Source organism: Stenotrophomonas africana (assembly GCF_013004645.1).
In the GTDB taxonomy this organism is placed as follows: Bacteria; Pseudomonadota; Gammaproteobacteria; order Xanthomonadales; family Xanthomonadaceae; genus Stenotrophomonas; species Stenotrophomonas africana.
In genome coordinates this window covers 168,701-224,894 of record NZ_JABEME010000007.1, presented here as the reverse complement: position 1 = coordinate 224,894, position 56,194 = coordinate 168,701, and the positions used below count along the sequence as shown (strand labels likewise).

Annotated in this window: 51 protein-coding genes and 7 tRNA genes (2 of these 58 cut by a window edge); 31 read left to right on the top strand and 27 right to left on the bottom strand. The window is 67.0% G+C overall.

All coding sequences use genetic code 11. The features are described 5' to 3' along the window. The 3 genes from HLA98_RS14185 to HLA98_RS14175 form a co-directional block, all read right to left on the bottom strand. Positions 1-340 carry the beginning of a CocE/NonD family hydrolase gene (locus tag HLA98_RS14185; RefSeq protein ID WP_057501419.1) on the bottom strand. Its footprint begins 1,571 nt before the window's first position, so 340 of the gene's 1,911 nt are visible here — the first part of the coding sequence; its start codon is at positions 338-340; its stop codon lies off the left edge, out of view. A 221-nt stretch (positions 341-561) separates the two neighbouring features. Next, positions 562-948, bottom strand: a complete 387-nt coding sequence (locus HLA98_RS14180; RefSeq protein WP_057501420.1) for a DUF4440 domain-containing protein — start codon at positions 946-948, stop codon at positions 562-564. Continuing rightward, positions 948-2,306 (bottom strand): MFS transporter, encoded by a 1,359-nt coding sequence (locus tag HLA98_RS14175; protein WP_057501421.1) that lies wholly within the window; start codon positions 2,304-2,306, stop codon positions 948-950. Before HLA98_RS14175 ends, HLA98_RS14180 begins: the two co-directional genes overlap by 1 nt. A gap of 105 nt (positions 2,307-2,411) precedes the next feature. On the opposite strand from HLA98_RS14175, the gene HLA98_RS14170 reads away from it, so the two are divergent. Next, the gene (locus tag HLA98_RS14170; protein WP_057501422.1) at positions 2,412-3,317 is read left to right on the top strand and encodes a LysR family transcriptional regulator; all 906 of its coding nucleotides are present in this window, start codon (positions 2,412-2,414) and stop codon (positions 3,315-3,317) included. Between the two features lie 122 nt (positions 3,318-3,439). Here HLA98_RS14170 and HLA98_RS14165 read toward each other — a convergent pair whose 3' ends face one another. Continuing rightward, positions 3,440-6,235, bottom strand: coding sequence for a beta-glucosidase family protein (locus tag HLA98_RS14165; RefSeq protein WP_080392923.1), 2,796 nt, complete (start codon positions 6,233-6,235; stop codon positions 3,440-3,442). Positions 6,236-6,571: 336 nt separating this feature from the next. Here HLA98_RS14165 and HLA98_RS14160 point away from each other — a divergent pair, with 336 nt between their 5' ends. Together HLA98_RS14160 and HLA98_RS14155 are read left to right on the top strand one after the other, a co-directional pair. Further along, positions 6,572-7,006 (top strand): VOC family protein, encoded by a 435-nt coding sequence (locus HLA98_RS14160; RefSeq protein ID WP_021204492.1) that lies wholly within the window; start codon positions 6,572-6,574, stop codon positions 7,004-7,006. Positions 7,007-7,276: 270 nt separating this feature from the next. Beyond that, positions 7,277-7,981, top strand: a complete 705-nt coding sequence (locus tag HLA98_RS14155; RefSeq protein ID WP_057501423.1) for a helix-turn-helix transcriptional regulator — start codon at positions 7,277-7,279, stop codon at positions 7,979-7,981. A gap of 9 nt (positions 7,982-7,990) precedes the next feature. Here the strand turns inward: HLA98_RS14155 and HLA98_RS14150 are convergent, their stop codons facing one another. Next, a complete protein-coding gene (locus tag HLA98_RS14150) occupies positions 7,991-8,869 on the bottom strand; it encodes a sterol desaturase family protein (protein ID WP_232015514.1) in 879 nt (292 codons plus the stop codon). Positions 8,870-9,054: 185 nt separating this feature from the next. On the opposite strand from HLA98_RS14150, the gene HLA98_RS14145 reads away from it, so the two are divergent. The 7 genes from HLA98_RS14145 (at position 9,055) to HLA98_RS14115 (ending at position 17,813) form a co-directional block, all read left to right on the top strand. Beyond that, positions 9,055-9,960, top strand: coding sequence for a LysR family transcriptional regulator (locus tag HLA98_RS14145; RefSeq protein WP_057501454.1), 906 nt, complete (start codon positions 9,055-9,057; stop codon positions 9,958-9,960). A gap of 92 nt (positions 9,961-10,052) precedes the next feature. Continuing rightward, positions 10,053-10,703 carry a DsbA family oxidoreductase gene (locus tag HLA98_RS14140; protein ID WP_054171976.1) on the top strand — a complete coding sequence of 217 codons (651 nt, stop codon included), beginning with the start codon at positions 10,053-10,055 and terminating at the stop codon, positions 10,701-10,703. Between the two features lie 35 nt (positions 10,704-10,738). Next, positions 10,739-11,746, top strand: coding sequence for a cyclase family protein (locus HLA98_RS14135; protein ID WP_057501425.1), 1,008 nt, complete (start codon positions 10,739-10,741; stop codon positions 11,744-11,746). Between the two features lie 218 nt (positions 11,747-11,964). Beyond that, positions 11,965-12,579, top strand: a complete 615-nt coding sequence (gene imuA / locus HLA98_RS14130; protein WP_057501426.1) for a translesion DNA synthesis-associated protein ImuA — start codon at positions 11,965-11,967, stop codon at positions 12,577-12,579. A gap of 9 nt (positions 12,580-12,588) precedes the next feature. After that, positions 12,589-13,998, top strand: coding sequence for a Y-family DNA polymerase (locus HLA98_RS14125; RefSeq protein ID WP_057501427.1), 1,410 nt, complete (start codon positions 12,589-12,591; stop codon positions 13,996-13,998). A 6-nt stretch (positions 13,999-14,004) separates the two neighbouring features. Then, complete coding sequence (locus tag HLA98_RS14120; RefSeq protein ID WP_049449251.1) at positions 14,005-17,115, top strand: error-prone DNA polymerase; 3,111 nt, start codon at positions 14,005-14,007, stop codon at positions 17,113-17,115. A gap of 191 nt (positions 17,116-17,306) precedes the next feature. Continuing rightward, a complete protein-coding gene (locus HLA98_RS14115; RefSeq protein ID WP_057501428.1) occupies positions 17,307-17,813 on the top strand; it encodes a hypothetical protein in 507 nt (168 codons plus the stop codon). Positions 17,814-17,931: 118 nt separating this feature from the next. On the opposite strand, the gene ptsJ is transcribed toward HLA98_RS14115, so the two are convergent. Then, complete coding sequence (gene ptsJ, locus HLA98_RS14110; RefSeq protein ID WP_057501429.1) at positions 17,932-19,218, bottom strand: MocR-like B6 salvage transcription factor PtsJ; 1,287 nt, start codon at positions 19,216-19,218, stop codon at positions 17,932-17,934. Positions 19,219-19,294: 76 nt separating this feature from the next. Between ptsJ and HLA98_RS14105 the strand changes: the two genes are divergently transcribed. The 9 genes from HLA98_RS14105 to HLA98_RS14065 all read left to right on the top strand — a co-directional run bounded on the left by HLA98_RS14105 (position 19,295) and on the right by HLA98_RS14065 (position 27,177). Next, complete coding sequence (locus HLA98_RS14105) at positions 19,295-20,068, top strand: YggS family pyridoxal phosphate-dependent enzyme (protein ID WP_057501430.1); 774 nt, start codon at positions 19,295-19,297, stop codon at positions 20,066-20,068. After that, the gene (locus HLA98_RS14100) at positions 20,065-20,766 is read left to right on the top strand and encodes a glutamine amidotransferase (protein ID WP_049449258.1); all 702 of its coding nucleotides are present in this window, start codon (positions 20,065-20,067) and stop codon (positions 20,764-20,766) included. The genes HLA98_RS14105 and HLA98_RS14100 overlap by 4 nt, the downstream gene beginning before the upstream one ends. Then, positions 20,763-20,987: a hypothetical protein gene (locus tag HLA98_RS14095; protein ID WP_049449260.1), complete on the top strand. Its 225-nt coding sequence runs from the start codon at positions 20,763-20,765 to the stop codon at positions 20,985-20,987. Before HLA98_RS14100 ends, HLA98_RS14095 begins: the two co-directional genes overlap by 4 nt. 97 nt (positions 20,988-21,084) lie before the next feature. Continuing rightward, positions 21,085-21,591 (top strand): hypothetical protein, encoded by a 507-nt coding sequence (locus tag HLA98_RS14090; protein ID WP_057501431.1) that lies wholly within the window; start codon positions 21,085-21,087, stop codon positions 21,589-21,591. A 124-nt stretch (positions 21,592-21,715) separates the two neighbouring features. Continuing rightward, a complete protein-coding gene (locus HLA98_RS14085) occupies positions 21,716-22,225 on the top strand; it encodes an RNA polymerase sigma factor (protein ID WP_057501432.1) in 510 nt (169 codons plus the stop codon). Further along, the gene (locus tag HLA98_RS14080; RefSeq protein ID WP_057501433.1) at positions 22,222-23,148 is read left to right on the top strand and encodes a FecR family protein; all 927 of its coding nucleotides are present in this window, start codon (positions 22,222-22,224) and stop codon (positions 23,146-23,148) included. The genes HLA98_RS14085 and HLA98_RS14080 overlap by 4 nt, the downstream gene beginning before the upstream one ends. Before the next feature lie 64 nt (positions 23,149-23,212). Further along, positions 23,213-25,684 (top strand): TonB-dependent receptor, encoded by a 2,472-nt coding sequence (locus HLA98_RS14075; protein WP_057501434.1) that lies wholly within the window; start codon positions 23,213-23,215, stop codon positions 25,682-25,684. A gap of 40 nt (positions 25,685-25,724) precedes the next feature. Next, positions 25,725-26,471: a ChaN family lipoprotein gene (locus HLA98_RS14070; protein ID WP_057501435.1), complete on the top strand. Its 747-nt coding sequence runs from the start codon at positions 25,725-25,727 to the stop codon at positions 26,469-26,471. Further along, positions 26,464-27,177, top strand: a complete 714-nt coding sequence (locus HLA98_RS14065) for an energy transducer TonB family protein (RefSeq protein ID WP_057501436.1) — start codon at positions 26,464-26,466, stop codon at positions 27,175-27,177. Before HLA98_RS14070 ends, HLA98_RS14065 begins: the two co-directional genes overlap by 8 nt. On the opposite strand, the gene HLA98_RS14060 is transcribed toward HLA98_RS14065, so the two are convergent. The 8 genes from HLA98_RS14060 to HLA98_RS14025 all read right to left on the bottom strand — a co-directional run bounded on the left by HLA98_RS14060 (position 27,174) and on the right by HLA98_RS14025 (position 37,228). Further along, positions 27,174-27,608 carry a RidA family protein gene (locus tag HLA98_RS14060; RefSeq protein ID WP_049449270.1) on the bottom strand — a complete coding sequence of 145 codons (435 nt, stop codon included), beginning with the start codon at positions 27,606-27,608 and terminating at the stop codon, positions 27,174-27,176. The genes HLA98_RS14065 and HLA98_RS14060 overlap by 4 nt on opposite strands. A gap of 185 nt (positions 27,609-27,793) precedes the next feature. Continuing rightward, positions 27,794-28,696: a cation diffusion facilitator family transporter gene (locus tag HLA98_RS14055; RefSeq protein WP_057501437.1), complete on the bottom strand. Its 903-nt coding sequence runs from the start codon at positions 28,694-28,696 to the stop codon at positions 27,794-27,796. A gap of 29 nt (positions 28,697-28,725) precedes the next feature. Then, complete coding sequence (locus tag HLA98_RS14050) at positions 28,726-31,014, bottom strand: Orn/Lys/Arg family decarboxylase (protein ID WP_057501438.1); 2,289 nt, start codon at positions 31,012-31,014, stop codon at positions 28,726-28,728. Between the two features lie 20 nt (positions 31,015-31,034). Continuing rightward, positions 31,035-32,387: an arginine/agmatine antiporter gene (gene adiC, locus HLA98_RS14045; protein WP_049449277.1), complete on the bottom strand. Its 1,353-nt coding sequence runs from the start codon at positions 32,385-32,387 to the stop codon at positions 31,035-31,037. Between the two features lie 77 nt (positions 32,388-32,464). Beyond that, positions 32,465-33,898 carry a DcaP family trimeric outer membrane transporter gene (locus HLA98_RS14040; protein ID WP_057501439.1) on the bottom strand — a complete coding sequence of 478 codons (1,434 nt, stop codon included), beginning with the start codon at positions 33,896-33,898 and terminating at the stop codon, positions 32,465-32,467. Between the two features lie 511 nt (positions 33,899-34,409). Continuing rightward, positions 34,410-35,246, bottom strand: coding sequence for a thiol:disulfide interchange protein DsbG (gene dsbG, locus HLA98_RS14035; RefSeq protein ID WP_057501440.1), 837 nt, complete (start codon positions 35,244-35,246; stop codon positions 34,410-34,412). Positions 35,247-35,276: 30 nt separating this feature from the next. Further along, a complete protein-coding gene (locus HLA98_RS14030; protein ID WP_057501441.1) occupies positions 35,277-36,080 on the bottom strand; it encodes a TlpA disulfide reductase family protein in 804 nt (267 codons plus the stop codon). Positions 36,081-36,160: 80 nt separating this feature from the next. Then, a complete protein-coding gene (locus HLA98_RS14025) occupies positions 36,161-37,228 on the bottom strand; it encodes a GlxA family transcriptional regulator (protein ID WP_057501442.1) in 1,068 nt (355 codons plus the stop codon). A gap of 185 nt (positions 37,229-37,413) precedes the next feature. Here HLA98_RS14025 and HLA98_RS14020 point away from each other — a divergent pair, with 185 nt between their 5' ends. From HLA98_RS14020 to HLA98_RS13990, 7 genes are all read left to right on the top strand, one after another. Continuing rightward, positions 37,414-37,812, top strand: coding sequence for a heavy metal-responsive transcriptional regulator (locus HLA98_RS14020; protein WP_057501443.1), 399 nt, complete (start codon positions 37,414-37,416; stop codon positions 37,810-37,812). Between the two features lie 103 nt (positions 37,813-37,915). After that, positions 37,916-37,991, top strand: a tRNA-Ala gene (locus HLA98_RS14015). A 54-nt stretch (positions 37,992-38,045) separates the two neighbouring features. Continuing rightward, positions 38,046-38,121: transfer RNA gene (locus HLA98_RS14010), tRNA-Glu, on the top strand. A 184-nt stretch (positions 38,122-38,305) separates the two neighbouring features. Then, positions 38,306-38,381 (top strand) — tRNA-Ala (locus HLA98_RS14005). Between the two features lie 49 nt (positions 38,382-38,430). Continuing rightward, positions 38,431-38,506, top strand: a tRNA-Glu gene (locus tag HLA98_RS14000). A 45-nt stretch (positions 38,507-38,551) separates the two neighbouring features. After that, positions 38,552-38,627: transfer RNA gene (locus HLA98_RS13995), tRNA-Ala, on the top strand. A gap of 47 nt (positions 38,628-38,674) precedes the next feature. Further along, a tRNA-Glu gene (locus HLA98_RS13990) sits at positions 38,675-38,750 on the top strand. A 143-nt stretch (positions 38,751-38,893) separates the two neighbouring features. Here the strand turns inward: HLA98_RS13990 and HLA98_RS13985 are convergent. Further along, entirely contained in the window at positions 38,894-39,310 is a 417-nt protein-coding gene (locus HLA98_RS13985; RefSeq protein ID WP_049443549.1) for a GNAT family N-acetyltransferase, read from the bottom strand. Between the two features lie 77 nt (positions 39,311-39,387). Here HLA98_RS13985 and HLA98_RS13980 point away from each other — a divergent pair, with 77 nt between their 5' ends. Then, positions 39,388-40,344, top strand: coding sequence for an SOS response-associated peptidase family protein (locus HLA98_RS13980; RefSeq protein ID WP_057501444.1), 957 nt, complete (start codon positions 39,388-39,390; stop codon positions 40,342-40,344). A gap of 10 nt (positions 40,345-40,354) precedes the next feature. On the opposite strand, the gene HLA98_RS13975 is transcribed toward HLA98_RS13980, so the two are convergent. After that, entirely contained in the window at positions 40,355-40,735 is a 381-nt protein-coding gene (locus HLA98_RS13975) for a response regulator (protein ID WP_057501445.1), read from the bottom strand. A 132-nt stretch (positions 40,736-40,867) separates the two neighbouring features. On the opposite strand from HLA98_RS13975, the gene HLA98_RS13970 reads away from it, so the two are divergent. From HLA98_RS13970 to HLA98_RS13960, 3 genes are all read left to right on the top strand, one after another. Further along, positions 40,868-40,953: transfer RNA gene (locus HLA98_RS13970), tRNA-Leu, on the top strand. A 52-nt stretch (positions 40,954-41,005) separates the two neighbouring features. Continuing rightward, entirely contained in the window at positions 41,006-41,569 is a 564-nt protein-coding gene (locus HLA98_RS13965) for a GNAT family N-acetyltransferase (protein ID WP_236495813.1), read from the top strand. 114 nt (positions 41,570-41,683) lie between these two features. Then, a complete protein-coding gene (locus HLA98_RS13960; protein ID WP_057501447.1) occupies positions 41,684-43,123 on the top strand; it encodes a GGDEF domain-containing protein in 1,440 nt (479 codons plus the stop codon). Here the strand turns inward: HLA98_RS13960 and HLA98_RS13955 are convergent. Further along, entirely contained in the window at positions 43,120-44,946 is a 1,827-nt protein-coding gene (locus HLA98_RS13955; RefSeq protein ID WP_057501448.1) for a methyl-accepting chemotaxis protein, read from the bottom strand. The two genes, HLA98_RS13960 and HLA98_RS13955, sit on opposite strands and share 4 nt — an antisense overlap. Positions 44,947-45,274: 328 nt before the next feature. Next, positions 45,275-45,784 (bottom strand): GNAT family N-acetyltransferase, encoded by a 510-nt coding sequence (locus HLA98_RS13950; RefSeq protein WP_232015513.1) that lies wholly within the window; start codon positions 45,782-45,784, stop codon positions 45,275-45,277. Between the two features lie 111 nt (positions 45,785-45,895). Here HLA98_RS13950 and HLA98_RS13945 point away from each other — a divergent pair, with 111 nt between their 5' ends. Further along, the gene (locus HLA98_RS13945; RefSeq protein WP_057501449.1) at positions 45,896-46,984 is read left to right on the top strand and encodes a DUF5694 domain-containing protein; all 1,089 of its coding nucleotides are present in this window, start codon (positions 45,896-45,898) and stop codon (positions 46,982-46,984) included. Positions 46,985-47,022: 38 nt separating this feature from the next. Here HLA98_RS13945 and HLA98_RS13940 read toward each other — a convergent pair whose 3' ends face one another. From HLA98_RS13940 to phaE, 9 genes are all read right to left on the bottom strand, one after another. Beyond that, positions 47,023-47,253: a hypothetical protein gene (locus HLA98_RS13940; RefSeq protein WP_057501450.1), complete on the bottom strand. Its 231-nt coding sequence runs from the start codon at positions 47,251-47,253 to the stop codon at positions 47,023-47,025. 62 nt (positions 47,254-47,315) lie between these two features. After that, positions 47,316-49,505 carry a PAS domain S-box protein gene (locus HLA98_RS13935; RefSeq protein ID WP_057501451.1) on the bottom strand — a complete coding sequence of 730 codons (2,190 nt, stop codon included), beginning with the start codon at positions 49,503-49,505 and terminating at the stop codon, positions 47,316-47,318. 207 nt (positions 49,506-49,712) lie between these two features. Beyond that, the gene (locus HLA98_RS13930) at positions 49,713-52,100 is read right to left on the bottom strand and encodes a Tex family protein (protein ID WP_057501452.1); all 2,388 of its coding nucleotides are present in this window, start codon (positions 52,098-52,100) and stop codon (positions 49,713-49,715) included. Between the two features lie 207 nt (positions 52,101-52,307). Then, on the bottom strand, positions 52,308-52,523 hold the full coding sequence (locus tag HLA98_RS13925; protein ID WP_005410085.1) for a hypothetical protein: 216 nt from the start codon (positions 52,521-52,523) through the stop codon (positions 52,308-52,310). Positions 52,524-53,127: 604 nt separating this feature from the next. Next, positions 53,128-53,580: a hypothetical protein gene (locus HLA98_RS13920; RefSeq protein ID WP_057501862.1), complete on the bottom strand. Its 453-nt coding sequence runs from the start codon at positions 53,578-53,580 to the stop codon at positions 53,128-53,130. Further along, complete coding sequence (locus tag HLA98_RS13915; protein WP_010484929.1) at positions 53,577-53,780, bottom strand: PspC domain-containing protein; 204 nt, start codon at positions 53,778-53,780, stop codon at positions 53,577-53,579. Before HLA98_RS13915 ends, HLA98_RS13920 begins: the two co-directional genes overlap by 4 nt. 65 nt (positions 53,781-53,845) lie before the next feature. Next, complete coding sequence (locus tag HLA98_RS13910) at positions 53,846-54,217, bottom strand: YfeK family protein (RefSeq protein ID WP_057501863.1); 372 nt, start codon at positions 54,215-54,217, stop codon at positions 53,846-53,848. A 54-nt stretch (positions 54,218-54,271) separates the two neighbouring features. Continuing rightward, positions 54,272-55,339, bottom strand: a complete 1,068-nt coding sequence (gene phaC / locus HLA98_RS13905) for a class III poly(R)-hydroxyalkanoic acid synthase subunit PhaC (RefSeq protein ID WP_057501864.1) — start codon at positions 55,337-55,339, stop codon at positions 54,272-54,274. Continuing rightward, positions 55,336-56,194, bottom strand: the 3' portion of a protein-coding gene (gene phaE / locus HLA98_RS13900) for a class III poly(R)-hydroxyalkanoic acid synthase subunit PhaE (RefSeq protein WP_057501865.1). It continues 206 nt past the right edge of the window; only the last 859 of its 1,065 coding nucleotides appear in the window; the start codon falls outside the window, past its right edge — the gene reads right to left on this strand; it ends in the stop codon at positions 55,336-55,338. Before phaE ends, phaC begins: the two co-directional genes overlap by 4 nt.

Below are 56,194 nucleotides of genomic sequence, written 5' to 3'. Positions count from 1 at the left end.
CGCGGATGTAACCGCCGTCGACGAACACCTCGTCGCCCTGCGGCAGCAGGTCGCGCATGCGCGGCGAATCACTGCGGCTTGCGCGGCCAGCGGCATCGTAAGGCGTGCGGGTCAGCAGGATCGGCGCGTTGCGGGCACCCTTGGGCACCACGATCACGGTATACAGCTTGGTGCCATCACGCATCGGCACCATCACCACGCGCTTGTCGTAGTCACGACCGACATCGGGGGCAACGAAGGGCTTGCCGCTGATGTCCGGGGTCATCGGTGGGGTATCGGCGGCCAGCACGGTGCTGGACAGGCAAAGGGCAATGGCTACAGCGACGGCACGCACATGCATGGACAACCCCTCCCGGCAGGAAAGCCTCAAGCCTACTCCTGCCCCGAGCCGTGAAGTGTGGGCGGGCTTTGCATTCTGGGGCGGATGCAGGCAGGACTGATGGCACATGTGCCCCCGGTGCCGCTGCGCTCACCGAAGACCAGTAGTGCCGGCCGTTGGCCGGCAACTTCATGATCCCGGGGTGCGTTACGCGGTTGCCGGCCAGCGGCCGGCACTACCGGTCAGGCCACCGGCACTTCATGCAGCGCCAACCAGCGCCAGCGACCCTGCTCCTGCCGCAGCACGGCCAACGATTCGCGCCATGTGAGCTGGCCGCTATCGAGCGAATGCCCTTCGCGATAGCGCAGCACCGCCAGCGGTGATGGCGCTTCCACCGCCTGCACGGCGTCGATGGAAATCTGCAGTCCTGGACGCGCGCCATGACCGCCCGCGAACAGTGCCTGCACAGCCTTCCGGTCCAGCCTGCGACCCGAGATGCCGACCATGCTGAAGTCTGCACAGAAGTGCGCCATCAGATCCTCCAGCGCATCGGCGCCGACATCGGCACGGAACCAGGCCTGCAGCTTGTCGTGCAGGTGGTGGACTTCATGTTCTGCGGTGATATCCATCAGGCATTCTCGGGTTGCGAAAGGGAAACAGAGTGCGAGTGGCGCAACAGCGCCATCGGCAACAGGGTTAGTGCGGCGGCCAGCCCCAGCGCCACGCTGGTGGCGCGTGCTGGCAGCCACTGCATGGCCAGCGCCAGCAACAGCGCAATGGCGGCAGTACCAAGGCAGAAACTGAGCTGACGGTTGAGGTTCCAAAGGGCACTGGCATCGCCCAGCGCTTCACCCTCCACGCCGTGGAAAGCCAGCGTCTGCGCGGTACTGCTGCACAGGCTGCCACCGGCGCCCATCAGCGCGAACAACAGCGCGGCCAAGGCGAAGGCCGGCTGCGGCAACAGCGCCATCAACAGCAGGCCGCTGGCCTGCAGCAGCATGCCGGCACGCAGTACCGTGGCCGGGCCGAAGCGAGCCAGCAGGCGCTTGCTGGCGGTGATCGCAATGGCCGAGGCCAGCGCCCAGGGCAGCATCAACGCGCCGATGCGTGCCGCGCTGTAGCCGGCCTGGTGCAGCTGCAGGGTACTGACCAGCTGGCTGCCGATGAATACACCGGGTACGGCCAGATAGATCAGCATCGCCAGTCGCAGCCCGCGATGGGACAACAGCGACCAGCGCAGCAGTGGCTGCGCCTGCTGCCGTGCATGTCGCAGGTGGGACGCCGCCAACAGCATTGCGATCAACAGCAGTACGGCACCGGCGGCCCGATGACCGGGTTCACCCAGCCAGGTCAACGCCAGCAGCAGCGCGCCCAGCGCCAGCATCGCGGTGGACAGCGCATAGGCCTGCAGGCGCGGCGCACTGCGCGCGCCATCGGTCGGCATCCAGGCCAGCACCAACCCGATCGCCACCACCGCCACGGGCAGGCTGGCCCAGAGCACGCCGCGCCAGGACAACCACTGCACCAGCAGCCCGCCCAGCGCGGGCGCCAGTGCCGGCACCAGCAGCGCCACCAGCAGGATGCGCCGGGTCAACGCGCCACGCTGCTCGGGCGTGCACTGGCGGTAGGCCGCGGCCTGGGCCACTGGAATCAGCAGGCCGCCGGCCAGCCCCTGCAGCAGGCGCCAGCCCAGCAGCCAGCCGATCCCCGGTGCGGCGCCGGCCAGCGCAGCGGCAACCGCGAACAACAGCAACGCCACCAGCAGCAGGCGACGCTCGCCGCAGCGCGCAGCCAGCCAGGGCGCCAGCGGAATCACCACGCTCAAGCCCAGCATGTAGGCGGTGCCGACCCAGGCCAGGGTACCGACATCAGCGTGCAGTTCCGCTGCCAGTGCCGGATAGGCCACCGTGGCGATGAACATGTTGACCAGATCCAGTGCGAACACCAGCAGGAAGATCGCCTCATGGCGCAGGCGGGGGGACGGCATCGGCGGCGCTCCAGCGGAGAAGTCGCCAGCATGCCGTGCGGGTCTTGTTGGAAAAACACGACGACAGCTGCAACACTGTCAAATCTGTTTTGACAATGGATCGCCATGGTCAGCCTCGACCGCTTCGATATCTTCCGCGCCGTGGTCGAGGCCGGCAGCCTGACCGCCGCCGCCGATCGCCTCGGTCTCAGTCGCGCGGTGGTCAGCTTCAACCTGAAGCGGCTGGAACAGGAGCTGGGCGTGACCCTGCTGCTGCGCAGTACCCGCCATCTGGCGCTGACCGAGGCCGGTGAACAGTTCCTGCAGCACTGCGTGCAGGCACTGGATGCCGCACAGGCAGCCATCGATGCCGCGCGGCGCGACCAGCATCAGCTGCAGGGCGTACTGCGCCTGACCACTACTCCGGAATACGCGCAGCTGCGCCTGATCGCAGCGCTGGAGGCCTTCCGTGCGCGGCACCCGACGCTGCAGCTGCACCTGTCGACCTCACCGGCACCGGCCGACCTGATTCCCGAACGTTTCGACCTGGCCATCCGCCTGGGCCGCCTGCCGGATTCAGGCCTGCATGCCAGCGAACTGGAACGGCATCCGCTGTGCGCGGTGGCCGCGCCCTCGTTGCTGGCCCGGCTGCCCTCCGCGGATGCAGCCGATGACCCAGTGCAGCTGGGCGCCCTGCCCCGCCTCGGCTACCCGCGCCTGGCCGATGTACCGGTGGTGGCGCCGGATGGCAGCGACGCATTGTTCGCCACCAACCCGGGCAATGCGGTGGTGCGCGTAGATGGTGCCAGCAGCCTGCGTGCCTTCGCCGTGGCCGGCGCCGGGGTCACCGTGCTGCCACGCTGGCTGATCGAGGACGATCTGGCCCAGGGTCGGCTGCGACCGGTACTGCGCCAGCACCGCTTCCCGCAGCAGAGCGTGTACGCGGTTTACCCGCACAGCGCGCAGCCCTCACCGAAGGTACGGCAGCTGATCGATTTCCTGCGCGACCGGTTTGTCAGCCCGCCGGTGTAGAGCCGAGCCCATGCTCGGCTGCTCGTCGGCTCAGCCTTCACTGTTCATCAGCCGAGCGTTGGCTCGGCTCTACAGAAGCAGCACAAACAGACACGTCCCTGTGCGGGCCGTGTCTTCAGGCATCAGCGCAGCACCTGCTCCACCAGCTGCACGTCCACCGTCTGCAGCGGCTCGGCCGCATTGCGCGACAGCTGCACCTGGTAGGTGCCACTGTCGATCTTCCACTGGCGCGCCTGTGCATCGTAGTGGGCCAGGGTCTTCGGCTCGGCTTCGATGCGGATGCGGCGCTGTTCGCCCGGCTGCAGGTTCACCTTGCCATAGCCGATCAGGCGGATCGGCGTGGTGCTGCCGGCGGGCAGCTTCAGGTACAGCTGGGCCACATCGGCACCGGCGCGCTTGCCGGTGTTGCGGATGTCGACGCTGGCAACCAGGCGCGATCCTTCCATGCTCACCTTGAGGTTGTCATAGGCGAACGAGGTGTAGGACAGGCCATGACCGAACGCGAAGGTGGGCGTCAGGCCCTTGGCCGCCATCCACTTGTAGCCGACGTTGGCGCCCTCGATATCGAAATCGAACACATCACCGAACGGCTTGGCCGGCTTGAAACCGAGGCCGTCGATGTGCGGGCGCGGCAGCTGCGATTCGTCCGTCACCCAGGTCACCGGCAGGCGGCCCGACGGATTGACCTGGCCGGTCAGCAGCGCGGCAATGCCTTCGCCACCGCGGATGCCCGGATACCAGGCCTGCAGCATCGCCGGCACCTGCGCCAGCCACGGCGTGCGCACCGGGCCATTGGTTTCCAGCACCAGCACGGTCTTCGGGTTGGCCTTGGCCACCGCCGAGATCAGCGCGTCCTGGTTGTCAGGCAGCTGCATGTCCGGCAGGTCCACCGATTCGGCGGCCCACTGGGTAGCGAACACGATGGCCACGTCGGCCTGCGCGGCGGCCTTGGCCGCAGCGGCGGCATTGGTGCCATCCACATACGCAATGGTCGCGTCCGGGCGCGCCGCACGCAGCGATTCCAGCGGCGAGGACGGGTGGAAGATCACCGGGCCCGGCCAGGTGGTCGGCATCACGCCCGGCACCGCATTGGTGCCCTTGGCGGTCACCCCCACCATCGACGAACCACCACCACCGATCACGCCCTTGTCGGCATGGCCGCCGATGATGACGATGCGCTTCACGCTGTCGGCCAGCGGCAGCAGGTTGCCTTCATTGCGCAACAGCACGCTGCCCTCTTCCACCGTCCGCTGGGCAACAGCGAAGCCGGCCTCGGCATCGACCTTCTGGTGCTGCGGCGGGTTGTCGAAATTGCCGTGCAGGAACATCGTGCGCAGGATGCGCGCCACCATGTCGTTCAGGCGCGCCTGCGGCACCACACCGCCGTGCACGGCCAGACGCAGCGGCTCATCGAAGAACACCGCCGCATCGAACACTTCACCGGCCGACTGCTGGTCCAGGCCGGCCAGCGCCGCCTTCGAACCGCTGTGCACGCCGCCCCAGTCGGACATCACGAAACCGGGGAACTTCCATTCCTGCTTCAGCACCTGGTTCATCAGGTAGCCGTTTTCGCAGCCATAGGTGCCGTTGATCTTGTTGTACGAGCACATCGCCACGCCCGGGCGGCCGGCTTCCAGCGCGATTTCGAACGCCAGCAGGTCCGACTCGTGCATGGCCTGTTCGCCGATGCGCACGTCGTGGAAGTTGCGGCGGGTCTCCATGTCGTTCAGCGCGAAGTGCTTCATCGAGGAGATCACGTGCTGGCTCTGCACGCCCTGGATCAGCGCGCCGACCATCGAACCGGCCAGCAGCGGGTCTTCACCGGCGTATTCGAAATTGCGGCCGTTGCGCGGGTCGCGCTGCAGGTTGACGCTGCCTGACAGCAGGATGTTGAAGCGCTGCTGCCATGCCTCGCGGCCCATTGTGGCGCCACCGGCGAAGGCCACTTCGCGGTTCCAGCTGGAGGCGGTGGACGGGCCGGACGGCATGGCGGTGGCGAAGTCACCCGGACGGATACCACCGGGATTGGTCACGCCGACGCCGGCATCGGCCGACTGCTGCGACGGGATGCCCAGGCGCGGCACTGCCGGCACGAAGCCGGCCGAACCGACCGCACCTTCCGGCAACGGGCCACCGTCCTTGCCCAGCCCGAAGTAGCTGTGCAGCATCTGGAACTTCTCATCCTCGGTCATCGCCTTCAGCAGCAGCGCAGCGCGCGCGTCGGCATTGAGGGTGGTGTCCATCCAGGGCTTTTCGCTGTGCTTGTCGGCGGCATAGGCCAGGGTCAGCAGGGTGGCGTGCAGGGTGCTGCCTTCCACCTTGAACGGTGCACTGCTGGCGGCCTGGAAGCCATCGCTGAAATAGCTTGCGTCGGCTTCCAGCGCCACGCGCGCCGGATCGAAGCCTGCGGCCTTGGCCGATTCACCGGCCACCGCGCCGAGCAGCACCGCCGGTGCACCCAGCCGCGAACGGGTGACCAGTGCCGGCAACTGCGCGGCGCCTGCACCGGCATCGGTATAGACCGCCACCGTGTGGCGCCCATCATCCAGGCGCAGGTAGTTCAGGCCCGGCTGGTCGGGGCCGGATTCAGCGGCGATCGGCAGCCGGGTCAGCACGGCCTGGCCGCGCTGGGTCTGGCCATCGTCCTTGCCGGCAGCAATGAAGCGGTACTCGTAGCCCAGGCCATCGGCCAGCACCTGCAGCGGATCGACCTGACCGATGCCGCGCTGCACCTGGCGCACGCTCACCGCGTCCACGTTCAGGCTCTTCAGCTGGGCCGCCAGGGCCGGCATCGCCTCGGCGTTGGGCGCCTGTTCCAGGGTCAGCACAGTGAACGCGGCGGGGTCGGCCCAGGCCGGAGCGGCCAGTGCGGCAGACAGGGCCAGGGACAGTGCAAGCGGCTTTGTAAACGTTTTCATCGGCAGGCGTAATTCCGTTGCCAAGGCAATCGGTCCAGGGAAGTGCCGCCGAAGGGTGCAGCGTTCATGCCGCGCAGGGGTTGCCAGGCAACGTCCCGCAGGCCGAAGGACGGGCCGGTCTGCGCCTGGGACCCTCCTCCCGGCGTGACAACCTGCCTGTCCGGGCCGCGCAGGGCGACCCAATCCTGTGAAGATTGTGCGAGGGCGTTCACACCTGTCAACAGGACCTAAGTCACAGGGGCAACCCGGCCAGCAGTTATCAGGCCATCACCGGCGGTCATCAGCAGGCCGCGTGGGGCTGCCGATAATGGAGGTCCCTGGCCACGAACCGAGCCCATGACCGTCCACCGCGACTTCGACCATCTCTGGCGCGACCGCTGCGATACATCCAGCCAGCGCGCGCCGCGCGTGCTGATCCGGGTGTTCGTGGCACCCGGTGAGCTGGAGCGCAGTGTGGCCTTCTACGAGCAGCTGCAGGGCGTGGTGGCCGATGCGGGGTTCCCGTTTCCGGAGGCCGGGCTACGTCTGGCGATGGTCGGTGCGTTCCTGTTGATCGAGGGCAGCGAGGCGGCACTGGCGCCGTTCACTTCGACCACGGGGACACTGCTGGTCGATGACGTTCGGCCCTATCACGACAAACTGGTCGCGGCCGGCGCCGAGATCATCTTCCCGTTGCAGGTGGTACCGACCGGGGCGGCGTTCAATGCGGTACATCCCGATGGCACGGTGGTCGAGTACGTGCATCACCGGCCCGACCCGCACGGGCGGTGAGGGTACGGCCGGGCTGTGCCCGGCACCCACAGAGGCAACGGCCAAAGCAACAGCGGGGCTCCTGTGGGTAGGCGGAGGGGGCCGTTGGCGGGGACGCCGTGAATCCGTCCCTGGAGGCTCGGTCGCGCCATCCATGGCGCTCACGCGCCCGCCGACGCCCCCCCCCCCGCCTTCGACAGTTTCTCGCAACCTGCAGTAGATCCACGCCATGCGTGGATGCTCTTCGTTTCGTTGTCGAAATATTCGATTTCGATGGCGATTCATCCACGCATGGCGTGGATCTACAATCCCCCCATGTCCTCCCTCGCCCTGCCCTGGAATGGCACGTTGCTGCTGGATGCGCACGCCGCCGTACTTCACGGTCATGCCGGTGACAGCGCCGCGCACGCGCACTACGCTCATCAACTGCTGCTCAGCGACGGCGCACCCTGGCAGGTCGAAGTCGATGGCGTACGGCAGCAGGGCCAACGACTGTGGTTGCCCTCCTTCCAGACGCACGCGATCCTGTCGGCGCCGGAAGCAGGCTGCACGGTGTTCCTCGAACCCGCGCATGCCAATCCCGAACAGATCCAGCAGCACCTGCACTCGCTGCCCGGCACTGCGATGGAACTGCACGACTGGCTTCCACGACTGAGCCGCCCGCAACCGCTGGACCGCCGCGTGCAGGCGGCGTTGGCCCGTATCGCCCAGCACTTGCCTGGCCCGGTGCCGGCTGCCGACATTGCCGCAGCCGCGCATCTGTCGACCAGCCAGCTGCACCGGCGTTTCCAGTCCGAGCTGGCGGTCACCCTGCGCGGCTGGGTGCTGTGGCAGCGGCTGCGCAACGCGCTCATGCATCATCTGCGCGGGCACAACCTGACCGACAGTGCGCATGCCGCTGGATTCGCCGATCTGGCCCATCTGTCACGCAGCCTGCGCCGCATGTTCGGCATCGGTGCCGCGCAGCTGCAGGGCCTGCAGCTGCACGCGGCCTGACACGGCCCATCATCCGCGCCTGCGCAGACCTTCCGGCAGCTCCGGCACCTCGCCATGCGGCAGTTCGCGGAACGGCGCCAGCAGCTGCCCCGGATAGTCGCGCGGATAGTCCGGTTGGCTGCCGATGCCGAGGTCGCGCTGCTGCAATCGATAACCTGGCGCGTCGAAGGCGGTCCCCAGCAGGTGATCCCAGACGGCCAGGAACAGGCCGAAGTTGACGTCGCCAGCGGTGCCGTAACGCATGTGATGGAAGCGGTGCAGCGGCGCCCAGGCCATCACCCGGCCCAGCAGGCCGGGACGCATGTCCACGTTGGAGTGCTGCAGCAGCAGCTGGATGGCAATGGCGAAGGCCAGCACCGCAGCGACCGGCATCGGCAGGCCCAACAGCAGCAGCGGCAGTACGCCGCCCACCGCTTCGGCCGCCTGGTGCAGCGGGTGTTTCATCAGGCCGTTGAAGCCGTACATGCGGGTGACGCTGTGATGCACGGCATGCAGGCGCCATAGCCAGCCGATGCGATGGCTGGCGTAGTGCACCAGGGTGATGCCGAGATCAGCGCAGACGATGGCCAGCAGCACCTGCAGCGCGAATGGCCACTGCAGCGGCCAGGCCTGCCACGGAATGATTGCCGCCAGCAGCGGCACCGCCGTGATCGACAGCAGGTTCAGGCTTTCATTGACCAGTGCATGCAGGGTGTCACGCAGGCTGTCGCCGTGGTCGTGGTTGAACGCGGGATCGTACGGCCAGGCCCGCTCGGCGACGAACGAGACCGCGATGGCGGCCGCCAGCAAGGCCAGCAGCCACAACGGATCACCGTGACAGTGGCCGACCCAGACGACGGCAGTGGCAACGAAACCCAGCAGGAACAGTGGGGCATACAGGCGGAGCATCCAGTGCTTCATGGGCAACCCGGAAAGTGAGGGGCCTGCATGCTGGCGTGGCATGCGGGTTGGCGGCTTGAACAAACGGCGCAAGCGCGTGCCGCGGGTGGATGCCGAGCTTGGTCGGCGTCGTGTTCCTGTATCCACGCACGGCGCGGCTCTACAATGGCGCCCTCATCGCGCCCGGGGCCGGCATGGATTCCTTCAACCTGATGCGTGCCTTCCGCCGCATCGTCGAACGCGGTGGGCTGGCCCGTGCCGCCGAAGACCTCGGCATGTCGCCGGCCGGCCTGAGCAAGCAGTTGCGCACGCTGGAAGCGCATCTGGGCGTGGTACTGCTGCAGCGGACCACGCGGCGCATGAGCCTGACCGAAACCGGCCACGCCTATTACCGCGAATGCTGCCGCCTGCTCGACGAACTGGAGGCGCTGGAACGCGGCATCGCCGAACAGCGCGGCGACGTGGCCGGGCGCCTGCGCGTGAACGCGCCGCAGTCGTTCGCGCTGAGTACGTTGTCGCCGTTGCTGCCACGCTTCCTGCAGCAGCATCCGCAGCTGTCACTGGACCTGGTGATGGAAGACCGCCTGCTCGACGCGGTCGGCGAAGGTTTCGATGTGTCGCTGCGGCTGCGTGCCGAGCTGGATGATTCACGCCTGGTGGCACGCCGGCTGGCCTCGCTGCAGCAGGTGCTGTGCGCGGCCCCGTCCTACCTGCGGCAGCATCCGGCACCGCAGGCGGTGAACGATCTGCAGGCGCACAGCGTGCTGGCCTACAGCCTGTCCGACTCGCCCGGCAGCTGGCCGCTGCTCGGCCCCGATGGCCAGGTAACGATCACCCTGCCGGCGCGTGTCACCGTCAACAACAGCCTGCTGCTGCGCGACCTGCTGGTGGCCGGCATGGGCATCGGTGCCCTGCCCTCGTTCCTGGCGGCACCGGCGCTGGCCCGTGGCGAACTGCAGCAGGTGCTGCCCGACCACCGCTATCCGCCGCGCTTCGTGCATGCGGTCTATCCCACGTCGCGCCACCTGCAGCCCAAGGTACGCGCCTTCATCGATTTCCTGCACGCCGAGCTGCCCGGCTGCGCCGGCCTGGATTCGTAACCGCCAGCGAAAACTGAGCTGCCCCCGGCGTGCTGTTTCGGCCACGCCGCGCTGCCTAATCTGCCGCCTCCCCTCTCACCAATGGCAGGCAGATGTCTTCCGTTCCTTCCCCCGCCACCGCCGCGCCGGTGGTCGATTTCTTCCACGACGTGGTCTGTGGCTGGTGCTTCGTTCTGGCCCCGCGCCTGCAGCAGGTCTCGGCCGAACTCGGCATCCAGGTGCGCCACCGCAGCTTCGTGCTGCAGGACTCGCGCGCGCAGATGGTCGAGGTGTTCGGCTCGATGGAGCGCGCCAAGGCGATCATCCTGCGCCACTGGACCGACTGCGCCGCGCATGAAGACACCGCGCGCATCGATATCGAAGGCATGCGCGCACAGGACTTCGAGTATCCGTCCGGCTGGCTCGGCGCACTGGCCTGCCAGGCCGCCGGCATGCTCGGTGGCAACGACGCCCATGGCGCGATGTTCGATGCCGTGCAGTGGGCGCACCTGCACCAGCACCGCAACATCGGCGATGCCGAAGTCCTGCTGGATATCGCCGAATCGCTGGGTCATCCACGTGGCGCCTTCGCTGACCACATGCGCAGCGACGCAGTACGCCAGCGCGTGCAGGCCGATCGTGCCGAAGCCGCTGCCCTCGGCATCCGTTCCATACCCACCGTGATCGGCGGCAACGGCCTGCGCCTGCAGACCCTGCCGCTGCCACACCTGCGCCAGGCCCTGGCGCACCTGGTCGCGGCCTGAGCCGCACCGCCCCCCACCCTGCAAGGAGATTCCCCATGACCCCACGTACCCTGGCCACCGCGCTGGCCCTGCTGCTGGCCGGCACCACCGCTTCCACCACCGTGTCCGCGCACGAGCGCGTTCCCTCCGGCCAGCAGGTCGGCACCAGCCCCTGGGGGCCGAAGGACGAGATCGGCCGCCTCAACCTGATCACCGAGGCCTCGCGTGCGGCGATCCTGTCGCGGGTCAGCGGCGGCAAGGCCTATGACCTGGCCACCGACTACTACGTCGGCATGCCCAGCTGGCAGGATGCCGGCGACCCGCACTACCAGTTCTGGATGACCCACACCCCGCGCGGCACGGTGATGGATGATCCGATGGGCGTGGGTGAAACCATGAACCTCACCCGCAGCTACACCGGCACCGCGTTCTCGATGTACAGCCATACCGGCACCCACATCGATGCGCTGAACCACTTCGGCATCCACGGAAAGATCTGGAACGGCTTCGAGGCCGACAAGCATCTTGGCGACCGTGGCTGGAATGTCACCGGCATCGAGAAGTTCCCGCCGCTGATCGCGCGTGGCGTGCTGATCGACGTGGCCGCCGCCAAGGGCGTGGACATGCTGCCGGACAGCTACCGCGTCACCCGCCAGGACCTGAAGGATGCGCTGGCACGCCAGAAGGTGAAACTGCAGCAGGGCGACGTGGTGCTGATCCGCACCGGCCGCATGCGCCTGTTCGAACAGCCCAAGGCCTACATGGCCAACCCGCCGGGCATGGGTCTGGACGCGGCACGCTTCCTGGTCGAGGACAGCGGCGCGATGATCGTCGGTGCCGACAACCTCAGCTTCGAGACCTTCCCCTCGGAGGTGTCCGACGACTACGTGCCGCTGCACACCTACCTGCTGGCCCAGCAGGGCGCGCCGATCATCGAGCTGGTGGCGCTGGACGAACTGGCCCGCGACAAGGTCTACGAGTTCGCCTTCATCGGCGGCCCACTGAAGATCCGCGGTGGCGATGCCGCGCCGCTGCGTCCGGTGGCGCTGCCAGTCCGCCCGTAACCGGGCCTGTGGGTGCCGACCCTGGTCGGCATTCCCTACCCCTTTCAGCAACCTGAAACCGGACCCTCCGATTTCATTAGTAATTCTACTCACAAGGCGAGTAGCATGTCCGGTCTCAGCCCCTGATACCGGCCTGTCGATACTCGCGCCATGCCCGCCGTTTCCGCCCGTTCCTGCCGCTTCCAGCCCACCCGGCGCCTCCTCTGGAGGACCGGCTGATGGGTGCGGTCGTCGCCCTCGACCGGCTGCTGGACGGGCGCCAACTGTGGCGCGGCCCGGCCCGCCAGGGGCCGGCCAGCGACCACTTGGCCAGCGGCCACCCGGCACTGGACGCACGACTGCCCGGCGGTGGCTGGCCCACCAGCGGGCTATGCGAGGTACTGCAGGCGGCGCCCGGCGTCGGTGAGCTGGCGCTGGTCTGGCCAGCGCTGGCCAGGCTGAGCCAGCGCGACCGCCCGATCGTGCTGGTCGCCCCCCCCTATCGCCCGCATGCCCCGGCCTGGGCCGCGGCCGGGCTGGATCTGGCCCAGCTGCAGATCATCCACGCTGCGCCGAAGCAGGCGCTGTGGGCCGCCGAACAATGCCTGCGCTCTGCCGCCTGCGCGGCGGTGCTGTGCTGGCCGCACCAGGCCGACGATCGCGCCCTGCGCCGGCTGCAGGTCGCCGCCGACAGCGGCCAGTGCCTGGGCTTCGTGTTCCGCGAGGCGCAGGCAGCGCGCAACCCCTCCCCGGCCAGCCTGCGCCTGCAGCTCGACCACGGCCAGGTGCGGGTGCTGAAGTGCCGAGGCGGCCTGCCGCCGGCGCAGCCGTTGCCGCTGGCCATCGCCCACTGAGGTCGCGCCATGCACTGGGCCTGCCTGTTGTTGCCGCAGCTGGCGCTGGACAGCGTGCTGCGCCTGCAGCCGGATCCGCAGCGGCCACTGGTGCTGCTGCAGGGGCCGGCACAGCGTCGCGTACTACGTGCGGTCAGCCCGTCGGCACGCGCAGCGGGGCTGCGTCCGGGCATGCTGCTGTCGGCTGCGCAGGTGCTGGTGCAGGACATGCACCTGCACGATTACGATCCCAATGCCGAACAGCACACCCGGCAGCTGCTGGCCAGCTGGGCCTACGCCTACAGCTCGCAGGTCAGCCTCGATTTTCCGCATGCACTGGTGCTGGAGATCGGCGCCAGCCGCGCCCTGTTCGGTGACTGGCTGACGATCCAGCAGCGGCTGCGCAACGAACTGCACGAACTCGGCTTCCGTCACCGTCTGGTGGCCGCACCGACCCCACAGGCCGCGCGCGTGCTGGCCAACGTCCACGACGGCCTCGGCATCGATGCACAGCAACTGCCAGCGGCACTGGCGCAGCTACCCTTGCCGCGCTGCGGCCTGCCCAGCGACGCGGTGACCGTGCTCGGCCGTTCCGGCCTGCGCACGCTGGGTGCGGTGCTCGAGCTGCCGCGTGACAGCCTGGCCCGGCGCTTCGCACCGGAGGTACTGCAGCAGCTGGATGCACTGCGCGGCCTGCCCACCGCGCCGCTGCGCTACTACCAGCCACCGGACCGTTTCGATGCGCGCATCGAATTCGAATACGAGATCGAATCCAGCCAGGCCCTGCTGTTCCCGCTGCGCCGCCTGCTGCTGGACCTGGCCGCCTTCCTGTGTTCGCGCGATGGCGGCGTGCAGCGCTTCGACCTGCATTTCGAGCACGACCTGCTGCCGGCCAGCGTGCTGACCATCGGCCTGCTGGCCCCCGAACGCGATCCTGCGCTGCTGTTCGAGATCGCACGCAACCGCATGGAAGCGTTCGCCCTGCCGGCCGGCAGCCGCGCACTGCGCCTGCAGGCCGAGCAGCTGCCACCATTCGTGCCCGCCGCGCGCGACCTGTTCGATACCCGGCCGGCGCAGGCGATGCCCTGGAACCAGCTGCGCGAGCGCCTGCGTGCGCGGCTGGGTGATGACGCCGTGCAGCCGCTGGCGGTGCAGGCCGACCATCGCCCCGAACGCGCCAGTGGCACCCAGTCACCGGCCAAGCCCCCGTCGTACTGGCCACTGCGCCCCGGCTGGTTGCTGGATGCGCCGCAACCGCTGCGTGATCCGAGGCTGCGCATCGTCACCGGACCGGAGCGGATCGAATCGGGCTGGTGGGACCAGGCCGACGCGCGCCGCGACTACTACGTGGTGGAAACCGCGCATGGCCAGCGCGGCTGGGCTTTCCGTGACCGCAACGATCCACATGCGCCGTGGATGCTGCACGGCTGGTTCGGCTGAGCCGCCATGCACAGCGAACTGCCCGGCTACGCCGAACTGCACTGCCTGTCGGCCTTCAGCTTCCAGCGCGGTGCTTCGATCGCCGAAGAACTGTTCGCACGCGCCGCCGGCCAAGGCTATCGCGCGTTGGCGATCACCGACGAATGCTCGCTGGCCGGCATCGTGCGTGCCTGGCAGGCGGCGAAGACGCATGGCGTGGCGCTGATCGTCGGCGCCGAATTCCAGGTCGAGGACGGACCCAAGCTGGCCCTGCTGTGCACCGACCAGGCCGCCTATGCAGGGCTCTGCCAGTTGATCACCACCTGCCGGCGGCGCGCGGCCAAGGGCGAGTACCGCTGCCTGCGCGAGGACCTGCTCGGCCTGCCCGACGGCCTGCTGTGCCTATGGCTGGACCGGCAACCGGCGGCCACCGATCTGGAACTGCTGCGCGCCGGCTTCGGCGATCGCCTGTGGCTGGCGGTGGAACTGCACCACGAACACGACGACGCACGCCGCCTGCAGCAGCTGCAGGCCTTCGGCGAACGTCACCGCCTGACGCTGGTCGCCAGTGGCGATGTGCACATGCACGTGCGACGCCGCCGCGCCCTGCAGGACACGCTGACCGCGATCCGCCATCGTTGCAGCGTGGCCGAAGCCGGCTGGCGCCTGTTTCCCAATGGCGAGCGCCACCTGCGCCCGCGCACCGCGCTGGCCCAGCTGTATCCCGCCGAACTGCTGGCCGAGACCCTGCGCATCGCCGAACGCTGCCACTTCACGCTGGAGCAGCTGCAGTACACCTATCCGCGCGAGCTGGTGCCCGAAGGCCACGACCCGGACAGCTGGCTGCGCGTGCTGGTCGAGCGTGGCATCCCGTGGCGCTGGAAAGGCGGCATCGAACCGGCGCAACGCAAACAGATCGAGCACGAACTGGCGTTGATCAGGCAGAAGAACTACGCCTCCTACTTCCTCACCGTGCAGGACATCGTGCGCTTCGCGCGCAGCCAGGACATCCTCTGCCAGGGCCGCGGCTCGGCGGCCAACTCCGCGGTGTGCTTCGTGCTGGGCGTAACCGAGATCGACCCGGCACGCAGCAACCTGCTGTTCGAGCGCTTCATCTCCGCTGAGCGCGATGAACCACCGGATATCGACATCGATTTCGAGCACGAGCGCCGCGAAGAAGTACTGCAGTACGTGTTCAAGCGCTACGGCCGCGAACGCGCCGCACTGACCGCGGTGGCGATCAGCTACCGTGGCCGCAGCGCGATCCGCGACGTGGCCCGTGCGCTCGGCCTGCCGATGGACCAGGTCAACGAACTGGGCGCGGCAATGGATCATTGGGGCGGCAACATCCCACTGCCGGAAACCCTCCGCGAGCGCGGTTTCGATCCGGACACACCCTTGATGCGGCGGCTGCTGGCATTGACCGCCGAGCTGATCGACTTCCCACGCCACCTGTCTCAGCATCCGGGCGGTTTCGTCATCTCCGAGCATCCGCTATCGACCCTGGTGCCGGTAGAAAACGCGGCGATGGCCGACCGCACCGTCATCCAGTGGGACAAGGACGATCTGGATGCCACCGGCCTGATGAAGGTCGACTGCCTGGCGCTGGGCATGCTCACCGCCATCCGCAAGTGCCTGGCGATGCTGAAACAGCATGGCCTGCATGAAGGACGCATGGATGCGATCCCCGATGAAGACGGCCCGACCTACGACATGATCTGCGCCGCCGACACCATCGGCGTGTTCCAGATCGAGTCGCGCGCGCAGATGGCGATGCTGCCACGCATGCAGCCACGCGAGTTCTATGACCTGGTGATCGAGGTGGCGATCGTGCGACCCGGCCCGATCCAGGGTGACATGGTCCATCCCTACCTTGAGCGGCGGCGGATCCTGCGCGAACAGGGACCGGACGCGTTGAACGACCCGGACAATCCGCTCTACCCACCACAGCTGGAACGCGTGTTCGCACGCACGCTGGGCGTGCCGCTGTTCCAGGAACAGGTGATGCAGCTGGCAGTGGAAGCAGCTGGTTATGAACCCGGCGAAGCCGATGCATTGCGCCGCTCGATGGCCGCCTGGAAGCGTCGTGGCGGCTTGGAACCGCATCGCGAAAAGCTGCTGACGGGCATGTTGAAAAACGGCTTCAGCCTGGAATACGGCGAGCACCTGTTCGAGCAGATCAAGGGGTTCGGTGATTACGGTTTCCCGGAAAGCCACGCGGCCAGCTTCGCCCTGCTCACCTATGCCAGCTGCTGGCTGAAGTGCCATCACCCGGCCGCGTTCACTGCCAGCCTGATCAACAGCCAGCCACTGGGTTTCTACAGCCCCGACCAGCTGCTGCAGGATGCGCGCCGGCATGGCATCACGGTGTTGCCGGTGGACGTGCGCCACAGCGGCTGGGACTGCTCGTTGGATTTCAGCAAGGGCCCGGCGGCGATCCGGCTCGGCCTGCGCCTGGTCGAAGGCTGCAATGAAGCAGCCGTGCAGGCCATCATGCGCGAACGTGCGCGGCGCCCGTTCGATGATGTGGGCGACCTGTGCCAGCGCACCGCCCTGGATCGCCGCCAGCAGGGCCTGCTGGCCGATGCAGGTGCGCTGCGTGGGCTCAGTGGCCATCGCCATCGTGCACGCTGGGATATCTCCGGCGTGGAGAACCGGCTGCCGCTGTTCGACCAGGCCCGCGCCACCGCCGAAGCCCGCGTGCCATTGCCGCTGCCCAGCGCATGGGAGGACATGCAGGCCGATTACCGCAGCACCGGCACCACCCTTGGCCGCCACCCGATCTCGTTCCTGCGTGCGCAGCTGCGCAGCCGTGGCTGTCTGGATGCCGCACAGCTGGTGGACCACGGTCATGGCCGTCGCGTGCGTATCGCCGGCCTGGTACGCATGCGCCAGCGCCCGCAGACCGCCAGCGGCGTCACCTTCCTCACGCTCGAAGATGAGACTGGCATGGTCAACGCCGTGGTCTGGCGGCACCTGGCCGATCGCCAGCACCGGGTGCTGGTCGATACCCAGCTGATGCAGATCGATGGCCGCCTGGAACGCGTCGATGGTGTGCAGCATGTCATCGTGCAGCGCATGCACTGCCTGGATGAGCTGCTGCAGGGACTGCGCAGCCACAGCCGCGATTTCCACTGACGCCGGGAATAACCGCGTAACGGCCACTGGGTGATGTCGACCAGGTGGAGGTAGAGTCGACTGTCAGTCGACTTGCGCGCGTCAGCGCGGGAATTTCCGTGATCTGATCGAACAGCAGTCGACTGACAGTCGACTCTACCCATCCCCTTTTGCATCCGCTATCGTCGGCACATCCAAGGAAGGACGACGCCATGCCCCGCGCACTGCTGCTGACCACGCTGGTGGTCTCCACTCTCGCCCTGCTGGTTTCCGGCTGGACCGCCTGGAGCCTGCATCGCAGCCAATCGCCACAGCGCATCATCGAAGCACGCGGGCTGGTCATCCACGATGCAAGCGGCCGGCCCCGGGTGATCCTCGGCGCACCGGTTCCCGATCCACTCAGCCAGGGCCGCACCCAAGGGCCGCGTGCCACCGCCCTGTCAGGCCTGATCCTGCTCGGCCCCGATGGTTCCGAACGCGGCGGTTACGGCACCAGCGACCGCGGCGGCGAAGCCCTGTTGACTCTGTACGATGCCACCGGCACCACCGAAGTGTTCAAGGTGGTGGCCAACCCGGATCGCGGCGCCAGCCTGATGGTCAAGCACCAGAACAACACCGGCGCCATGCTCACCTCCTGGCAGGGCAAGCCGGAACTGATGTTCGTCGATGACAGCGGTCAGTCCTATTACGTGCGCCCCGGTGCCAACGCCGCGCCCTGATCTGCTTTTGTAGAGCCTTTACACGCACGGCAGTCGAGCATGGCTCGACTCTACATGACCGGCAGCCGAGCATGGCTCGGCTCTACAAAGGCGAAGCAAAGTCGAGCATGGCGCGACGCTACAGACCGCACACCGCCGCCAGGTCATCCGCCAGCTGCCGCAGCTGCGCTGCCCCCAGTGCCGCACAGGTGATGCGCAGGCCATGCCCCGGCGCTGTCACCGCGAAGACTTCGCCCGCCCGCACATGCCATCCGCGCGAAGCCAGTGCCAGCACCTGCGGATGGCTGTCGGTTTGCAACGGCAGCCACAGGTTCAATCCTTCCATCGGCTGCGGCGTCGGCATGCCACGCGCGCGCAGCAGCTCCTGCAGCGACCGCAGTCGCTGCTGGTAACGCTCACCTGCCGAGGCGATCTTCGCCCGCTGCGTTGACGACGCCAGCACCGAGGTTGCCGCGTCCTGCAGCAGGTGACTGACCCAGCCGATGCCGGACGCCAATCGCAGCCGCAGCCGCATCGCGGTTTCTTCATCGCAGGCCAGCCAGGCCAGCCGCAGGTCCGGGCCGAGAGGTTTGGACAACGAGCGCAGCAGCGCCCAGCGCCGGCCATCCAGCGGCAGCACCGAGTGATAGGCCTGCTGCGAGAGCAGCGCGTAATGATCATCGATCAGCACCGCCACCTGCGGGTACGCCGCCAGCAACTGGCGCAACGCCCGCGCCCGTTTCGCATCCAGGCTGGCGCCGGTCGGGTTGTGCGCGCGCGGCGTCAGCAGCACCGCGCGTGCACCGGCCTCCAGTGCCTGCCGCAGCGAATCGACCTGCATGCCATGCGCGTCCACCGCCACTGGCAACGGCGCATGACCCACGGCATTGAGCACGTTGAGGCTGCCGAGGAAGCACGGATCCTCCACCGCGATGCGATCCCCCGGCAGCAGCCACGCCGCCAGCAAGCGTTCAATGCCATCGACCGCCCCATGGGTCAGCTCCAGCGCATAGCCCTCAGGGCAGTCCGCATCCAGCGAGGCGCGCGCCAGCGCCTGCAACCTCGGGTCGACCGTACCCACGCCATACAGCCGTGGTGCGGCCGGAGCCAGGCGCAGGTTCGGCAGCAGGCGCGGATCCGGGTTGCCACCGGCCAGGTCCTGCAGGGCCAGCCCGGGCGTACTGCCCTCGCGCGCCAGCGTCGGCGGCAGGCCACGCACCACCGTACCGCGGCGACCCGCCGTGCTGGCCAGGCCCGCCGCATCCAGGCGCTTGTAGGCCGCAGCCACGGTGTTGCGGTTCACTCCCAGCTGCTCGGCCAGTTCACGCACCGGCGGCAGCACGCTGCCAGCCGGCAAGCGGCCCTTGCCAATGCCATCACGGATGCTGTCGAAGATCGACTCGGCACTGTGCCCGGTGATTTTCATTTTGTCCTATGCCAAAATATATCTTGTCCTGTGCCAGTGTATCCCACCCTGGCCGCCCTGCATTGGAGGTGCCCGCATGCCCCTTGCCGCTGCCGACTGGCCCGTCGCCCAGTCCGTTGAACAGATCGCCGCCAACCTGATCACGGTGCGTCAACGCATCGCCGATGCCTGCGCCCGCGTCGGCCGGGATCCGGCCAGCGTGCGCCTGCTGCCGGTCAGCAAGACCGTCGACGACGCCCGCATCCGCATGGCGGTGGCCGCTGGCTGCCACGAACTCGGCGAGAACAAGGTGCAGGAAGCACAACGCAAGGCCGAGACAATGGCCGACCTGGGCGTGCACTGGTCGGTGATCGGCCATCTGCAGACCAACAAGGCGCGCTACGTGGCGCGCTTTGCCAGCGAGTTCCAGGCCTTGGACAGCCTGCGCGTAGCCGAGGCCCTGCAGCAGCGCCTGCAGCTGGAAGACCGCACGCTGGATGTGTTCGTGCAGGTCAACACGTCCGCCGAACCCAGCAAGTACGGTCTGGAACCCGATGCTGTCGAGGCCTTCGTGCAGCAGCTGCCGGCCTTTGATCGCCTGCACGTGCGCGGCCTGATGACCCTGGCCATCTTCACCCCCGAGGTCGAGCGCGTGCGTGCCTGCTTTGTGCGCCTGCGCGAACTGCGCGACCAGCTGCAACGCACCGCCCCGCCCGGCCTGGACCTGTCGCAGTTGTCGATGGGCATGTCCGGTGATTTCGAAGTGGCCATCGAGGAAGGTGCCACCGTGGTCCGCGTCGGCCAGGCCATCTTTGGTGCACGTGCCACCCCCGACAGCCTCTACTGGCCTAGCAGTGGAGGCCCGGCATGAAGCACGCGGTCGTCCTGCAACATGTGGCTTTCGAAGACCTCGGCACCCTGCAACCGTTGCTGCTGGCGCAGGGCTGGCAGCTGCAGGTGCTGCAGGCTGGTGTAGACGCACTCGATCCGGCCGAAGCGGCTGACCTGCTGGTGGTGCTGGGCGGCCCCATCAGCGTCAATGACACAGAGATCTATCCCTTCGTCAATGACAGCATCACCCTGCTGCAGCGCCGCCTGCGGCAGCAGCGGTCGACTCTCGGCATCTGCCTGGGTGCACAGTTGATGGCACGAGCACTCGGTGCCAGCGTTGCTCCTAGTGGCGGCAAGGAAATCGGCTTTGCGCCACTGCTGCTGACCGATGAAGGCCAGCGTTCACCGCTGCAGTGCCTGCAGGGCATTCCGGTACTGCATTGGCATGGTGAGGCGTTCGAACTTCCGGCCGGTGCACGCCGCCTGGCCAGCACGCCGGCCTGCCGTCACCAGGCGTTCGCCATCGGCCACCACGCACTGGCCCTGCAATGCCATCCGGAACTGGACGCCCGCCAGTTCGAGCGCTGGCTGATCGGCCACACGCTGGAGCTGACCCAGGCCGGCATCGATCCCACCGACCTGCGCGCGCAGGCACGTCGCTATGGCGCACCGCTGGCTGCGGCCGCCACCGCGATGTTCGACCATTGGCTGCAGGATCTACCGGAGACACCGCGATGAATTACCGACTGCAGATCCACCGCGATGGCGCACATTGGGGCCACTTCGACTGCAGCGGCCCCGATGCCCTGCGACGCATGGACGCCATCGCCGCACAGCTGCCTGCCGATCAGGGCTTCCAGCTGAAACGGCAGAAAGGTGTCGGCGAAGAGCGCATCCTGTCCAGCACTGCCGATGGCCTGCGCGTACTGGCTTCGCAGATCCAGTACCGCGACATCTGACACGACGATGGTAGTGCCGGCCGCTGGCCGGCACCCGGATCTTCCGGCCAGCGGCCGGCACTACCGCGGCTGCTCGCCCGCGTGCGAAGCTCCACGCATGCTGACCCTGCAACGCGGCAACCACCACGGACTGCTCATCGCCCCGCGCTGGCCCTCCACCCGCATCCAACTGGAAGAAGAGGTACTGCAACGCCTGCTCGACGCGCAGGCGATGCTGCCTGCCGCGCTGCGCCTGCTGCTCACCCGTGGCTTCGAACCCCGCCACAGCCGTCTCGGTGGCTTCCGCCGCGCGGTACGACGGCTCGGCATCGCAGCATTCCGCACCTGCTACCCGCAACGCCGCGATGAGATCGATGCCATCTTCGGTGCCAACGGCCACGACATCGATGGCCGTCATGTCGATGTCTCACTGATACTGCACGGCAAGCGGCTGCGGCTGCTGCCCCTGGGTGTGTTCACCCCACTGCGCTGGCAGGATCGTCGCGTTGCCCGTCATTCCGAAGCCGTCGCGCAGGTGAAGCGCAGCCTGCAGCAGTGCGGCTTCGAGCTGCATCACAACGCCACCGAAGCCCTGCAGATCCACTGCGACTATCGTCCGCGCTGACGCGGCGGTGGCCCCCGCGCACTGCGCACCGCATCAAAGATGCAAATGATTCTCTTTTGCTGTAAGGTGCAGCCGCTGCCCTTGCCGCCGCGGGCTGTTCCCTTTCCCAGTTGTCGCCCGCCCCGTGTCCACGCCTGTCGAACCGACGGATGTCGCGCAGCTGTGCGCGGCCCATTACCGGCCGCTGCACGCCCATGTCCGCCGCAAACTCCCGCAACGCAGCGACGCCGATGACGTCGTCCAGGAAACCTGGCTGCGTGTCGTCAAAGTCGCCGCCAGTGGCCTGCTGAGCAATGGCCGCGCCTATCTGTACCGCGTTGCCCACAACCTGATCGCGGACCACTTCCGACAACGTCAGCGCCGTCGTGAGGAAGCGCTGGATGAGGCGCAGCTGCACTCCGTCGTCGATCCTGCACCGCTGCCGGAGCAGCGCCTGCTCGACGCCGAACAGCTGCGCCACCTCGACGCGATCATCGCCGCGCTGCCACCGCGCTCGCGCCAGGTGTTCCTGCTGGCGCGTGTGGAACAGATGGCCCTGGCCGAGATCGGGCGCCAGCTCGGCATCAGCCGACAGACCGCGCACGGCCATCTGCTGCGCGCCCTCGTCGCCCTGCAGCAGGTGCCCGGCGCATGAGCCAGGACGCGATCGCGCGCGAAGCCGCACGCTGGTGGCTGGATGGACACGATGGCGTCCGCGACGAGAACGCGTTCGACCAGTGGTGCCAGGCCGATCCGCGCCATGTTGCGCAGTACCAGCATCTGCAGCAGCTGTGGCAGGCCGGTGCCACCTTGCCCAGTCTGCATCGGCAACAGCAACGGCGGCAGCGGCGGCGCCTGGGCGAGACCGGCATTGCGGTACTGCTGCTGTGCGCGCTCGGCCTGTACAGCCGCACCGCCGCGCCACCTGCCCCGCAGGTACTGCGCACTGCCGCAGGCGAGATCCGTGACGAAGCCCTGCCAGACGGTTCGCACGTCCTGCTGTCACCGGGCAGCGAAGTGCATGTGCGCGTCGATGCACAGCGCCGCCAGTTGCAGCTGCAGCGGGGGCAAGCCTGGTTCAGGGTCGCCGCCGATGCCGACCGGCCATTCCAGGTACACACTCCACAGGGCACGGTCACTGCGCTGGGAACCGCGTTTGATCTGGCCGTGCAGGGCGACAACAGCGTGGTCACGGTCACCGAGCACAGCGTCCGTGTAGAAAGCGGTACCGCCAGCGTGCAGGCCAGTGAGGGGCAGCAGATACGCTTCAACGGACAAGCGACTGCTGCAGCACATCCGGCAGACGACAGCACCCTGGCCTGGCGCGAACGGCGCCTGCATTGGGTTTCGGCGCCGCTTGCCGACGTCACCCAGGGGCTGGACCGTTGGCATGGCGGACATACCTGGATCGTCGGTGCACGGCTTCGCCAACGGCCGGTCACCCTACTGGGCAATGCAGATGGTGCCGCCAGCAACCGCGACCAGCTCGCCGCGCAGCTGCATGTGCGTGTGCTGCGTATCGGCGCGGGCATGCAGGTGTGGTTGCCGCCGCGCGAGGAGCAGCGCGATGCACCCTGACATTGGGCCCACCACCGCGTCTACCCAGGATGACGACGCTCTGCGTCAGCCCCTGGAGCCCCCGATGCTGTGTCCCCGCCCTCTTGTCCTCGCCCTGTCGCTGGCCTGCGCCAGCACCATCCCACTGCTGCCAAACAGCGCCCACGCGCAGGCCGCCACTCGAAGCTACGATCTGCCCGCCCAGCCACTGGCCGCCGCGCTGGACGCCTACAGCCGGCTGACCGGTGTCGATCTGGTGATCAGCGCGGCGCTGCCTGCCGGTCATTCGGCGCCGGCTCTGCGCGGTGACTTCGACGATGCGCAGGCCCTGACGCGCCTGCTGGCGGGCAGCGGTCTGCGCCCGCGCTTCGTGGATGCGCGTCGTGCCGCCCTGGAACCGGCGCCGGCCGAACGCGCCGATGGCAGCCGCCGCACCGGTCCGCTGCGGGTACAGGGCACTACCGCGCACGGCCAGGCACCGGGTGCCGGCGCCAGCCAATATGTACCGGCCACCCGCGATGGCTTTGCGCCCTCGGTCGGCAGTGAGCGCGTGGCGATGGCCGAACGCCAGGAAGGCAACAGCCTGCTGCGCTCGATGCCCGGCACCCACAGCTTCCATTCGCGCAGCCAGCCGGGCCTGCAGGTCAACATCCGCGGCATGACCGGTGCCGGCCGGGTCAACACCATGATCGATGGTGTCACCCAGACCTTCCGTAACAATGCCGGGCATGGCTCAGGCGGCCCGTTCACCTATGTCGACCCCTTCCTGCTGGCCGGCGTGGACGTGCAGCGCGGTGCGGTTGCCGGCGGCGATGGCGCCGGCACGCTGGCCGGCAGTGCCAATTTCCGCACGCTGGATATCGACGACCTGCTCGGTGAGGGGCGCGACTGGGGCCTGCGCGCGGGCTACCGCCATGGCAACAACGGCTACGGAAGTGGCCGCACCTTCGCCGGTGCCTTGCGCCACAGTGAAGAGGGTGGCGATCGCCAGTTCGGCCTGCTGGCCGCTGCCAGCAGCAGCCGCAGCAGCGAGTACGCCACCGCACGTGGGCAGAAGAACACCACCGACCCGGGCAGCCAGCAACCCAGCAGCTGGCTGTTGAAAGCGCGCCTGCAGCCCAGTGACCAGCATCGGCTGGACCTGAGCCACATGCATTACGAAAACCACTTCTACCACAACTACCCGTGGCAGATTTCCGCGCGCAACCAACGCGCCAGCTACCGCTACACGCCCTATTCGCCGTGGATCGACCTGCGCGCGACTTTTGCCAGCAACAAGACCCGGCTGTTCTATCCGCCGGTGGAGGATTCCAGCTACATCGGCCGCCGCACCCATAGCAGCCTGAGCAGCTGGACCGTGGACAACACCAGCCGCTTCGACATCGGGGCACTGCAGGCGCGCTGGAACACCGGCATCAAGCACCAATCGGACATCTATGTGGCCGACACCCCCGTCCTGCGCGGTGCCAACCCGCAGGGCCGCAGCCAGCTGGACAGCGTGTTCAGCACGCTGGAACTGCAGTACGACATCTACGCGCTGACCGCCGGCCTGCGCCAGGACCGTTTCGGCATCCGTGGCCACGTTCCGGTGTGCTCGGATGTCCCCGGCCAGTGCGCCGAAATCAACGGCGGCGGCATCGACCTGCGCCGCACACAGCGCGCACTCAGCCCCAGCCTGGCGGTATCGTGGCAGGCTACTGGCTGGCTGCAGCTGTTCGCCGACGTCTCGCGCACCTCCCGCCCACCGCGTGTGCAGGAGATGTTCTTCGAAAAGATCCCACTGGAAGGCATGAGCGATGCCGATGGCGTTGGCGCCAATCCGTTCCTGCGCCGCGAGCGCTCGCGCAACCTGCAGTTCGGCGCCAACCTCAGCACCTCCTCGCTGCTGACCGACGGTGATCTGGCGCAGCTGCGCGTCACCCGCTTCGACAACCGCATCCGCGACTACATCAAGCCGCAGTACCTGCTGATCGTGCACCCCCCGGAGGTGGAGCCTTTGGTGGTACCGATCGACAGCGATCCGCAGCTCACCGCCTGGACCGATGCGCTGGACGTGGAGGACTTCAGCACCACCACGCTCTGGATGAACCACCCGGGCGTGGTGCGCATGCGCGGAATCGAGCTGGAAGCGCACTACGCCAGCGAGCGATACCACGCCACGCTGAGCTGGACCCACTCGCGTACCAGTGCGCCCGCCATCGAATTCGTCAACCTGGAAGACATCACCGCCCTGCCCGACCGCTACTGGACGCTGGACGTGGGCGGCCGCTGGTGGCAGCAGCGTGTGCAGGCCGGCCTGCGCGCCGAGTACTCGGGGCCGACCGAGGAAGGCTACGACTTCTTCCAGACCCGCAAGACCGGCGGCACCGGCGTGCTGCTGGACTTCTACGCCAGCTTCAAGCCCCAGGCCAACACCACGCTGTGGCTGAACATCGAAAACCTGCAGAACAAAGCCTATGACAACAATGCCTCGATCGACAGCATCTTCAGCCCGATCCTGGACCGCGGCAACGGCCGTGGCCGTACCGTCTCGATGGGCGTCAACGTGGCGTTCTAGCCGCCCCTGGCTGCCGCTGTGCCTGCTCGCGCTGGCCGCAATGGCCAGCGCGCAGCCGATGCCTGGCACGGTGATCGACCTGGCCAACGGCCAGCGCCTGGACGAAGCCGCATTCGTGACGCGTGCGGCGGACGCCCAGCAGCTGCTGCTGGGTGAACGCCATGACCTCGCCGGAGACCATGCCGCCCAGCGCTGGCTGCTGCAGGCCTTGCAGCGGCGGCGTCCGCAGGGTTCACTGGTGCTGGAAATGATCGCCAGCGAGCGCCAGCCACGCCTGCAGCGGGTGCAGCGCTGGCTGGCAAAGGGCAACCGGGCCGAAGATGCACGCCTGCAGGAGCTGCTGGACTGGGATGCGCGCTGGCCGTGGGCCGCGTATGGCGGGCTGGTCAAGGATGCTGCCGATGCAGGCACGCCGTTGTTCGGCGGCAACCTGTCGCGTGCCGAGGTCAACCTGCTGCTCGCCTCCACTGAGGACGTGCAGTTCCCGCTGGCCGATGCCCGCCAGCGCCTGTCGGCGGTGGTGCTGGCCCAGCATGCAGACGCGGCACCGATGCTGGATGGGATGCTGGCCGTGCAGCAGGGCCGCGACGCACGCATGGCGCAGGTACTGGTCGATGCGCCCGCGCCAGCGCTGCTGGTGGCGGGCCGGTGGCACGTCCTGCGCGGTACCGGGGTACCGGGGTACCTGTCACCGGGTACGCCTGCGCTGGTGATCGCACTGGCCTCGCCGGGTGAAACCGTCGATGCGATTGATGCCGACCTGCTGTGGGTGCTGGCCGATGAGTGAACGCGGCCAACACTGGCAGGCGATTGCCATCACCATCGGCCTGCATCTGCTGCCCTTGCTGCTGATGTTGCGTTGGGTCGCGACGCCGCCCATGCTCCCGCCACCGGAACAGGACGTGCGCATCAGCCTGCGCCTGCTGGCACCGGCCACGCCCCCGCAGCCCGTGGAGGAGCGCCAGGCCGATACCCCCAGCCAGGCGCAGCACGCACGTGCGTCGCAACCGACAAAGTCGCCCCCGCCGCCGAAGCCCACCGCCGCGCACGAGGACGAGTTGGCCGCCAGCGAAACAAGCGGGACGGGTCGAAAGCCGCTACCGGTCGCCCCGCCTGCGGCCGCGACCGATGCCAGTCCCGCACCGGCATCGATCACGGCCGCGCCGCCCGCTCCAGACGCACCACCGGCAGACTTCCAGGCCGGCGCCGCCAGCGACCAGTGGGAAGCCCGCCTGATGGCGCGGCTGGAGCGCTATCGCTATTACCCCGCCGCCGCGCGCTCGCGCCGGCAACAAGGCACCGCCTGGGTCAGGGCCAGCATCGACCGCGACGGCCGCCTGCTGGCGCTGCGGCTGGAGCAGTCCAGTGGCCAGCCGATGCTGGATGACGCAGCGCTGCAGACCTTCCGTCGCGCGCAGCCGCTGCCGCGCATTCCGGATGAACTGAAGGCACCACAGGAACTGGTGGTGCCAGTGGAGTACTACCTGCGCTAGGCGGCATAGGCCTCCGCCTCGATCTCGAACAACATGCCGTCCAGCGCCAGCCGCGGCACCGGGATCAGCGTGCAGGTGGGCGCCGCGCGGTCAGGCCAGCGCCGCCGCACCTGATGGGCGATGATGCCCAGCCGGTCCTCGTCGTGGTCGACCACCAGGATACGCAGCCGTACCACGTCGGCCAGGCTTGCCTGCGCCGAGCGCAGCGCGGTCTGCAGGTTGTCCAGTGCCTGCCCGACCTGTTCTTCGAAGCTGGGTGAGAGACGGCCCTGGGCATCTTCACCGCCCTGCCCGGCGATATGGATCACCCGCGCCGGCAACCGCACCACGGCCACGTGTGAGTACCCGTTGGCGGAAGGGTCGTAGAGGCCGGGAGGATTGAACAGCTCCAGCAGGCCATGACTGAGGTCCGGGGTGGTCAGCAGGTTCATGCCGCATGTCTCGTGGGCGATGCGAAGCAGTCTGCGACCTCAACCAGAGTTGAGGTCAAACCGATCCGCTGCAACAGTCCGGTCCGCCATGCGCAACGATCGTGCCCACGTGTAGAGCCGAGCCCATGCTCGGCTGCTCAGCGCGAATGGCAGCCGAGCATGGGCTCGGCTCTACCGTTCCCCGCTCACGTCCACGCCGGGTCTGCGGTGAAATCGATGGTCAGCCAGAACGTGCTGCCGCGCGCATCCAGCCGCACCGCGATCTCGTCGCGCATCGCATCGACTTCGCCCACTGAACCCAACGGCATGGCCGGGTCGGCCAGCACGTGGATCTCGATGAAGCGCATCCGCCCCATCTTCGCCACATGGCTGGTGAAACCGGCATAGCCGCGCTCGGCCACGAACGCCTGCATCACCTGCTGCACGCGCCGGTCCAGATCGTCCGGGGCCACCTGCAGCACTTCGCGCATGGCCTTCCATGCACTGCGCGCTGGTACCGGCAGTACCGCCAGGCTGATCAACGCCAGCACGATCGAATCCAGGTACGGCACCCAGTGGTGCCACTCACCACCGTGCAGGACCAGCGCCAGCACGAAGGCCAGCACCACCGCCAGGCTCATCAACCCACCCAGCAGCCAGCCTCGCACATCCAGCCACAACAGAGCGGAACGCAGGTGTCGCGCACGCTGTGCGACGAATGCGGCCATCGCCAGGTTGCTGGCACTCAGCAGTGCCGCCCACCACAGCGCGGGCCCGAATTTCACCTCGTGCCCGCCCGTGGTCAAACCAATCACCGCGTTGGCCAGCGCATACACGCAGGCCAGCGACAGGATCACCCCACCGAGTGCCTCGACCATCGGCTCCAGGTGCCAGTAGCCGTACTGGAAGCGCGGGCTTTGTTCCCGCGCCACCAGCCGCAGCACCGACAACGACACCAGGGTCAGGGCGACGTCGACCAGGCTGTACACGCCGTCGAACAGGATGGCCTGCGATCCCACCAGCAGGCCACCGCCGAAGCCGACCGCGCTCACCGCCAGGGTGACCCCGATCGAGAACTTCAGGATGCGTTGCTCGCGCGCGGTATCCATCGCTCTCCGAAGGAGCCGACCGTCGCCGGTCAGGCCTTCAGAACCTCCACCTTGTACGACACCGCATCACCCTCCTGCTCGATGATGAGCCCGTGCACGTCCGACTCGAACCCCGGGAAACGGGCGTTCTGCTCGCGGGCGATACGCAGCGACTGGATGATCGGCTCGTCGCTGTCGCCGAAACGTTCGCCGGGCATGATGGTCGGAATGCCCGGCGGGTACGGCACCAGCATGGTCGCGGCGATGCGGCCGCTGATCTGCTCGATGTCGACCCGCTCGATCTCGCCCTTCACCAGGTGGTTGTAGGCATCGGCCGGGGTCATCATCGGCGTCGGCAGATCCACGTACATCTCGCGCATCACCTTGGCCACCGCGAATTCCTGGTTGAACGCATGCAGCGCGTCGCACAGGTCACGCAGGCCCCAGCCGGCGTAGGCATTCGGATAATCGGCGGCCAGCGTCGGCAGTGCCTGGCTCAGCGGCGCATTGCGGTCGTACAACTCCTTGAACGCCATCAGTTCGGTGACCAGGGTGCTCCACTTGCCCTTGGTGATGCCCATCGAGAACAGGAACAGCACCGAGTACAGGTTGGTCTTCTCCACGGTGATGCCGCGGCCCCACAGGAACTTGCTCAGCACCGCTGCCGGGATGCCCAGCTTGCCCATGCTGCCGTCCATCGCCAGACCCGGGGTCAGCAGGGTCACCTTGATCGGGTCGATCAGCACATAGTCGTCGACCAGATTCTCGAAGCCATGCCAGTGGGCGTCCGGCTGCAGGTACCATTCTTCGCGCTTGGCCACCAGCGGCGCCGGCGTATCGCCCTTGTCCAGACTGCGCTCGAGCCTGGTCGGCTGCCATACGCTGAACCACCAGTCGTCGCGCCCCAGGTCATCGCGGACGTGCAGCATCGCGCGGCGGAAGGCGATGGCTTCGTCGTGCATTTCCTGCACCAGCGAGCGGCCGGCGTCGCCTTCCATCATCTTCGAGGCCACGTCACAGGCCGCGATCACCCCGTAATGCGGGCTGGTCGAGGTATGCATCATGAACGACTCATTGAAACGCTCCGCGTCCAGGTTGCGCTGTGCCGAGTTGCGCACGTGGATCATCGACGCCTGCGAGAACGCCGCCAGCAGCTTGTGGGTGGAATGCGTGGTGAAGATGATCGCATCCTGCTCACGCGGCTTGCCCTTGGCCATGCCGTAGTGGTTCTCGTAGAACGGATGGAACGCCGCGTAGGCGTACCACGCCTCGTCGAAGTGCAGGAAGTCGACCGCACTGCCGATCTCGTCAGCAATCTTCTCGGCGTTGTAGCACAGGCCGTCGTAGGTCGAATTGGTCACCACCGCGATGCGCGGCTTGGAACCGGCCTTGTAGGCCTGGCTGGCCAGCGGATTGGCGGCGATGCGCTGCTGCAGCGACTCCGGTGTGAACTGGTCCAGGCTGATCGGGCCGATGATGCCGTGCGCGTTGCGGCTGGGAGTGAAGTACACCGGCACCGCACCGGTCATGATCAGCGCATGCAGCAGCGACTTGTGGCAGTTGCGGTCGACAAACACCACGTCGCCGCGGGCCACCGTGCCGTGCCAGACGATCTTGTTGGCGGTGGAGGTGCCGTTGGTGACGAAGAAGGTATGGTCGGCGCCGAAGTTGCGTGCCGCCTCTTCCTCGGCGTCCTTGATCGGGCCGGTGTGGTCAAGCAGCGAACCCAGCTCCGGCACCGAGATCGACAGATCGCTGCGCAGGGTGTTCTCACCGTAGAACTGGTGGAATGCACGTCCGACCGGTGACTTGGTGAACGCCACGCCGCCGGCATGGCCCGGCGTATGCCAGGAATAGTTCGACTCGGCCGCATGATGGATCAGCGCCTTGAAGAACGGCGGCAGCAGATTCTTCATGTAGTCTTCGGCCGCGCGCATCACCTGCCGCGAGATGAAGCTCTTGGTGTCTTCGAACAGGAAGATGAAGCCGTGGATGTACTTGAGCAGCTTGCTCGGCACCTTTTCGATGGTGCGGCGCTCGCCGTACAGGAACACCGGCAGGTTGGCGCGGCGCGCGCTCTGCTCGCGCAGGAAGGCGGTCAGGCGCTGGAACTCGCCATCCACCTCTTCGCTGCCATCGATCGAGATCAGCACCGCCGAGGCCGCCACGTAGGTGCGGGCACCGGCGCGGGCATCGTCCAGGTTCAGGCCGCACAGCACGCGCTGGTCGTTGCTGCGCAGCTCTTCCACCAGGGCGCGGATCAGGATGCCGCCGATGCGCGGCGACTCGTAGTCGTTGTCGATGACAATGACCGGATAGTCCAGGGACTTGAAGTACACGTTGATTCTCCTTGTCGAACTCAGGAACGCTGGGCGCCGGCGCTGATCGCCGATGCCTCGCGGGCGCGCTGCCGCTGCTGGCGGCGCTCCTCGCTGAAGAAGGGATAGAACACGGTGATGAACAGCACGAACAGGAAGGCGTACTGCACGATGGTTCCCGACGAGCCGTAGATCGCCCACAGGCAGTACACAACGGTCAGGCTGGTCAGGGTCCAGAACGCACCGGTGTGGACCAGGGTGTGCGAGCGCTCGACCACAAAGTAGCAGGCCACGCACGAGTAGATGTAAGGCAGCAGGGTCAGCACCACGGCAGCCGACGTGATCACGTCGAACTGTGCCGACGCGGTTTCCGACGTGGAAGTGACCAGCACCGCCAGGGTCATCAGCACCGCAACGATCAGCACGCCCTTGACCGGCACGTCGTCCTTGTTGGTCTTGCTGAAGATGCTCGGGAACAGGCCGTCATCGGAGGCCGCCTTGGCACTCTGTGCGGTCAGCAGGATCCAGCCGCCCAGCGAACCGGCAGCACCGATGAAGGCACACAGACTGACCAGCGCACCGCCCCAGCCACCCACGGCCTTGGCCGCGGCCAGCGCGAACGGCGCATCGGACACCTGCAGCTCCGAGTTCGGCACCATGCCCATGATCACCGAGGAACTGGCGATGTACGCGACGGCGGCCAGGAACACACCGGCCAGGGTGGCGCGGGCCACGTTCTTTTCCGGGTTCTCGACCACGCCAGCGGTCACCGAAGCCGACTCGACACCAATGAAAGCCCACAGGGTGAGGGCTGCAGCACTGGAGATCGCGCCGAAGTTCGACTCACCGGACACGTTGTAGGCACCCTTGAAGATGTCGGCATCGAAGAAGAACCAGCCAAAGATGGCGATGCCAAGGATCGGCACCAGCGCAAAGCTGGTGGTGACCGTCTGCACGCGGCTGACGAAGGCCGGGCCGATCATGTTGGCGAAGCTCAGCGCCCACACCAGGATCAGCACCGCGATGCAGCGCACCAGCGGCTCGGACAGGATCGGGAAGAAGTAGCTGAAATAGCCGACCGCCGCGATCGGGATGGCGACGTTGCCGATCCAGTTGGCGAACCAGTAGATGGTATTGGTCTGGAAGCCCATATACGGCCCGAACCAGTCACGCGCGTAGGCATAGGGACCGCCGGCCTTGGGCGCCAGCTTGCCCAGCTTGGCGAACACGAAGGCCAGCAAAAGCGCGCCGGCGGTGGTGATCAGCCAGCCCCAGATCGAGGCGGTACCGATCTTGGCCAGGCTGGAGGGCAACAGGAACACGCCTGAGCCCATCATGTTGCCGGCGACGAGGAAGGTGGCTCCGACCACCCCGATTTTCTTTGCTTCTGCCATGACAATCTCCTGTACAGGCATGAGCCCGGTGCAGCCGGGCGTGGGGACGGGTTACGCTGGCGTACGACCGCTGGCGCCTATTTGATGAAGTTGTATTGCAGGCTCCCCTGCACCCGGACCGTGTCGCCGCGCGCGCCGCCCTGCTGTTCCAGGCGGCCGTACAGCAGCTCCATGCCCATCGTCCACGAGGGCGCCGGGCTCCAGATCAGGTTGAACACGCCGTAGCGGCTCTGCCGGAAAGCCTCGGCCGCCAGTGCGGCATTCCGCTCCAGGGTCAGCTGGCCGAAGATCAGGTTCGAACGCCACAGCTCGGACCAGTAATGCGTGTAGCCGACGAAGCCGCCGTGCAGGTCGAGCGCGTCGAGGCGGCCATCGGCACCGACCACCGCGTCCAGCCCGGAGCCGGTCAGGTCGGCGGTATAGCGGCTGAGGCCGCGCCCGCCGAGCACGCCAAACAGCACCAGGTCGCGCTCGCCCGCCGATGCCGAACCACTGAGCTGCAGGCCGCCGGCCATGCGCCGGTCACGCTCGCCGTCGCCGTCATAGGCCAGGCTGCGTGCCACCGCACCCAGCTGCAGGTGGCCCCAATCGCGCTCCATGCGCGCGGTCACCGTCACATCAGGAAGCCGGTTCACCGCGGCCCGCTCATCGCTGGCACCCGCCAGTTCGGTCTTCGGATCTTCGGCGGCGACGGTCAGGGTGTTGCCCTTGCCCATCGAAAAGCTGTGGTGAATGCCCGCCACCAGCAGGTAACCAGCACCGCCAGGCCCTGCGAAATCCAAAGTGTCGGGCAGGCTGTCCGCATCCATGAAGCTGGAGTAGCCGTAGCCGGCGTAGGTATTGCCCAGCTGGCCATAGGCATGGCGCAGGCGGAATTCGTAGCCGTCACTGCTGCCGAAGAAGTCGTTCTCGAGGTAGAAGCGCAGGTTGCCGTGCGTGGTCGGGCGCCGCGCCTCGAAGCTGAAGCGGGTCTGCTTGGCATGGATGTTGAAGTTGGAAACATCGCGATGGCTGCCACCCACCGGCATCGACGAGGGAATGAACTGATCCTCGTCACCCGCTGCACGCGAATCGGCAATGGCATCCAGCTTGGCGTAGCCGCCGATGCGGATCACCGTGTCGGTACCGGGAATGGCGAAGAAGCCCTTCAGGTCAGGATCGGTCGGACCAGCCGCACTGTCCGGTCGCGATGCGGCGGTGGACGGATCGGCCACCGATTCGCGTTGCGGCAGTACGGGTTGTGCCACGCCCGGCACCTGGGTGGGATGCAGCAGATGGGTAGTGCTGGCGGGCGCGACCACCGATGTGGGCGCCTGCGCAGTGGCGGGCCCAACAGTTCCATCGCGCTGCTCGAGGCGATCCAACCGCTGCTGCATGCCCTCCAGCGCCTGGCGCATGGCCGCAATCTCATGACGCAGCGCCTGTGCGTCCTCCTTGTCGACTGTCTGTGCATACGCCGGCGTGATCGCCAGTGCGGTCAAGCAGGCCAGACTCAGTACCGCCACGCGCATTGCATCCTCCCTGGACGAACACTTGATTCGCGCTGACGGGACGCACGCATGTGCCACCCCGGCTTCGCTCCGCTGTTGCTGGAAATGCGGATACTGCGTCGACGACACCGGCCAGCCTGCGCATGACAGACAACAGGACCGTGACACTGCCCTGCCTGTACCGATGTCGACGCCATCAAGGCCGCGCTGCCAGAGAGGTGGCGACCGCAGCGGTCTGGGTAACAAGCACAGGGTGAGAGTGTCGTGAATGGCTGAGCCGACCGGCCCCGATCAGGGCTTGGCGAGCGCGACATCCATCGCGCGTTGACGCTGTAATCCATGCGTCAAAGGCTAGCTCACCTGTCGTTTTTGGCCTTGATTGGAATCAAGGCGCGAGGCTTGATGTCAGTCACTATTCAGACGTGACGACGAACAGATGATGCGCAGGCCGCACATCGTTCCTGATCACGGAAAGCAACGGGCCCGCATGCTGCCATGCGGGCCCGTGGGTCATTCACGATGAAGGCGCAACTCAGCGCGGGCCCAGCACCGTCTGCAGGTCGGCGCCCTGCGGCAGGCCGGCTCGACGCTGCACCTGGCCCTGTGCGTCCTGGAACAGGATGCCCGGCGTGCCCTGGAAGCCCATCTCGATCATCAGCACCTGATTGGCGTCGAGCTTGCCGGCGATGTCACGACTGATGTTCGGCAGCGCCTTGATGCCACCGCGATCAAAATCGTGCTCGTTCTGCAGCAGCGCCGCGCTCGGGTCACGTGCAGCGAGGATGGCCGCCGCCTTGGCCGGGCTGTCCTCGCGGATGACGCCGACCATGATGTGACGCAGCTGCACCTTGCCGGCATCGACCCACGGCCGTGCGGCTTCCCAGAACTTGTGACAGTACGGGCAGTTGGCATCACTGAAGGTATAGACCACGCGCGGCGCATCGGCCTTGCCGTCACGCACCCAGGCACTGGCCTCCAGCTTGGTCCACATCTTGGCCGACATCGGCGCGGCAACCAGTTTCTCCACGGCTTCGGCCGCGACGTCATTGCCCTCGGCATCAAACAGGCTGCCTACCAGTACGTGCTTGCCATCGGCCGTGACGTAGGCTGCGGCCGGTTGCTGGCCACCCACCACGCCCGCAAAGCCACGCAGGCCACCCGGCGCATCGAACTCGGCAACCACCTCGAAACCGTGCTTCTCGATACCCTTCAGCACGGCAGGACGGTCGCCCTTGGTCGCAGCAGCCGGAGCAGTTGCTGCCGGGGCCGCCTTGCCCGGTGGGGTCTGGGCCTGGCTGCAGGCGGCCAATGCCAGCATGACCGGCAGCAACAGCACCGCCGGAGCGATGCGCATGGAAGTCGACAACATGGGAACTCCGTAGTGAGATGCCCGGGCAGGCTACCGCAGCCGGCGCAGTTTGTGTTCAAGACCGGCCGCAGTCAGTTCGCCCAGGTGCAGTTCACGCAGGCGCCCGTCGGCATCGAAGAAGAGCGTGGAAGGATAGGCCTGCACGCCCAGCACAGTTGAAGCGGCAGCGTCATCGTCCAGCAACACGTTGCCCAGCGCCAGTCGTTCGCTGGCGAGGAAACCCTGGACCTCATCAAGGGTTTCACCCTGATTGAGGAACACGAACTGCACATCGGCATGTGCCTGCTGTGCCGCCGCCAACACGGGCATTTCGCGTCGGCAGGGCCCGCACCATGTGGCCCACAGATTCAGCACCAGCGGCTTGCCCCGGAACTGCTGCAGATCGACCTCGCCGCCTTGAAGGTCCGTTACCTGCAGCACCGGCAATGGCATCTGGCGCTCCTGCCAGGCCGACAGCACCTGGCCGCCACCCGCCCAGAGCAGCACGCCGATCAGAGCGCTGATCAGCACCGGCATACGCAGCGTGGGCCACGGCCGCAAGCGCCATAAACCCCATGCCAGTCCTGCCACCAGCACCACCACCAGGTGATAGCCACCGTCGGCGATCTGCAGAATGCTCCAGGGAGCTTCGCGATAGAGCGCGACGTTCAGCGCGACAAAACTGAGGCGGCCACACAACAGGCCGATCAGCAGCATGTCCAACACCATGCTTGCTGCCGATGGCAGCGGTCTTTCGTCTTCCCTCCGTGGCCACAGACGGGCCACAGCCATCGCCAGCAACATGCAAACGAGGATCAACACCACCGGCATGGGTACCGGTCCAACACTCGACATCAATCCACCTGCTCAATCGTCCACTGCCTGCATGGTCGAAGCGTCGCGCCCAGGTTGCAAGGGCCGCCCGATATCAGGCATCACGCGGCACTTCGCCCCAACTGCACGCCCGACGGTGCCTGCAACCCGCGCAGACTGCCTGCGACCGAGGGCATCAGAGGCCTCTCTCGCCGCTTGCTGCTGACGTGGCGACGATAGTTGGCCGGCGTCATGCCCACGATACGAAGGAACAGGCGCCGGAAAGCGCTCTGATCGGCATAGCCCACGCCCCAGGCAACTTCGTCGATACCTGCCCCCTGTTGCAGCAGGGTCTGGGCCTTGGCAATGCGCAGCCGCTGGCAGTACTCGATCGGGCGCAGACCGGTGGCCCGGAGAAAACGTCGCTGCAGCGTGCGCGGCTCCAACCCGGAAACCTCACAGATGGCCGCCAGGGTGGCGCCTCGTGCCGCAGTGGTATGCAGCCACCGCTGCGCCTTCAGCACATCGCGATCGCCATGGGCGAAATTGGCACTGAAACGCTCCAGATCCTGCTGGATGCCCGCTGGCACGGTGATGCCCAGCTGTTGCGCGACCGCGCTCGCCACCCCTTGCCCGTGCAGCCGGTACAGCAGCCGCAGGCCCAGGAATCGCCAGGCCTGCGAACCGCCGACCGTCAGCAGATCGCCATCGTCAACCAGCGCACGCTCACTGGGTACCCAGCTCATCGACTGCGCCTGCAATCCGGGATGCCGCACCAGATCGGGCCCGCTTACCGTTCGCCCGGCCAGCAGGCCGGCACGCGCCAGCACACTCACCCCATCGCTGGCGGCCGCCAGCAGGCTGCCACCGTCGTAGTGGGCACGCAGCCAGTCCAGCAGGACTTCTTCGGCACGCAGGCAGGTTCCGGGACTGATCTGGCCGGGAACCGCGATCACCGCAGGAATGGCGGCTTCGAGCATTTCCGCACCGGCAATGCGATGCACGCCGGTCTGGCTGGCCGGTACGATCCAGCGCGTAACCAGTACGCGCTTGAACGGTCGGCGCTGCTGCTGGGCGAGGCGATTGGCGACGTGGGCCATTTCCGCCAGCACCGATGCCGCGGACGGGTCGCCTCCCGGGTACTCGACCACCGCGACCTCGACGAATCCTTCGTTCCTGATTCCATCCACTGACCACCTCCTCGGTTCGTTGCAGGCCATTGAATGGCCGGTTCAGGCGAAGGGTAGGAACTGGTCCAACGGCAGGGCTATGAAGAAAGTTGCAAAGTGCGCTGAATGCGCACATCGGCGCAAAGCCTTGACCCTCGACCAGACTCAAGGCTTCACAATGGCCACAGCATCCGCAGGAATCCGCGATGAACATTGGACAACTGGCCCGCCAGGCGGGCGTGCCGATCGACACGGTGCGCTACTACGAGCGGCAGCAGCTGCTGCCGACAGCGGCCCGCTCGGCCGGGGGCTACCGCATCTTCGGTGAGCCGGACCTGCGCCGGCTGCGCTTCATCCGCCGTGCCAAGGCGCTGGGCTTCAGCCTGGAGGAAATCGGCGAACTGCTCGCACTCAGCGATCGCCATCAGCAGGACATGGGCAGCGTGCGCGACACTGCGCAGGCCCGCCTGCAGGACATCGCGCAACGGATGGCCGAGCTGCAGCGCATGCACGCCGCGCTGTCACAGCTGGTCGACGCCTGTCCCGGCCACGGCTCGCTGGACCAGTGCCCGATTCTGGCGGCACTGACCGACGACAATGCATAAGCATGGACGACCGATAACGGCGTTGCGGCGCACGTGAAGAAAAGTGCAACAAATGCTTGCCAACCCCCTGGGGCAAGGCTATTATTTCGCTCCTCAGCGACGTGGGGCCATAGCTCAGCTGGGAGAGCGCCTGCATGGCATGCAGGAGGTCAGCGGTTCGATCCCGCTTGGCTCCACCAATCTTTCGGCATTAGGCCGTCGAAAGGTCGCTAAAGAACATTGATGAGAATTGCGTCCCCATCGTCTAGAGGCCTAGGACATCACCCTTTCACGGTGGCGACCGGGGTTCGAATCCCCGTGGGGACGCCACTCATCACGAACAACGAGGACCCGGCCGATAACCGGGTCTTTTTTGTTCACCGCCTACCGGCATTCAGCTTGTGGCGTTGCGGTTCCCCTGCCCTCGTGGTTGCGGTTGAACCGGAACGAAAAAAGTTCAAAAAAGACTTCCACAAACGTGAACGCGCAGGTATGATAGGCGGCTCGGTAACACGGGGCCATAGCTCAGCTGGGAGAGCGCCTGCATGGCATGCAGGAGGTCAGCGGTTCGATCCCGCTTGGCTCCACCACTTTCGACATTAGGCCGTCGAAGGTTCTACAACTTGAAGTTTTTCGTGCGTCCCCATCGTCTAGAGGCCTAGGACATCACCCTTTCACGGTGGCGACCGGGGTTCGAATCCCCGTGGGGACGCCAGTTTCAAAACGGACTCTGCTCCCGGCAGATCATCCGGAGTTTCATGGGGCCATAGCTCAGCTGGGAGAGCGCCTGCATGGCATGCAGGAGGTCAGCGGTTCGATCCCGCTTGGCTCCACCACTTCGACATTAGGCCGTCGAAGCATCTACAACTTGAAGTTTTCGTGCGTCCCCATCGTCTAGAGGCCTAGGACATCACCCTTTCACGGTGGCGACCGGGGTTCGAATCCCCGTGGGGACGCCAATTATTTGAAACCCCGGCTTCGGCCGGGGTTTTTCTTTGCCTGCGATCTGCCGTCAAACCGTCCTATCCATGCATGGCATGGATCTACCGGGCTCCTGCAGTAGATCCGCGCCATGCATGGATGGCCTCACCTCGGCCACACCTCAGAACCGGCGATACATTCCGATCGATGCCGGCGCGGTGGGCGCGAAACCAAACTGCGCGTACAAACGATGCGCTTCACCATCGGCGAGCAGGCTGACGTATGCCGACGGCGGCAAGTTCGCCTGCATCCAGCCATCCAGGCGGCGCATCACCTCCTTGCCCAGCCCCTGCCCCTGCAGCCGTGGCAGCACGGCGATATCGCAGACCTGCAGGTGGCAACCGCCATCACCCACGATGCGCCCCATCGCCACCAGCTCGCTGCCCTGGTACGCACAGACACCAAACAGCGTGTTGGGCAGTGCGCGCGTTGCCGCCTCCTGGCTCTTGGCGCTGAGGCCCGCCAGTACACGCAGCTGGCAGTAGTCCTCGACCGTGGGCACGCCCTCGCGGAATTGGCAGGCGATGGAATTGTTCATGCAGTATCTCCCTGTAGGTCGGGCTATCCTGCCGCATCCACGTCGCAGCCGCTGCGACCCATGCCGGCAGAACATCCATGTGCTATTCCGCCCTGATCCGCGCCGACTACGCCAAGCTGGTCCGCGAGTTCGGCGCCATCCTGTCGTTGGAAGAATTCGCGGAGCTGTACGCACACGATCCCGGCAAGAAGCGCCCGAAGACGCCCAAGGCCATGGACGACGGCTTTGCCGCTGCGCGCACCGAGCACGGCCGTGACATCGTTGCAAAGATCCAGCAATGGCATGCGCAGGAACGCCACGATCTCGAGGCGGAGCTGTCGCGCCAACGCGAGCGGCGCGATATCGCCAACGCCACCCTGGCGACCCGCCCCACCCAGAAGGCACGCAACGACCTGCGCGTGGCCGGCAATCGCATCGAGCGCGCGCAGTCCCGCCTGGAAGACCTGCACCGGGTACAGCTGCTGCCACGCGACAACCGCATCTTCCCAGGCACCTACGCACCGGTGATGGTCAGCGAGAACGGCAAGCGCGTGATCAAGCCGATGCGCTACCAGTGCCGGCTGCCGGACAAGCCCGCGCGCAACGACGTGCTTTATCCGGGTACCTACAACGCGCGGCGCGACAGCCTGGAAGGCTATTGGCGCGGCGCGTTCGGCCTGCGCCATGGCGTGGTGGTGGTGCAGGCGTTCTACGAACACGTACCCCGCCACGCCATCGCCGGGCGCACGCTCGACGCCGGCGAGAAGGAGGATGACGTGGTGCTGGAGTTCCGCCCCGATCCACAGCGCGACCTGCTGCTGGCCTGCCTGTGGGCGGAATGGGAGGGCCCGGAAGGTCGCCTGCTGTCATTCGCCACGATCACCGACACGCCTCCACACGACGTCGCCGCTGCAGGCCACGACCGCGGCGTCGTGCCGATCCGCAGGGAGCACCTGAACGCCTGGCTCAATCCCGATCCGGATGACCTGGCCCGGCAGTACCGGATCCTCGACGACCGTGAGGACATCCGCTACGTGTACGAGGAAGCAGGCTGAAACGCAGGTCTCAGGCCTTGGCCGGGGAGCGCCCCACGGCACGCACCAGCGCCTGGCACAGATCCGCCGACAGGTACGGCTTGACCAGCAGCACGCCGGTCAGCATCGACGCCGGCAACTGCTCGGCCAGCATCCCGGTCGCCAGTACGAACGGCACACCGCGTGCCGACAACGCGGCAGCCACCGGCTCACTGGTCTCGTTCCGGGCCAAGCGGTAATCGAGCAGAGCCACGTCTGGAGAGCTTTCCTTCAACAGGCGCAGTGCCTCATCCACGCTCGCCGCCAACCCGACCACGGTCGCGCCGGCATGCACCAGCTGCATCTGCAGCAGTGCGGCACTCATCTCGTCGTTCTCGACCACCAGCACCCTCAGGTCCTGCAACACTGTCATCGGCTACCGCTCCTGGAGGCATTCAAGCCGCCGCAGTATAGCCATCACAGAGCCGATGCCGACAGGAAGCGCCCCGATCGGCCTTGCCTCTATGAAAGCCCTGCCGACCTCGGTTACACTCGCACGCTGCCTGCCGGTGTGGCGGAATGGTATACGCAGCTGACTCAAAATCAGCCGGGGGTGACCCCATGAAGGTTCGAGTCCTTTCACCGGCACCACAGCATCAAAGGCCAGGTCCCCGACCTGGCCTTTTGCTTTTCCAGGCACGGAGTGGCCACACTGCCCGGCATGCCTGCCTCACGTCTGCCATCACTTCCAGACACCCTGCCCGCACGCCTGCGCGCCCTGCGGGTGGATGATGCGGCCGCATGGTCCCGCTACCTGTCTCTACCGGGCGTGATCGAACACACCAGCTGGAACGAGGTCCCGGAAGCCGCATTGCGCCAGCTGATCGCCGGTTACCTGCCCACGTCCCCCGACCAGCGCTGGGGACTGGTGGATTCAGGCGACCGGCTGATCGGCACCTTCGGCCTGAACGGCATCGACCTCCTGCATGGCCGCGGCGAGCTCGCCTATGACCTCGACCCCCACTGGCAGGGACAGGGATTGGCCACGCAGGCGGCACGCGCGGTGCTTGAATGGGGTCATTCCGCACGCGCCCTGGTCCGTATCCAGGCGACCGTGCTGGACAGCAACGTCCGCTCGATCGCCGTGCTGGAACGCCTGGGCATGCAGCGCGAAGGGCTCCTGAGCGCCTACCGGCGGGTACGGGGACAGCCCCGTGACTTTTGGATGTACGCCCACCTCAAAGGCATGGCTACGTCATCCCCCTGACACACAATTGCGACTTTCGACAAGGTTCGCATTCGATGCGCATCACACTTTTCTTGCCAGCCGCAGGTACATCTGCCTATCGTGATCCCGCCGTATCTGTGGGCGGGGGAATGCATGACGCTGCGTGCTGCACTGTTTTTTCTGGTCGTGCACGCGCTTGTCATCGCTTTGATCGGCCCCCAGGACCCGGTCGGCTCCTACCTCCTGCTGATCTCCGCGCCGCTGCTGGCCGCATTGGCCTGTCTGCGGCGCGCACGCTGCAGCCAGGCCGCCTGCCAATGGCGGACGCTGGGCGCCGCCGTCGCCCTGTTCGCGCTTGCATTGCTGGCCCTGCTGTACCGGAACGTGGCCGGCCTCTCCCCTGCGCAGATGACCGCCTCATCGTTGATCCTGTACGTGTTCTACCGGATTCCACTCATCTACGTCGCTGCCAGCCCGGGGGGCGGGAACCGCTACATCCGTGCAGTGGACTTCGGGATCATCGCGCTGCTGTGGTTGCTGTACTACATGCATGCGCGGGCAATGGCTCCGTTGAACACCGCCTTGTGGACGCAATGCTTGAACACCATGAGCAACGTGCAGAACAGCCTGGTGTTCTGCTTCGCACTGATCCGCTTCCTGGCTGAGGACAATGCGGATCGCCGGGATTTTTTCCGGACGCTGACGATCTACGCGCTGGGTTACTTCCTGCTGGCCTTCTACATCAACACCTACCAGCCGCAGGCGCCGGACGGCAACTGGCAGGACCTGCTGATCAGCGGACTGTTCGTACTGCTGGCGATCATGGCAGGCAGCAACCGCCGCCGCCCTGCAGCGCCGGTATCGCCCAACCTGCGCCGCATCGTCGACGCCGGTGTGCCACTGATGCTGCCATTGCTGCTGATGATGGTGGCGCTGCTGGTCGCACGCCTGCAGCCGACCCTGGCCACGATCGGATTCATCGGCGCCCTGCTCGGCTATGCGCTGCGCAGCGTGCTGAGCCAGGCCGAGATCCAGCGTCAGCGCGATGAGCTGGAAACGCTGGCCCGGCGCGATCCGCTGACCGGGCTGGGCAACCGGCGCAGCTTCGATGAATCGCTTGGCGCGGCCCACCGCCGCGCCCGCCGCCAGGGCCTGGGCCTGGCCGTGCTGATGATCGACATCGATCACTTCAAGCGGCTCAATGACACCTACGGTCACCCTGAGGGCGACCGCCGCCTGCGCGCCGTTGCCGCGATCCTCGACGGCTGCCTGCAGCGCGGTGATGACCTGCTGGCCCGCTACGGCGGCGAGGAGTTCATCGCCGCCCTGCCCTCATCCGACACCTCGCATGCGCTGGATCTGGGCGAGCGCCTGCGCGCTGCCGTCGAATACGCGGCGTTGCCCGCCCCGGACGGCCACGTGACCATCAGTGTCGGCGTCGCCTGGCAGTCCGCCAGCGACGAGCGCGAGCCGGATGATCTGGTCGACCGCGCCGACCAGGCCCTGTACCGGGCCAAGCACGCCGGCCGCAACTGCGTGCAGCCCGCCCCGGCCAAGGCGGCCGGGGTCGCGACTGCCGGACGCCGCGCCTAGACCGCGTGCAACGCGGCCACCCCATGCGGATGGCCGCCCCCGCCCTGCACACGGAAGCTCGCCACGGTGTGCAGCAGTTGCGCCGACTGTTCCTCCATGCTGCGTGCCGCCGCCGAGGCCTCCTCGACCAGCGCTGCGTTCTGCTGGGTTCCCTGGTCGATCAGATCGACCGCATGGTTCATCTGCTGGATGTCATCACTCTGCTGCTGCGAGGCGGTACTGATCTCGGTCATCAGGTCGCTCACCCGGCGGACGTTGGTCACGATTTCATCCATGGTGCGGCCCGCGCTCTCGACCTGGGCAGTGCCGGCCCCCACATTGGCAACCGACTCGTCGATCAGGTGCTTGATCTCCTTGGCCGCGCTGGCCGAGCGCTGCGACAGCTCGCGGATCTCGGTGGCGACCACGGCGAAGCCACGGCCATGTTCGCCCGCACGTGCCGCTTCCACCGCTGCGTTCAGCGCCAGGATGTTGGTCTGGAAGGCGATGCCATCGATCACCCCGATGATGTCGACGATGCGTCGCGAGGACGCGTTGATCACCGCCATCGTTTCGACCACCTCGTGCACCACGCTGCCGCCACGCGCAGCGACATCGGCCGCGCCACCGGCCAGCTGGCTGGCCTGGCGGGCGTTGGTGGCGGTGCGCTGCACGGTCTCGGCCAGGCCCTTCATCGACACCGCGGTCTCCTCCAGCGAGGCGGCCTGCTGCTCGGTGCGCTGCGAAAGGTCACTGTTGCCCTGCGCGATTTCGGTCGCGCCCACCGCAATGGTGTCGGCAGCGAACTTGATCTGGCCGATGATGGCGGCCATCGCCTCGACCAGCGCGTTCACGCCCTCGCACAGCTCCGCGATCGAGCCCTGCTTGTCCGTCATCGCAATGCGCCGGGTCAGATCGCCCTGCTTGGCAGCGGCCACCACTTCCCGGGTCTGCGCAACGGCGCGCTGCATGGCCTGGTTCTCATGCACCTGCGCGGTGATGTCGGTCGCGTATTTGACGACCTTGAACGGCTTCCCGTTGAGGTCGAGGATGGGGTTGTAGGAGGCCTGGATCCATACCTCGCGCCCGCCCTTGCCCAAGCGACGATATTGGCCGGCATCGTATTCGCCGCGTCCGAGTTTCTCCCAGAAGCGACGATACTCATCACTGCTGCGGTGATCCGGCTCGACAAACAGCGAATGATGCTGCCCGCGCACTTCATCCAGGCTGTAGCCGGTGACCGTGAGGAAGTTCTCGTTGGCCGAGAGAATGCGTCCATCCATGCTGAATTCGATCACCGCCTGCGATTTGGCGATCGCGGCCAGCTGCCCGGCCGAATCGGCCGCCTGCAGTTTCTGCGCAGTGATGTCGGTGGCGAACTTGACCACCTTGTACGGCCGCCCCTGGCGGTCCAGCACCGGGTTGTACGAGGCCTGGATCCAGATCTCGCGCTGCCCCTTGCCGAAGCGGCGGTACTGTCCGGCGTCATGTTCGCCGCGCCCCAAGCGCGCCCAGAAGTCGCGGTATTCGGCGCTGCGCGCCTGTTCGGGGTCGACGAACAGGGAATGATGTTTGCCCTGGATCTCCTCCAGCCGGTAGCCCATCGCCTGCAGGAAATTGTCATTGGCCTGCAAGATGGTGCCGTCGAGCGCGAACTCGATGACCGCCTGCACGCGATGCAGCGCCGCGACCTGGGCTTCAAGTTCGGCGCGGTCGGTTGCCGCCGGCTCGGTGCGGGTGCGCTGCTGCGGCGCAAGGGCGCCCAGCAGCGCGCGCCACGGCGACCAACGGGTATGCAGCTCGGCCGGCGCCTGCGCGCCCGCCGTGAAGCCTGGAATGAGCATTGTCTGATCCTCGGTGTCCGGTAAGCGGTTGCGACCCGTCGGGCGGGATGCCCGGCGGCAACTTCAGTTGCTTGGGACTACAGGTACCGGCAGGCACCCCTCGAGCGGCTGGCAAGAACGTCTGGTGCGGGTGCGATCGGCATGGGGAACGGCGGAACACACAGCGCGGACCGCCCATCCAGGGCAGCCTGGGGTCCTGCAGCGGGGGACTGGAGCGGGATCCAGAGGGGATATCGGCGACGGAATTCGGGGCTTTAGCCGGATTCCGCGACGTCCGTCGCAACTCCAGGCATATGCGCAGGAATGCGATAAACGATCGCCGTGTACTTCACTTGCTGCTCACGCGCAACGGGCACGCCCCCCAGGGATTCGGCCAGACGCCGGCTCGGTGCGTTCTGCTCGGCCACCGGATAGCGGAATGCCGCGCATCGCAGGCGCCCGGAAGCCCACGACCACACCGCCGCACGGCTTCCCGGCAATAGCCCTGCCCATGCATCGCTTCGTCGATCCAGATGCCGAGCTCGGGCTCGGCGTCCATGGTCCGATGCAGGCCGGCCAGACCAAGGAAGGCGCCACCGTCACGTAGGCGAATGACAAAGGTGATGTCCGTGCCCTCGGCGATGGTGGGCAACCACGCCTGCCAGACCGCAGTGAAGGCCTCCTCCGACGGCGGCGGTTCGAAGGCCATGTAGCGTGTCAGCCCCGGCGTGATCGCGGTGAACACCTCATCGGCATCCGCCGCCGTGAAAGGCCGCAGGCACACCCTCGCACTTTCGATCACCCGGTTGCCTGGGGTCATGTCCTGCACCACGTTTCCATTGAATCCAGCGTCGCTCATGAGACGCATGCAACGCAAGCCGAAAGGTCCATGACCAACGGGGGATTCCCCGGGGCAGGGAAACGGCCAGCATGCAGCGACCTGAAGGATGTTCGCGGACACGGAGATCACATGCTTGCACGCTTGGCCAGCTACCTCTTCCTGGGACTGTGCAGTACCAGTGCCCTGGCTGCCGATGCCGCCTATCGGCCGTCCTTCCATCCCGACCAGCTGAAGGGTCCGCCTGCGGGTCGCCCGAACGAGGTGCTGGTGCTGGGCAGCCCGCATCTGTCCAGCCTGCCGAAGACCTTCAGGCCAGCCATGCTGGAGCCCCTGCTGCAGCGTCTGCAGGCCTGGCAGCCAACGGTGATCGCGGTCGAGAACCTGTCCGGCCTGCAGTGCGACTTCATGCGTCGCAATCCAGGCCGCTACGCCGGAAGTGTCGAGGACTACTGCGTCGATCCAGCACCGGCGCAGGCAGCAACCGGGCTGGACGTACCCAGCGCCAATGCCGAGATGGAACGCCTGCTTGCGGACTGGCCGGGCACACCCACCGCCGCCCAGCGGCGTCGGTTGGCCGCGGTTTTCCTCGCTGCGGGCGAGAACGGTTCGGCCGTCGTGCAATGGCTGCGGTTGCCCAACGAAGAGCGCCGTGCCGGTGACAGCCTGACGCCCGAGCTGGTGCGCTACCTCGACACCCGCATGGCCAGGCCGGACGAAGTGGGCATGGTCGCAGGGGTACTGGCCGCACGGCTGGGGCTGGAGCGGCTGTGGTCGGTCGACGACCACACCGCGGATTCGCCCACGCCGGAATCCCGAAGGAAGGCCTACATCGCAGCCATCCGGGCCGCCTGGGACAATCCATTCGTCAAGTCGCGAATGGCCGCTGACGAGCCACTCGAAGCCAACCTCGACAAACCCGAGGGGCTGCTCGCGATGTATCGCGCCTACAACACCTCGGACGCCGCGATGATGGCCTACAACAGCGACTTCGGTGCGACCCTGGTGGAACCATCTCCCGAGGGCTTCGGCCGCAACTATGTGGGCTACTGGGAAACCCGCAACCTGCGCATGGTCGCCAACATGCGGGATGTGCTGGGCCAGCACCCAGGCACCCGCATGCTGACCATCGTCGGCGCCTCGCACAAGGGCTACTACGAGGCTTACCTCAACCTGATGCACGATGTGCAGCTGGTCAGTTCGGATGAAGTATTACGCTGACGCAACATGACATGGGGATGCGGTCATCCTCCACCGCATCACTCCACTGCGTTCCTGCCCGTCCGCCACAACACGATGCTGGCGGCACCGATGCAGGACAGCGTGAACACCAGCAGGGCGGCCGCGCCGCCCTGCAGTACCGGCAGCAGGGCCTGCGCGTGCAGATCGCCGCGCAGCTGTTCCGCACGCAGGCAGGCGGCCAGGGCCAGGCACCAGCCAACCAGAGCCGGGGCGAAGGCACGCACCGTTACCGGATTGCAGACATTCATGGGGTCACCTGTACGAGGGGAAGTGCGCGGAGTATTCGCGCACGCCCTCTCACAGACTGAGATCAGCCGTCGGCCGGGTCGATGTCGTCGCCCGGCAGCTCACTGGCCTCGCCCTGCACCTGCACGTTGTTGCGACCCATTGCCTTGGCCCGGTAGCACTGGGCATCAGCCGCCGCCACAGCCTGGTCCACGCTCATCCCACCCGCCAGTGGCGCGATACCGATGCTGGCGCCCACATGCAGGCGGTCCCGGTCCCACGGAATCGACAGCGATGCCAAGGTGTGCAGCAGTTCACCGCCGATGCGGGCCGCGCGGCGCGGCGTACACCCGGAAAGGATCACCGCGAACTCGTCGCCGCCCAGCCGCGCCACCACGTCCGAATCGCGCACCCCGTGACGCAGCACGCTGGCCACCGCCCACAGCACGGCATCGCCGGCCAGATGGCCCCAGGTGTCATTGATCGGCTTGAACCTGTCCAGATCGATGTACATCAGCGACGCGGCCTGGCCGGTACGTTCAACGCGGGTGATCGCCTGCTGCAGGTGCACCTCGAAGCCACGGCGGTTGCTCAGTTCGGTCAGCGGGTCGATCTCGGCCAGGTGCCGTGCCTCGCGCTGGCGGGCACGCTGCTGGGTATCGTCGCGCAGCACCCAGACCGCGCCGCGAACGTGGCCCTCGTCATCGCGCAACCAGGCGCGGGTGAGGTCCACCGGCACCGTGGCAGTACCCAGGCGCAGCAGCAGGTCGGCATGCAGGTCCACCGCGTTGCTTTCCGGATCCAGCAGTACCGAAACGTCCAGCACCGACCCCGGCGCGTACTCGGTGGTCAACGCCAGCACGTCCTGCACCTTGTGCCCGGCCAGCGACAGCGCACCGTCGCCCGCCAACGTGCGCACCGCGGCGGCATTGGCGTAGTCGATACGGCCATCCAGGCTGACACTGAGCACCAGGTCGGCCACCGCATCAAGCGTGATACGGCTGCGCTGCTCGCTCTCGAACAGGCGCTGCTCGCTGCTGCGCTGGGCGCTGATGTCCTGGATCTGCGACACGAAATGCAGCGGCTCGCCGTGCTCGTTGCGCACCAGCGATACCGACAGCCGCGCCCAGATCACGCGTCCATCGCGATCGAGGTAGCGTTTCTCCAGGTGGTAGTGGCTGCGCCGCCCGGCCAGCAGGTCCTGCACCAGGGCCAGATCGGTCTGCAGGTCATCGGGGTGGGTCAGCCGCTGGAAATCGACCTGCAGCAGCTCTTCGCGGGGGTAGCCCAGGATCCGGCACAGTGCGTCATTGACGTCCAGCCAGCGGCCTTCCAGCGACACCAGCGCCATGCCCAGCGCCGCACTGGTGAACGCGCCGGCGAACTTCTCCGCCGACAGGCGCGCCTCGGCGCGCGCCTGCAGGATCTCGGTAATGTCGATCGCCATGCCGACGTAGCCGATACGCGCTCCGTTGGCGCCTTCCATGCGGCTGATCGACAGGCGCACCTGGCGTGACTGGCCATCCTTGCGCCGCAGCGTCCATTGCCGCGAGTAGGTCTGTCCGTCAGCACGCGCGCTCAGCGCCTCGAACACGCCGGGCAGATTGCCATCAGCATCGGCCAGCGGCTGCAACCAGGCCTGCAGTTCGGCCGGATCATGGAAGGCATCGAGGCGGCGCTGGCCGACGACCTCCGACGCGGTGTAACCGAGCAGGCGCTGTGCGCCGGTATTGAACAGGGTGATGGTGCCGTCGGTATCGGTAGCGATCACCGCAACCTCGTCAGAGGCATCGACCACCGCCTGCAGGCGCTGGCGGGTCTCGGCCGCATCCTGGCGGGCCTGCTGCAGCTCGGTCACATCCGCATGGGCACCGGCCATCCACAGCGGTTTGCCCTGCCCATCCCACTCAAAGACCCGGCCGCGGTCCTGGATCCAGATCCACTGGCCGTTCTTGTGGCGCATGCGCAGCAGGCAGGCGTAGTTGTCGGCGCGCCCTTCAAAATGCTCATCCAGCGCTGCATCGGACACCGCGATGTCATCCGGGTGCACCAGCTTCAGGAAGGTCTTCTGGCAGATCGGTTCCAGTTCTTCCAGGCGGTAGCCGACGATCTCGGCCCAGCGCGCGTTGACCCGCATCTCGCCGGTCTGCACGTTCCATTCCCAGGTGCCCGCAGCAGTGCCATCGATGATCATCGCCAGCCGGCGGCGCTCTTCGGACAGCTCCTGCAGGCGCCGCTCAAGCAGCCCGTTGCTGTTGTTTCCCTGGCCCGCCATCACTCCGGTCCCCTGCCGGCACGGGCAGGCGCCGACCGCAGCGAAACGCTGCAGCCTGCGACGAAGACGGCGGGTCGTGCTGGCGTCATGGCCCTCCCCAGCGACAGCGGGGAGGCCGAACGCCCCCCTCAGGCGCAAGTGTGCGCAATCACGGGGAAAACCGACAAGTCCCCCGCCCCGGATCAACCGTGACGGGGGGCACGATCCTCAGCTGCGCCTGGCCCGTGCGAAGGCCTCGGCGAGGGCGTTGTTGGCCGGCGGCGCAGACTGGGCGGGACGGCTGGTGGCGCCCTGGCCGCGGTTCGGCCCACGGTTCTGGCCGCCCGCGTCACGGCGAGGCCCCTGCCCCTGGCCTCGCTCATCGCGCTGGCCAGGGCGGCTCGTGGCCTGGCCGGGGGTATCGTCCAGGCGCCGGGTCAGGGCGATGCGCTTGCGCGCCACGTCCACCTCCAGCACCTTCACCTTGACGATGTCGCCGGCCTTGACCACGTCGCGCGGGTCCTTCACGAAGGTATCGGACAGCGCCGAGATGTGGATCAGGCCATCCTGGTGCACGCCGATATCGACAAAGGCACCGAAGGCGGCCACGTTGCTCACGACGCCTTCCAGCACCATGCCTTCGCGCAGGTCCTTGATGTCCTCGACGCCCTCGGCAAAGCGCGCGGCCTTGAACTCCGGACGCGGATCGCGGCCCGGCTTTTCCAGTTCCTTCAGGATGTCGCGCACGGTCGGCACGCCGAAGGTGTCGTCGGTGAACTGTTCTGCCTTCAGGCCACGCAGGAAGCTGCCATCACCGATCAGCGCCTTGATCGGGCGCGCGGTGCTGGCCACGATGCGCTCGACCACCGGATAGGCTTCCGGGTGTACCGCCGAGGCGTCCAGCGGCTGGTCACCATCGGCGATACGCAGGAAGCCCGCGCACTGCTCGAAGGTCTTCTCGCCCAGGCGCGCGACCTTGAGCAGGTCCTTGCGACGCTTGAACGGGCCGTTGTCGTCACGATGGCGCACGATGTTCTCGGCCACCGTGGCCGACAGGCCGGACACCCGCGACAGCAGCGCGGCCGAGGCGGTGTTCACGTACACGCCGACCGCGTTCACGCAGTCCTCCACGCGCGCGTCCAGCGCCCGCGCCAGCCGGTACTGATCCACGTCGTGCTGGTACTGGCCGACACCGATCGCCTTGGGATCGATCTTGACCAGTTCGGCCAGCGGGTCCTGCAGGCGGCGCGCGATCGACACCGCGCCACGCAGCGACACGTCCAGACCCGGGAATTCCCTGGCCGCGAACTCGGAGGCCGAGTACACCGAGGCACCGGCCTCGCTGACCACCACCTTCTGCAGCTTCGGGTTGCCAGCGGCCTTGATCGCTTCGCCGGCCAGCTTGTCGGTCTCGCGGCTGGCGGTGCCGTTGCCGATCGCGATCAGCTCGACGTTGTGCTTGGCGCACAGCTGCTTGATCGTCTGCAGCGACTGCTCCCACTGACGGCGGGGTTCGTGGGGGTAGATGGTGTCGGTGGCGACCAGCTTGCCGGTGGCATCCACCACGGCGATCTTGCAACCGGTGCGGATACCCGGGTCCAGCCCGAGCACGGTCTTCGGGCCGGCCGGAGCCGCCAGCAGCAGGTCCTTCAGGTTGTCTCCGAACACCGCGATGGCCTCGGCCTCGGCCTTCTCGCGGGCCTGGTTGAACAGGTCCAGCAACAGATGGGTGTGCAGCTTGGCGCGCCAGGTCAGGCGGCAGGCATCCAGCAGCCAACGGTCGGCGGCACGGCCCTGGTCGGCAATCCCGGCCTTGCGCGCCACGCGTCCTTCGGCGTACTGGTGGCCGGCCTCGGCATCACTGCCCGGGTCCAGTTCCAGGAACAGGATCTCCTCGCGGCGCGCACGGAACAGTGCCAGCAAGCGGTGCGATGGAATCTTCGCCAGCGCCTCGGCATGCTCGAAGTAATCGCGGTACTTGGCGCCTTCGGTTTCCTTGCCCTCGGCCACGCGGGCACGGATCACGCCGGTCTCGCCCAGCCAAGTGCGCAACTCGCCGACCAGAGCGGCATCTTCGCCCCAGCGCTCCATCAGAATCGCGCGGGCACCTTCCAGCGCGGCCTTGGTGTCGGCCACGCCCTTGTCGGTGTCGACGAAGGTAGCCGCGAACGTCTGCGGGTCCTGCGTGGGATCAGCCAACAGGCCATCGGCCAGCGGCTCCAGGCCGGCCTCGCGGGCGATCTGGGCGCGGGTGCGGCGCTTGGGCTTGTACGGCAGGTACAGGTCTTCCAGGCGGCTCTTTGTATCGGCGGCCAGGATGTCGTTGCGCAGTTCGTCGCTGAGCTTGCCCTGCTCGCCGATGCTGGCCAGCACCGCCGCACGACGGTCCTCCAGCTCGCGCAGGTAGGTCAGGCGCACTTCCAGATTGCGCAGCTGGGTGTCGTCCAGGCCACCGGTCACTTCCTTGCGGTAGCGCGCAATGAACGGAACGCTGGCGCCCTCGTCGAGCAGCCCGACGGCGGCGCGTACCTGGGCGGACTGGGCACCGATCTCGTCGGCGATGGTCTGGGCGATCTGCTGGGCGAGCGCGCTCTGTGCGTTCTTGGCGTCGTGCATTGCTTCAGGTCTGTGCCGCGGTTCGGGAAGACCCCATTCTGGCAATCCACGACGGAGCCGGACAAGGCATTGACAGGGGGCGAGGTTCAGCGGCGGGGCCGGATTGGACGCCGGCATCCTGGCAACGAGAGGGCTCGGACTGGCCCTGGGCTGGGATGCCGGCGCGGGCGCGCGATGGTGGGCGCGCCCTGCCGCGTGTTGCGGAGGTCAGCGGTAGTGGCGGGCGGCGCGCTGCATGACGATCTCGTCACGCATGCCTTCCAGGGCCATCAGGCGGACCTTGCCGACACCCTGCAGTTCCATGAACCGCTCCGTGTAGAACTCCGGCCCCAGCGCGGTGTCGGCGCGGGATTTGCTGAAGCCGTAGGGCACCACGCCCTTCTCGCCATCCTTGCTACCACCGACATAAAGAACGATTGCCATGTGATGTATTCCTCCAAATTGCTACTGCGTACTGCACTCGATGAGCGATGCTGCGAGCTCATCGAGGGAGAGCTTACCGCGTCGAACCTGACTGGAACGTCACGAAGGCTAATGACGATCGGTTGCATGCAGATGACTGCGGGATCGCAGCAGAATGCTTACGGATCTTTAACTTTCGGCTAACGAATCGGGGTTTCCAGCCAACGGCGCAGCCCCTCGTGGGTGGTTTGGTTGGTCGCGGAAAGCCGGTTTCCTGTGGGCTGGCCGGGAAGGTGGGTAGGCCGGGGACGCCGTGAACCCATCCATGGGGGCTTGGCCGCGGCATCCATGCCGCGGACACCCCGCCCTACCCACCCTCCCGGCCGCTGACAGATTCCTGGTGGCTGCCTCCACCCACGGAGAAGAAAAAAAGATCAAAAGCAAAAGCGCCTTGCCGGCTGCTTTGTTGCTTCCTGTAGAGAGGGCCATGCTCGGCTGCGAGCAAGCGCAGCGCGCGACCCGCTTCTGCTGTTCTATTTCTTCTCCGTGGCTGGACGCGCCCGGCCCAATCACATGAACCGCATTCCGCGACCAAGCCACGAGGGGCTGCGCCGTTGGCTGGGAACTACGGCCACCAGCCACGCCCGAACCGGGCGAAATGATCGGCCGCGCGCTCGAACGGATTGCGCGCACTCACCCCGCCGCACAGCAGGTACACCGGCAGGTACAGCGGCCCCAGCACCATGTACTGGTACACGTGTGCGCGTTCGTGATCATCCAGCCGGATCAGCGGCTCCACGCCCCATCCGGCCTGGTGCGCATAGGTGCGGCAGGAGATGCCCAGGTCATGGCCGGTGTGCAGGATCACATTGCCCAGCGTGATCGCCCCACCCGGTCCCCACGGCCAGCGGTCGAACACCAGCGCACAGTCACGGCCGCTCCAGCGCACTGTTGCGCCACCCAGCATGCCGGCCAGGCCGCCGATCACGCCGAGCAGGGAATTGGGTGACGTCCACACCGCTCCCAGCACCTGCAGCGCGCGCAGCCAGATCGCCCAGGGCTCCGGGGCAGTCTTCAATCGGCCTCGTTCGGCATCAGCAGCCACAGGATCAGGTAGACCAGGATGCCGGGGAAGGCCGCCGAACCGATCGAGACCAGCACGAACACGATCCGCACCAGCGTGGGGTTCCAGCCGAAGCGGTGGGCGATGCCGCCCATCACGCCGGCAATCATGCGGTCGTTCAATGAACGCGACAGCGTGCGCGGCGTGGTGTTCATGGCGGTTCTCCTGGGCTACGGAAAAAAGCGGTCGAGCATGGTTCGACTCTACACCGCCCCCATGTCTACGGCGTGCGGTGACGCAGCGCCTGCAGCCGCGCACCAAACCAGGCGGCTGCGGTCTGTTCAGGCTGTCCCGGACACTGGATGCGATAGGGTTTGCCACTCATGCTGCTCTGGCTGGCGGCGCGCTCGATGAACTGCTCGGCGCTGTCCACCATGTCCTTCTTCAGCAGGTAGTCGTACTTGCGCTGCAGATGCCCGCGCGCGTCGCTGCCGTCGTACCAGCTGCCATTGCGCTGGAAACGGCACTGGGAGCCGTCCAGGCTGGCGATCAGCTGGGCGATCTCGCGCTTTGCGTCCGCACTGGGCGCGGCCTGGGCAATAGGGGCCGCCAGCAGCAGCGCGGCAAGCAGCATCGAATTCCTTTGCAACATCATCATTCTCCATGCAGTCGAGCATGGCTCGACGCTACAAAAACGAAGCAGGCTTTACGCGTCGCGCGCCTTCAGCCAGCCATCGATCGTGGCCGGCACTTCGCGCTGCGCGCGGCCGGACACGTAGATACCAATATGGCCACCGCGGAAACTGGACTCGGTGTAGTCGTCCGTGCCCAAACGCCCACGCATCGCGCGCGAGGCATCCGGCGGCACAAGATGGTCCTGCTCGGCGTAGATGTTCAGCACCGGCAGGGTCACTTGCGACAGATCCACCGCCTCCTCGCCGATCCGCACCGTGCCGTTCACCAGCCCGTTGCCCTGGTAGAACTGCTTGATGAAGTCGCGGAACGCCTCGCCCGCCAGGTCCGGCGAATCGAAGATCCACTTCTCCATGCGCAGGAAATCCTCCAGCGCCGCCTTGTCATCGAGGATGTCGAGCAGGCCCACGTACTTCTGCACGTTCAGGCGGAACGGCTTGAGCATCAGGTAACTGGCATTCATCAGGTCAGCCGGGATGTTGCCCAGCGTATCCACCAGCAGGTCCACATCCACCTGCCGTGCCCAGTGCGAGAGCATGTTGTCGGCGGTCTGGAAGTCGACCGGGGTGACCATGGTGATCAGCTTGCCCAGCTTCTGCCGGCGCAACGCGGCGTAGCACAGCGCGAACACGCCGCCCTGGCAGATGCCGAGCAGGTCGACCGGGCCACCACTGCGCACGCGCAGCGCATCCACCGCGCCATCGATGTAGCGCAGCAGGTAGTCCTCCAAGGTCTGGAAGCGCTCCGAGCGGTCCGGATAGCCCCAGTCCAGCACGTAGACGTCCTGGCCCAGCGCCAGCAGCTTCTGCACCAGCGAACGGTCGGCCTGAAGGTCGACCATGTACGGTCGGTTGACCAGCGCGTAGACGATCAGCAGCGGCGTGCGCCGGGTCGGTGCCTGTTCGCCGACGAAGCGGTACAGCACCACCTTGCCGTCGCGCCAGACTTCCTCGCGGGCGGTTACGCCATAGTCCACGTCTTCCACCTGCGGCAGCAGCTTCAGGCCTTCCATCAGCTTGCGCTGCATGGCCAGGGTTTCCTGCATCAGGTCATCGGCGTTGAAGCCCAGCGGTCCCTTCATCGGTCAGGCGTCCGAGTGGAAGTGCGAGGTGCAGCCTTCTTCGCAGGCGCCTTTTTCGCAGCCGCCTTCTTTACCGGAGCGGCCTTCTTCGCGGCCTTGCGCGCGACCGGCTTCACCTTCGCCGGCGCCGGCTGTGCCACCGGATCGACGTTGCCCGTACCGGCCATGGCCACCACCTGTGCCTGCAGGCGACGCAGGCTGCGCTCCAACTCGGCGATGCGGCGGTGCGCGGCGTCCATCTCGCTGCGGGTCGGCAAGCCGATACGTTCACTCATCTGTTCCACCTCGCGCTGCAAGCCGGCGCGCAAGCGCATCTGTGCGTTGCCCAGCGCGGCATACACCTGCTGGAACGGTTCGGACATGGCGACCTTGGCGTAGGCCTCCTCGGCCACTTCGATCCACAGGTCGAACATCGCGCGAGCGCTGGTCAACTGGCTGCCGGGCTGTTCGTGCTCGGCCAGACGCTGCTCGAACAGCGCGAAGGCCTCGTCCAGCGCCTGCTTGATCTGATCGACGTAGGCGCGCGAATGCTGCTGGTACTCCTCCTGCGCCCGCAGCAGTGCCTGCCAGCGCGCCTGGTGCTCGCGGCCGGGGCCGAACGCCGGGCTCTGCAGCCACGGGCCAGCCTGCAGCTGGAACTGCTGCAGCCATGCAGCGAACTCGGGCACGGCGGCGCCGGCCTGGGTGCTGCCACGAGCGCCTTGCAGCATCCACTGCAGCATGCCGTCGCCCTGCCCCTGCACCGCCTCGCGCCAGGCCTGGGCCACATCAGCGCTGCTGGCGTCGCGGCCGGCGAAGCGCGCAGCGACCTCCTGCATGGTGCCGTACCAGCTGCCCGCCTGTTCGCGGAAACGG

What these genes read in the sequence shown, in the direction of transcription:
- HLA98_RS14180 (WP_057501420.1), bottom strand. Translation starts at nt 948, where the DNA reads ATGGATATCACCGCAGAACATGAAGTCCACCACCTGCACGACAAGCTG.
- HLA98_RS14175 (WP_057501421.1), bottom strand. Translation starts at nt 2,306, where the DNA reads ATGCCGTCCCCCCGCCTGCGCCATGAGGCGATCTTCCTGCTGGTGTTC.
- HLA98_RS14170 (WP_057501422.1), top strand. Translation starts at nt 2,412, where the DNA reads ATGGTCAGCCTCGACCGCTTCGATATCTTCCGCGCCGTGGTCGAGGCC.
- HLA98_RS14165 (WP_080392923.1), bottom strand. Translation starts at nt 6,235, where the DNA reads ATGAAAACGTTTACAAAGCCGCTTGCACTGTCCCTGGCCCTGTCTGCC.
- HLA98_RS14160 (WP_021204492.1), top strand. Translation starts at nt 6,572, where the DNA reads ATGACCGTCCACCGCGACTTCGACCATCTCTGGCGCGACCGCTGCGAT.
- HLA98_RS14155 (WP_057501423.1), top strand. Translation starts at nt 7,277, where the DNA reads ATGGCGTGGATCTACAATCCCCCCATGTCCTCCCTCGCCCTGCCCTGG.
- HLA98_RS14150 (WP_232015514.1), bottom strand. Translation starts at nt 8,869, where the DNA reads ATGCTCCGCCTGTATGCCCCACTGTTCCTGCTGGGTTTCGTTGCCACT.
- HLA98_RS14145 (WP_057501454.1), top strand. Translation starts at nt 9,055, where the DNA reads ATGGATTCCTTCAACCTGATGCGTGCCTTCCGCCGCATCGTCGAACGC.
- HLA98_RS14140 (WP_054171976.1), top strand. Translation starts at nt 10,053, where the DNA reads ATGTCTTCCGTTCCTTCCCCCGCCACCGCCGCGCCGGTGGTCGATTTC.
- HLA98_RS14135 (WP_057501425.1), top strand. Translation starts at nt 10,739, where the DNA reads ATGACCCCACGTACCCTGGCCACCGCGCTGGCCCTGCTGCTGGCCGGC.
- imuA (WP_057501426.1), top strand. Translation starts at nt 11,965, where the DNA reads ATGGGTGCGGTCGTCGCCCTCGACCGGCTGCTGGACGGGCGCCAACTG.
- HLA98_RS14125 (WP_057501427.1), top strand. Translation starts at nt 12,589, where the DNA reads ATGCACTGGGCCTGCCTGTTGTTGCCGCAGCTGGCGCTGGACAGCGTG.
- HLA98_RS14120 (WP_049449251.1), top strand. Translation starts at nt 14,005, where the DNA reads ATGCACAGCGAACTGCCCGGCTACGCCGAACTGCACTGCCTGTCGGCC.
- HLA98_RS14115 (WP_057501428.1), top strand. Translation starts at nt 17,307, where the DNA reads ATGCCCCGCGCACTGCTGCTGACCACGCTGGTGGTCTCCACTCTCGCC.
- ptsJ (WP_057501429.1), bottom strand. Translation starts at nt 19,218, where the DNA reads ATGAAAATCACCGGGCACAGTGCCGAGTCGATCTTCGACAGCATCCGT.
- HLA98_RS14105 (WP_057501430.1), top strand. Translation starts at nt 19,295, where the DNA reads ATGCCCCTTGCCGCTGCCGACTGGCCCGTCGCCCAGTCCGTTGAACAG.
- HLA98_RS14100 (WP_049449258.1), top strand. Translation starts at nt 20,065, where the DNA reads ATGAAGCACGCGGTCGTCCTGCAACATGTGGCTTTCGAAGACCTCGGC.
- HLA98_RS14095 (WP_049449260.1), top strand. Translation starts at nt 20,763, where the DNA reads ATGAATTACCGACTGCAGATCCACCGCGATGGCGCACATTGGGGCCAC.
- HLA98_RS14090 (WP_057501431.1), top strand. Translation starts at nt 21,085, where the DNA reads ATGCTGACCCTGCAACGCGGCAACCACCACGGACTGCTCATCGCCCCG.
- HLA98_RS14080 (WP_057501433.1), top strand. Translation starts at nt 22,222, where the DNA reads ATGAGCCAGGACGCGATCGCGCGCGAAGCCGCACGCTGGTGGCTGGAT.
- HLA98_RS14075 (WP_057501434.1), top strand. Translation starts at nt 23,213, where the DNA reads ATGCTGTGTCCCCGCCCTCTTGTCCTCGCCCTGTCGCTGGCCTGCGCC.
- HLA98_RS14070 (WP_057501435.1), top strand. Translation starts at nt 25,725, where the DNA reads ATGGCCAGCGCGCAGCCGATGCCTGGCACGGTGATCGACCTGGCCAAC.
- HLA98_RS14065 (WP_057501436.1), top strand. Translation starts at nt 26,464, where the DNA reads ATGAGTGAACGCGGCCAACACTGGCAGGCGATTGCCATCACCATCGGC.
- HLA98_RS14060 (WP_049449270.1), bottom strand. Translation starts at nt 27,608, where the DNA reads ATGAACCTGCTGACCACCCCGGACCTCAGTCATGGCCTGCTGGAGCTG.
- HLA98_RS14055 (WP_057501437.1), bottom strand. Translation starts at nt 28,696, where the DNA reads ATGGATACCGCGCGCGAGCAACGCATCCTGAAGTTCTCGATCGGGGTC.
- adiC (WP_049449277.1), bottom strand. Translation starts at nt 32,387, where the DNA reads ATGGCAGAAGCAAAGAAAATCGGGGTGGTCGGAGCCACCTTCCTCGTC.
- HLA98_RS14040 (WP_057501439.1), bottom strand. Translation starts at nt 33,898, where the DNA reads ATGCGCGTGGCGGTACTGAGTCTGGCCTGCTTGACCGCACTGGCGATC.
- dsbG (WP_057501440.1), bottom strand. Translation starts at nt 35,246, where the DNA reads ATGTTGTCGACTTCCATGCGCATCGCTCCGGCGGTGCTGTTGCTGCCG.
- HLA98_RS14030 (WP_057501441.1), bottom strand. Translation starts at nt 36,080, where the DNA reads ATGTCGAGTGTTGGACCGGTACCCATGCCGGTGGTGTTGATCCTCGTT.
- HLA98_RS14020 (WP_057501443.1), top strand. Translation starts at nt 37,414, where the DNA reads ATGAACATTGGACAACTGGCCCGCCAGGCGGGCGTGCCGATCGACACG.
- HLA98_RS13985 (WP_049443549.1), bottom strand. Translation starts at nt 39,310, where the DNA reads ATGAACAATTCCATCGCCTGCCAATTCCGCGAGGGCGTGCCCACGGTC.
- HLA98_RS13980 (WP_057501444.1), top strand. Translation starts at nt 39,388, where the DNA reads ATGTGCTATTCCGCCCTGATCCGCGCCGACTACGCCAAGCTGGTCCGC.
- HLA98_RS13975 (WP_057501445.1), bottom strand. Translation starts at nt 40,735, where the DNA reads ATGACAGTGTTGCAGGACCTGAGGGTGCTGGTGGTCGAGAACGACGAG.
- HLA98_RS13960 (WP_057501447.1), top strand. Translation starts at nt 41,684, where the DNA reads ATGACGCTGCGTGCTGCACTGTTTTTTCTGGTCGTGCACGCGCTTGTC.
- HLA98_RS13955 (WP_057501448.1), bottom strand. Translation starts at nt 44,946, where the DNA reads ATGCTCATTCCAGGCTTCACGGCGGGCGCGCAGGCGCCGGCCGAGCTG.
- HLA98_RS13950 (WP_232015513.1), bottom strand. Translation starts at nt 45,784, where the DNA reads ATGAGCGACGCTGGATTCAATGGAAACGTGGTGCAGGACATGACCCCA.
- HLA98_RS13945 (WP_057501449.1), top strand. Translation starts at nt 45,896, where the DNA reads ATGCTTGCACGCTTGGCCAGCTACCTCTTCCTGGGACTGTGCAGTACC.
- HLA98_RS13940 (WP_057501450.1), bottom strand. Translation starts at nt 47,253, where the DNA reads ATGAATGTCTGCAATCCGGTAACGGTGCGTGCCTTCGCCCCGGCTCTG.
- HLA98_RS13935 (WP_057501451.1), bottom strand. Translation starts at nt 49,505, where the DNA reads ATGGCGGGCCAGGGAAACAACAGCAACGGGCTGCTTGAGCGGCGCCTG.
- HLA98_RS13930 (WP_057501452.1), bottom strand. Translation starts at nt 52,100, where the DNA reads ATGCACGACGCCAAGAACGCACAGAGCGCGCTCGCCCAGCAGATCGCC.
- HLA98_RS13925 (WP_005410085.1), bottom strand. Translation starts at nt 52,523, where the DNA reads ATGGCAATCGTTCTTTATGTCGGTGGTAGCAAGGATGGCGAGAAGGGC.
- HLA98_RS13915 (WP_010484929.1), bottom strand. Translation starts at nt 53,780, where the DNA reads ATGAACACCACGCCGCGCACGCTGTCGCGTTCATTGAACGACCGCATG.
- HLA98_RS13910 (WP_057501863.1), bottom strand. Translation starts at nt 54,217, where the DNA reads ATGTTGCAAAGGAATTCGATGCTGCTTGCCGCGCTGCTGCTGGCGGCC.
- phaC (WP_057501864.1), bottom strand. Translation starts at nt 55,339, where the DNA reads ATGAAGGGACCGCTGGGCTTCAACGCCGATGACCTGATGCAGGAAACC.